Raw genomic sequence first — 56689 nt, 5'->3', positions numbered from 1 at the left:
TCGAAGGCGTGGCGCTCGCCATGCACTTGTTGCTCTGGGCACCGTTTGCTCTGCTCCGCCCCCAAACGCAAAACGAAAACCCCTCCGACACATAAGCGGAGGGGTTTCTTTTTAGTGACTGGGAGAATTCCCGTCGTACCGTTCCCGGTACTCCTCTTTGCTGAGGCCGGCATCTGCACGGTAATGATCCCGGTATTCGAACGTTGCACACATGGAGCCTTTGTTGGTCCCCACGATGGCGTTCCCGTTGGACGTTACTTCAATCGCATCTGCAACACACTTGGTTTCCTTGTTGTAGACGCACTCTTCGACTTGGCATTTCACTCCTGCTGGCATCGGCTTCACCCCCTATGTGGGTAGTCTTGCCGTGCCAACGTCTGCCTATACGCGGGACTTACGCCTCAAAACGCTCCGTACCTTGCTGCGTCACCACGCCGAAAATCAAGCGGTGCTTCGGCGGTTCCGTCTCCGTGACTTCATACGCCGCTTGCAGGCGGTTCGTAACTTCCTGCACTTTGCTCTCGTCGTTGACATAGAGCGTCGCAATCGGCTCGCCCGCTTCGACGCGGTCGCCGACTTTCTTGTGCAGGACGATGCCGACCGCCAAGTCGATCACCGATTCCTTGGTCTCGCGGCCCGCACCGAGCAGCATCGCGCAGGTGCCGACTTCTTCGGCGTGGATGTGCGAAACGTAGCCCGTGCCAGGCAAGGTGACCGGGATTTTTTTCGACGCTTGCGGGAGGCGGGACGGGTCGTCGACGACCGAAGCATCGCCGCCCTGCGCGCTCAAGAACGTCTTGAACGTTTCCAACGCGCGGCCGTTGTCAAGCTGCTCTTGCAGTTTGGCGCGGGCTTCTGCCGCGTCGGCCGCTTGCCCCGCCGCCACGACCATGTAGGAGCCGAGCACGAGGCAGAGTTCCGTGAGGTCCGCCGGGCCTTGGCCCTTCAGCGTGTCGATCGCTTCTTGCACTTCCAGCGCGTTGCCGATCGCAAAGCCCAGCGGCTGGTCCATGTCGGAAATCACGGCGATCGTGTGCCGCCCGACGTTCTCGCCGATGTTGACCATCGCTTCCGCCAGCGCAAACGAGCCGTCCAGCGTCTTCATAAATGCGCCTTCGCCGGTCTTGACGTCCAGCACGATGGCGTCCGCTCCGGCGGCGATTTTCTTGGACATGATCGACGACGAGATCAGCGGGATCGAATCGACGGTCGCCGTGACGTCGCGCAGCGCGTACAGTTTCTTGTCAGCCGGAGCGATGGAACCGCTTTGGCCCATCAGCGCCGCGCCCTTGGTGTTGACTTGCTCGACGAACTGTTCCTTGGAAAGCTCGATCGAGAAGCCCGGAATCGACTCCAATTTGTCGATCGTGCCGCCGGTGTGACCGAGACCGCGCCCGGACATCTTGGCGACCGGCACGCCGACCGCCGCCACGAGCGGCAACAGGACGAGCGTGGTCGTGTCGCCGACGCCGCCGGTGGAGTGTTTGTCAACTTTGACGCCCTGCACGTCGCCGAGGTCGATCTGGTCGCCGGAAGCGGCCATCGCCAGCGTCAAGTGCGCCGTCTCTTCCGGACTCATGCCTTGCAAGAAGATCGCCATCGACAGAGCGGCCATCTGATAATCGGGAATCGAGCCGTCGGTGAAGCCTTGCACTACAAACTGAATCTCTTCTTGAGTGAGGGATGCGCCGTCGCGTTTTTTGTGGATGATGTCATACATTCTCATGGTGGTTTAGACCTCTTTCACAATTGCTTTGACGAGGTTGATGAAGTTCGCTTTTGCTTTTTCGGTGGTGTCCATGACTTCCTCATGGGTCAGCGGCTGGTCGAGGATGCCCGCCGCCATGTTGGAGATGCAGGTGATGCCGAGCACTTTCAGTCCGGCGTGGTTCGCCACGATCACTTCCGGCACAGTCGACATGCCGACGGCGTGACCGCCCATCATGCGGAACATGCGGATCTCCGCCGGCGTCTCGTAAGACGGGCCGGAGACGCCGACATAGACGCCCTCGCGAATCTCGATCCCGAGATTCTGTGCCACTTCCTTGGCTTTGGCGCGCAGCTGGCGGTCATAGCCGTTCGACATGTCCGGGAAGCGCGGCCCGAGTTCCGCTTCGTTCGGGCCGACCAACGGGTTGCGCCCGGTCAAGTTGATGTGGTCGGCGATCAGCATCAGATCGCCCGCGTTCCACTCCGGATTGATGCCGCCCGCCGCGTTGGTGACGAGGATGATCTCCACCCCGAGCGCCTTCATGACGCGAATCGGGAACGTGACCTCCTCCAAACTCCACCCTTCGTAGAAATGAAAACGGCCCTGCATCGCGATCACTTGCTGCCCCGACAGGTCGCCGATCACCAGTTGACCGGCATGCCCCGCCACCGTCGAAACGGGGAAGTTCGGGATGTCGCCGTACGGAATCACCACCGGATTCGCCACTTCGTCGCCGAGCACGCCGAGGCCGGAGCCCAGCACCAGCCCGATGCGCGGCGCGGGCCCGGTGAGTTTGGATTGAATGTATTGTTTGGCTTGGTCGATCTTTTGCAGCAGAGACATGTCATCTCCCCCTGTTATTGGACGATGTCTTTCAAGAAACTTTCGCCGAACCCGGTGCCTTGCACGCCGAAGTTCTCCGCGATGGTCGCGCCGAGATCGGCAAACGTACGGCGCAGGCCGAGGTTGACGCCGGACTTGGCGTTTTTGCCGTAGACGAGCAGCGGCACGTTCTCACGGCTGTGGTCGGTGCCTTCCGTCGTCGGGTCGCAGCCGTGGTCGGCGGTCAAAATCAGCAGGTCGTCTTCGCGCATCTGGTCGAGGATTTCCGGCAGTCGCTGGTCGAAGTCGACGATCGCTTTGGCAAAGCCTTGCGGGTCGTTGCGGTGGCCGTAGAGCGCGTCGAAGTCGACGAGGTTGGTGAAGATCAGGCCCTGCTCCACTTTGCCCATCATCTCGAGCGTTTTGTCGACGCCGTCCATGTTGTTTTTGGTGCCGACTTTGTCGTTGACGCCGGAGCCGCCGTAGATGTCGTAGATTTTCCCGACGCCTGCGACCGTCAGCCCTTTCTCGTCCATCTCATTCAACACAGTACGCCCGAAGTCGCGGGAATAGTCGTGGCGGTTCGCCGTGCGGGTGTAGTTGCCGTTGCTGCCGACAAACGGACGCGCGATGACGCGGCCGACCGCATGCTCGCCGACGAGCAGTTCGCGGGCGATGTGGCACATCTTATACAGTTCTTCCAGCGGAATGACTTCCTCGTGCGCCGCGATTTGGAACACGGAGTCGGCGGACGTGTAGACGATCGGGTAGCCGGTGCGCACATGCTCGTCGCCCAACTCCTTGATGATCTCCGTGCCGGACGCCGGTTTGTTGCCGAGCGTCTTGCGCCCGATTTGGCGTTCGAATTCGTCCATGATCTCCGGCGGGAATCCGTCCGGGTAAACCGGGAGCGGCTTGTCGAGCTTGACGCCCATCATCTCCCAATGGCCGTTGGTGGTGTCCTTGCCGGCCGATTGCTCTTCCATCTTGCCGTAGTTGCCGATCGGCTCGACTTTGGCGGACACGCCCTCGACGTCGTCAATCAAACCGAGGCCGAGTTTCTCCAAGTTAGGGACATTCAAGCCCCCGACCGCCTTGGCGATGTTGCCGATCGTGTTTGCGCCGACGTCGCCGTATGCGGGCGCGTCATGCGCCTCGCCGATGCCTACGCTGTCCAATACGATGCAAATCATGCGGTTAAACGCCATCTCTATGTACCTCCGATAAGTGGTTTGTTCTGCTGGATAGTGTTCCCCTCTTTCCTTAACTTACCGCAAAGGTTAGATGTCTGACAACCCCAATCTCTACAAATAGAAAAAAGCCTCAGACCGCCGCCTGTTTGCGGTCTGAGACTTTTTTCCTATCTAATGGGGGTTGAGGGGGGAAAGTGGGTGTTTCTCAATCGCTGCTGATAGAGGTATACGGATGCAAAATCATCGGTGCGGGGGTCAGCACCCCACAATTTTTAAAATCGTGACTTGCGCCCGGTTCAGAAACCGCAGCGGAATCTTCGACGTCCCCAATCCCGAACAGATGTAGAGCTGCGTCCCCGACTCCAACCGGAACAGCCCGCGGTCATACTTCGGAAACATCCCCTGCGTCGGCGCGTACAGCGCTCCCAGGAACGGGAAACGGATCTGCCCGCCGTGCGTATGCCCGGAGAGGATCAAGTCGGCGGAGAAGACCCGCGAGTCCCCGCGCCGGATGATCATCGGATCGTGCGACAGAAACAGAAAAAACCGCTCGTCCACCGTCACTCCCTCCATCGCTTGCGGCACGCTGTGGTGCCACGTGCACGCGTCCTCGACGCCGGCGACCAGAATCTCGCCGGCCGGCGTCTCGACCGTCGTGGAGGCGTTGGCAAGCACCGTGACGCCTCTGTCTCGCAACCCCTCCATGTACTCGTCAAACTTCACAACCTCCCAGTCGTTGTTGCCCGTGACGAACAACACATCCCGCGCGATCCGCTTCAACCGCTCCATCTGCCGGAACCCCAACTCAAACGGCCGGTGCGCCCCGTCGATCAAGTCGCCGGTCATCGCGATCAGATCGGGCTTCATCTCCTCCAGCTTGAGAAAAAAACGCTCCGTCAACGGAAGGTTGTGCACGTCCGTCACTTGCAGAATCCGCACTTCATGCCCCGGCTGAAGCTTTGGCGTTCGCACCGTCACTTCCACGATCTTCGGGAAGCGGGTTTCGATCACCACATCGACGAGCAGAGCCAACACGAGAAACCCCGCCAGCGCCAAGATCACAGTCCAAACCATCCAACCTCACACTCCATAAACAGCACAGGAACCGCCGACCGACGGTTCCTGTGAAAGATTCCGTATCAAATTAGGCCCGTGGATGCGCCTTGGCGTACACTTCCTTGAGGCGCGATTTGGTCAAATGCGTATAAATTTGCGTGGTCGAGATGTCGGCGTGCCCGAGCATCTCTTGAACGGCGCGCAAGTCCGCTCCGTTCTCCAACAAGTGCGTCGCAAACGAGTGACGCAACGTATGCGGGGTGATTTCTTTGTCGATGCGCGCCGTGAGCGCGTACTTCTTGATAATCTTCCAAAAGCCTTGACGCGAGAGGCGTTGACCGTGGTGGTTCAGAAAAAGCGACTCCTCCGACGGGTTGCGCAACAGCTTCACGCGGCTCTGCATCACATACTCGCTGACCGATTGCAACGCCACCGTGCCAAGCGGGATGATCCGCTCCTTGGAGCCTTTGCCGTAGCATTTCAGAAAGCCCATGTTCAAATTGACGTCCGTGAGGTTCAACGAGACGAGTTCGGATACGCGAATGCCGGTCGCGTAGAGCAATTCGAGCATCGCTTTGTCGCGAACGCCCGCCGTCGTGCCCCCGTCCGGACCTTCCAGCAACGCTTCGACTTCCTTCACCGAGAGCACTTTCGGCAAGCGCTTCTCGATCTTCGGAGACTCCAAGTTCGCCGTCGGGTCGCCGTCGAGCAATCCGTCCCGCAACAGAAAACCGTAAAACGCCCGCAGCGAAGCGAGGTTGCGCGAAATCGTGGTCGTCGCCCGCCCCTTGCGCTGCAACTCCGCCAAGAAAGCGATGATGTTCGCTCGGCGTGTTTGGTTCAGATCCGTGATCCCGCCGCGCTTGAGGAACTCAATGTACGCATTGAGATCGCGCGCGTACGACTCCAGTGTGTTCTGAGCCAGGCCTCTCTCAACGGCCAAGTAATGGATGAATCGTTCAATCAGCTTGTCCATTTCGTAGACTCCTTTGCCCATGCGTCAAACGCGTTCTGCTGGAGTTGAAAATTCGTCACCCCGAGCAGAATTCCTGCTTTTCGGCAAAAGTTATGTAAAGGAATCTATTCCCCGATTTCATAAAAAACACCCAATCGCTCTCGGGTCTCTTCCCAAAACGGCTTGTTTTCCGCCTGTACCTGTCGGGCAGCCGCATCGACCTTCACGGCGTCGCGGCCCGCCGGCGTGCGGTATTTGTCCTCCGGGGCGAACATCTCTTGGACGAGCGATAAGCATTTGAACCCGATGAAGCTGAACAGCGCCACATAGACGACGAGCCGTGCCAGCCGCGAGACTTTGCGCAGGGATATGATCATGCTCCCACCTCCACTACTCTCTATATGTACGAGTTCAACAAAAAAGAAGGGCCCCGCCAATCGCGGAACCCTTCGTTACAGGCAAGCAAGATCTTGAGAATCGACTACGCGAGCACTTTCTCAACGGCGGTGAACTCGTAGCCCAGAGCAGTCGCAACCGCTTCGAACGTGACGTTGCCGCCGACGACGTTGATGCCCTTTGCGAGCGCCGCGTTGTCTTGGCACGCTTGCTTCCAGCCTTTGTTCGCCAGTTGCAGCGCGTAGTTGAGGGTTGCGTTGGTCAGAGCCAGCGTCGAGGTGCGCGCTACAGCGCCCGGCATGTTCGCAACGGCATAATGAACCACACCGTGCTTAACGTAGGTCGGCTCGGAGTGCGTGGTGATGCGGTCGATCGTTTCCACGGAACCGCCTTGGTCGATCGCAACGTCGACGATGACGGAGCCCGGAGACATTTGTTCCACCATGTATTCCTTGACGAGTTTCGGAGCGCGCGCGCCCGGGATCAGAACCGCACCGACCAGCAGGTCGGCCGTTTTGACCGCTTGCTCGATGTTGTAAGAGTTGGACATCAGGGTCTTCACACGGCCGCCGAAGATGTCGTCGAGTTGACGCAGGCGAGCTTCGGACAAGTCCACGATCGTGACGTCAGCGCCCATGCCCAGCGCCACTTTCGCTGCGTTGGTGCCGACGACGCCGCCGCCGATGATGACGACTTTGCCCGGCAGAACGCCCGGAACGCCGCCGAGCAGGATGCCTTTGCCGCCCCACGGTTTTTCGAGGAATTGCGCGCCGATTTGCACCGCCATGCGGCCTGCAACTTCAGACATCGGGGTCAGCAGCGGCAAGGAGCGGTCCGGCAGTTGGATCGTTTCGTACGCGATGGCGACAACGCCGTTGTCGACGAGCGCTTTGGTCAGTTCCGGTTCCGGAGCGAGGTGCAGGTAGGTGAACAGCACGAGACCTTGACGGAAGTAACCGTACTCGGAAGCGATCGGTTCTTTGACCTTCATGATCATCTCAGCTTTTGCCCACACGTCAGCTGCGGAGTCGAGCATGATCGCGCCTGCTTGTTTGTAGTCTGCGTCCGTGAAACCGCTGCCAATGCCGGCATTCGTTTCGATATACACTTCGTGTCCAGCCGTTTTCAGTGCTTCTACGCCTGCCGGGGTGATGGCGACACGGTTTTCGTTGTTCTTAATCTCTTTCGGAATCCCTACGATCATGCTATGTATGCCTCCTATGATGTAACAAGATGTACTCGGGTATATAGACTATGCAAAAAACGTACCAAGTTCGAAGAACCCTCTATCAGTCTGCCTCAGAGGCAAAACTTGATACGAGTCTGCAAAGTTTTGCGCATTGCGTCGTTTCTTGCAGGCAAAAAAATGCAGATCGAGCATTGCCGCGCACGACCCGCATCCGCTTAGTTGCCTTCCTTATGGCCTTCCTTCGCAAGACAAGAAGAGCAATAGCCGAGGAAACTGACCCGGTGATCGACGATTTTAAACTTGTGATCGCGTTCGACGCGCTCTTCGAGATCATCGAGCAGGTCTTCGATCTCAAACAGCGATCCGCACTTCAAGCAGATCAAGTGGTGGTGGTGGTGCGGATGATCTTCGGAGCGGAACTCGTACCGTGCGACACCGTCGCCGAAGTTGAGTTTCTCGATGATCTTCAATTCGCACAATAAATCCAAAGTGCGGTAGACGGTCGCAAGTCCGATATCCGGAGCTTTTTGCTTGACCAGCATGAAAATCTCCTCTGCACTGAGGTGAGCTTCTTCGTTTTCAAGCAAGACCCGTAAAGTGGCTTCGCGCTGAGGGGTCAGCTTAAAGTTCTCGGCATGAAGCTGTTTCTTAATCTGATCCAGTCTCTCTTGCATGGACATTCTCCCCCTGCGCAAACCTTTCAAAAGTACCTCTTTCATTATAACCCTATGAAATCACAATTTCTACATCCGCATGAAAAAAGAAGCAAAGCGGGTGTCTTCCGGCAGCCGTTTGGCGAGATTCTTGGCGACTGCAAGGACGGCGCGTCGAATTTCTCGTTGCGGATCGTGTTCGAGGAGCGTCAAGAGCTCGAACACGGTGTCGGCATGGCGTGCTCCCTGTGCGGCACTGAAGGACATCAATGCGTTCCAACGGGACGGCCACTCGGGACGGCGGGCGGCGTTTTTTAGATAAGGAAGCGTTTCGTCCGGGCAGACGCGCAGCAAACCGTCCCCGATGGCGAACGGGCCGAGGTTTTTGCGGACGTACTCCGCTTCGGAGGTCATCAGTTTGTCGGTGAGGTCGAGCAGCAGCGCTGTGGAGTTCGGGATGCGGGCTTGGGCGGTCTGCTTGATCGCCAGCGCCGTCTGCCGCAGCACCGACTCATGCGGGTGCGCTTCCAGCAACTCGTGAAAAAACGCCACATTCGCGGGAAACTCGTGCCGAAGCTTCGCAGCATACGCCCCCGCCGCCCACTCGCGGACTTCCCAGTCTTCGTCGAGGGTCAACTCGATCATCAGCGGAGTCAAGGCGCGGTCGCGAATCCAGAGTTCCTGCATCAAGGCACAAGCGACTTGGCGGGCCGAGGGCGCGTAGGAAGCCGCCAGTTCGCGGGTGATCGTCAGCAGGCGTGTCTCTTCAGCAGAATCAGTATCGGCCGGTTCGCCTCTACTTGCTTTTGAAGGTTCGGGAGCTTTTTTCGGAAGCTGCTCTCCCTGCTTGCCGAACGTTTCCAAGATCGTCTTTGCCGCCAGCACTTTCTCCGCTTGCGAAGCGCCGTTTTTTCCGTGATGGAAGCCGCTGTGAAGCAGGACGGCAAGTTCGCTTGCGTTGCCGGATGCCGCGACGCGCTGGATTTCCAGGTCGCGCTCCGAGAGCGCCCGTTTCTTCGCCATAAAAAATCGCCCCTTCCAGATACGTCCATATTATAGACGATTCTGATCGGAGGCGACACCTGTGATTCTATTTGTTCTGATTTTTCATAATTTCCAGCATCCGCTCAAACGAATCCGCTTGGTTCGGGTCGTCCAGAGCCAGTTTGTTTTTGCCGACATGACCGCAGGTTTGGCAGCGGTGGATGACCATGTATCCTTTTTTCTTATGGTCTTCAATCCCGATCGGCACCAGCAGCCCGCCGCAGTTCGCCGCGCGGTCGCCCGGGTTGATGTCCAGATGCTTCGAATAAAAACAGACCGGGCAGTGGTTGCGGCAAGAGCCCTGTGCCAAGGGCTCCACGTGAGCGCCGCACTGCTCGCAGGTGAACGATTCGTTGATCACGGTAAACTTGCGGGACACAGCTGACATCTCCTCACTATAGTTGCGGAATCACCGCGCGCATCAACGCCGGGGACACGTAGCCTTCCACGAACGCCGCCAAGATCATCGCCACCGCGATGCACGTGACCAGCCCCGTGTAGCTCAAGAAACTGCAGTACAGCATCGACCCTGTGCCGACCGCCGTCCCGACGGTGCGCGGTTGCGAGTTTGTGAAGCGGCTGCGCACCAGGCTCAGCGAAAACGAGATCCCCGCCACCCCGCAGATCAACAGCGCCGGGATGTAGATCAAGTTCTGCGGCAAAATCGCCGCCATCGCAAACGCCACGCCCTTGGCATGAAATTGCGACACGATCACGCCGACGGTGAAGCCGATCACAAACCCTTTCATAAAAATCAAAATCACGATGACCGGAAGCCCGATGATCGAGAGGCCGAGAATCCACATCAGACCGGTCGTCTTCAAAAAGCTCGCCACCGAATGCCACGTGATTTCCGACGGGGTCGTGTTCGTCGAATCCAAGTTCAACGCTTTAAAAAACCCCTGCAACGCATCGTTGAGCGATGTGGCTTGGTCATTGGACAGCGCGCCGACCACAATCGCTCCAAAAATCACGCCGATGAAAAAAAGCACCGTGACAAACACGAACAACGAGCTGTGATCCTTCAGATATCGTGAGACGCTGAGTTTGACTTGACTCATCGTGAGGTCCTCCCTTGTCTTGACTCGTAGTACAGCCTATGACGAGGGAGGGGAGTCTATGAATCTTTTTTAGGTGACGATCTTGCCGTAGGTTCCGCCGCCGCCCACGATCATCGGCAATTCGCCGCGCCGCGCCCGGGCGATGTCCTGCGCGATCTTGGGCCCGACGATTTCGGCGATCTGCTCAACGGTTGCGCGGTGCAGGATGTTCATCTCCGTGCCGAAGTGATCGAGCAGTTTGTCGATCGTGCGCTTGCCGACTTTCGGGATGAACTCCAGCGGTATTTGGTAGTAGTAGGGCGGGCGGTGCGGCGGGTGCACCGGCTGCCCGCGGTCTGCGATCGTCAAGATGCGGTCGAGCACGCCGCGGACGATTTTTTGCGAACCGCAGGCGGGACAGTTCAAGTGTTCGACGGTCGCCGTGTCCAACACTTCGTCGCACGCCGCGCAAAAACTCCGGTGGTACTTGCCAAGCCTCGGCTCCAACCCGAAGTTGGCGGTGACGGCGCGTCCCTCTTGGCGGAGCAGGGCTTTTTTGACCTCTTCGAAGCTCGGGGCGGCGACGCGCACGCGGTTGTACTCGCGCCCGATCTTCGCCAGCGAATGCGCGTCGGAATTGGACACAAACGTTACATTGTAGTGCTCGGTGAACAGATCGGCGAGGTCGGAATCGGACGAAAGACCCAATTCCAGCGCGGTCAGATGCTCCAGCTCCACCATCTCGGAGATGCGCGGGACGCAGTTGCCGAGCACGCTCTTGTGCGGGGTGAACGCGTGGTTGATGATGAACATCCCGCCGAGTTCCGTGCATTTCGCTTGCAGTTCAAACGACGTGCAGCGGGCGCGCTGGGAACTGAGCACACGGTTGGTGACGCGCTCTCCCAGCCAATCGGAGAATTCGCGCATCGTCTCGATGTCGCGCATCCACACGCCAAAGTGCGCCGCTCCGCCGTGCGGACCGGACGTCTCCACTTCCGCGCCGAGCAGCAGCGTGGTCTTGCCTTCGTACTGATAGCCTCCGCCCGGCAACTCGCGCATCACGCCGTCTCGGACATAGTCTGCGATTTCATCGAGCACCGGCGGCGAGACGGCGTCGATGATGCCGATGATCTCGATGCCCTTGCGCGCGGCCGCCTCCCGGATGATTTCAAAAAACGTCAGATCCTTGCCCGCCGTGATCTTCACCGGCGCGTTGTCCCGCGTGCGCCCGATGTGAATATGTAAGTCGAGAAAAAACTCGCGGAGCTCTTCCGCCATAGAAGTTGACTTCCCTTCGTGTTTACTTCCCTTCCCGCGCGCGTTCGCGCAACCACCAGTAGATGAGCGCGATCGTTTTGGCATCGGCGATCCGTCCGTCCTGCACCATCTGCTCCGCTTCTTCCGCCGAGACGTGCAGCACGTCCAAGAACTCGTCATCGTCCAAGTTCTGCTGTGATTTCGTCAAGTCTGTCGCGATGTAAGAATGCATCAGTTCGTCGGCAAACCCCGGCGACGTGTAGAACGAGCTGAAATGCTTCCACTCCGCCGCCTGATAGCCGGTTTCTTCCTCCAGTTCGCGCTTGGCGGACGTGAGCGGGTCTTCCCCCGGTTCAAGCTTTCCGGCGGGCGTTTCGATCAGCAAACGGTTGGTCGCTTTGCGGAACTGGTTGACGAGCAGGATCTTGTCGTCTGCGGTGATCGCAAGCACCGTCACTGCACCCGGATGCAGGACGACATCGCGCTTCGCAAGTTTTCCATTGGGCAACTCGACGGTTTGCACGGTCACCGTGATGAACGAGCCTTCGTAAACCGTTTCGGAGTCCAGCTGTTTTTCGATCAAGTGGTCTGTGTTTTGGCTCATGAAATTTCTCCTCCTCCTCCGGAATAAACGGAGCCCCTCCCGTCATAGACTTGAACATCTGAATCGGACAAGCCGGGAGGGAATCTCCATGTTACAAACGAAAATGACGGAAAACAGCCTGCGCATCGCGGGCAAAGCGTGGCAAGTCCGCGCCCTGCTCCGCCAGTACGCAGGCAGCAACCTTACGCTTCAACAATTTTTGGAACGCAACGTCACTCAACGTTCGACGACCCGCTGAGCACACGCCTCTGCGGGCGTTTTTTTTGTCGGGCGACCCACTCGCCTGCCGCTCCCGCCGCGAGGAAAAACGCCGGGTCTTGCGCAAGTGTGCGCCCCATCGTTCTTAATGGTACTGGAAAACGCTGTGATGCGTCCAGTATCGAGGCGCCGGAAAGTCCGACGAGACGGTGGCGTCGGTGCAAGCCGGACTCCGTGATCTGCTTCCAGACGGCGCTCGCTTGCCCGTCTTCGAGGTTCGGCAACGGCACAGTCGCCGGAGCCAGCGCGACGCGGCCGAGCGCGGTGATCGTGTGATGCGAAAGCCCTTGGTGGCGTGGACGCGGGTCGGCAAACGAGAGGCGCGGGACGACGACGGCGTCTCCCTCCAGCGCGTGCACGGCGTTGACGGCAAGCCCGACTTCGATGCCTGTGTGTCCGTAGCGCGTGCCCGTCCCGACGATGCCGGGGCCCATGCCGCAGAGGATCACGTCCGCGCCCAGCACGTGTTTGGCGGCGAGCAGTCCGCTGTAGAGGTTGACCGCTTCCAGATCGCCGCCGTACGCGTGGCCGACAGTCACGGTGGCGGTGAGCAGGCCGAGTTGTTTCAATTGATCGATCGTTTTGGAAAAACGCATCGGGAGCGCGCCGCCGTCTGTCATCACGTAGACGACGCGTGGGGCGAAAGGTTCTGTTTTTTCCTCGTCGCGGGTTTGTCGTTCGTTTTGTAGTTCCTGCTGGAGCGACATCGCGACGGCGGGGATCATGCTGTGCAGTTCGCAAATCACGACCGGCGTGCCCAGCAGCGATTCCGCTTCCGCCATCACGGCGTGCATCGGATGGCTTTGCTCTTCCACGGCGTGCACGGCGATCTGTTGCGGCGTGTAGCGAAGTTTCATGATGTGCCCGTCGGCCTGCGGAGTCGACGGGCTTTTTCCTTCAATCGAAATCACGAAATGCAGTCCGCCGGTGCCAAGCCCCAACCGAACGGAGGTCGTGTTGAGCAGGACGATATCGCCGACGGCGGCCGTTTCGGCGAGGTGCGGGTCGATCAGCGCACGTTCCAGTTTCCCGTTCACTTCAACCAGCACTTCGCGTCCGAGCCGTTCGGCGATCGTTCCGCGCTCCAGATGCTGCCTCATGAAGTCTGCACCCCCGCGCGTTCGGCGGCGGACTGGACGATGCCGATGATCAGTCGGGTGGCGTCCGTCAAATCTTGCACGCGCAAGTTCTCTTCGACGGTGTGGTCTTTGTTCGCGCCGACGCCGAGGTTGACGGCGGGAATGCCTTTGGCGTTCAAGTTGTTCGTGTCGGAACCACCGCCGCGCGGGGCGAGTTTCGGTTCGATGCCGACTTTGCGCAAGCCTTCCATCGCGAGCGCCACGACATCGTCTTCAGCGCTCAAGTTGAAGCCGTCGTAGATTTTTTCTTCGCGAATGTCCACTTTCGCGCCCCACTTCTCGCCCGCCATCTGGAAGGCGCTGTGCACTTTGCTCAGTTGCTCGCTCAATTTCTGATCGTCTCTGGAGCGCACTTCCCCGAGGATTTCGCAGCGGTCACAGACGATGTTGGTTTTTTCCCCGCCCTGGATGATGCCGATGTTGATCGTGGTCTCCTCGTCGATGCGGCCGAGTTGCAGTTTGGAAATCGCGTCGGCGGCGACGGAGATCGCGTTCAGGCCGTCCTCCGGGTTGACGCCGGAGTGCGCCGCTTTGCCGTAGATCAACACGGTGAAATCCACTTCGGTCGGCGAAGCGACGATGATCGAGTCGGGCGGTCCGCCGGAATCCATGACAAACGCGTAGTCGGCGTGGATTTTGCTTTTGTCGAGGTAGAGCGACCCGTAGAGGCCCGTCTCTTCGGCGATGGTGAACGCAAATTGCAGGTCGCCGTGCTCGATGTTGTTTTCCTTCAGATGGCGGATCGCTTCGAGGATCGCCGCAATCCCCGCCCGGTCGTCGGCGCCGAGGATCGTCTTGCCGTCGGTGCGAATCACGCCGTTGTCAATGTGTGTCTTGATGCCCTTGGCGGAGACGACGGTGTCCATGTGCGCGGTAAACAGGAGCTTCGGCGCGCCTTGCACCGTTCCTTGTAACGTGGCGATCAAGTTACCGGTTTGCGGTTCGTGTTTGAGCAGTTCTTGCGTCTCTTTGCCGAGTCCGCGCAACACTTGCTGGCCCGCGTCGTCCTCGACCACTTCCAATCCGAGTTCCTTCAACAGTTTCAATAGATGATCGGCCATCGGCCGCTCAAAATACGAAGGGGTGTCAATTTGCACGAGTTCCAGGAACGTATCCACAACCCGCTTTTCATTCAACTCCACCCGCCTCACTCCTTTGCCGAAAAATGGTTGGTGTACCTGAACTAGTATGCGCTGGAATCGGACATTCTAAGACTACCACAACAGTTCGGAGGAGGAATCCCCATGTCCACGCCCGCCACGACCCCGAATCCGCCCGATTATGACAAACTGATGGAGCAACTGTTGGAGACGTACGCGCCGGAAAACTTCCGCAAGCAGTTGGCGATTGAGTTTCAAGGGCCGCTGCCGACGTTGCCGGAGGAGTTGGCTTCCTTCTATAAAGAGATCGGCCCGAACGAATGGCGCTTTGAAGTCAACGGACGCGCGTTCTATCTGCCCGCTTTGCATCGGCTCGACGATTTAGACCAGCCCTATCGAGACGCGCTGGTTTTTATGGTGATCGGAGAGCGCGCGCATTGGGTGCTGTATCATACGTCGGGGGTGTTGTACCGGCACGATGTAAAGTTGAAGCGGCTGGTGCGCATCAGCGAGAAGTTTGCCGACTTTGTGGAGGACTTTGTGCGCGGGGTCACCGCAGACGTGCAGGCGGCAGAGGAATGGCTGACTTCGTATGGATTGTAAGGGATCGCAGGAATTGTCGGGCAGAAAAAAACGCCGTCTCGCGCGGAGACGGCGTTTTTTTATTCAGCGGAGGTCGACGGAGTTGTCGGGATCGACGGAGCCGCCAGCGGTGCGCTGCGCTGCGTCAGCCCTTTGATCAGCGATTCGACGTCGAGGCCGGAGACGCTCTTGAGCATCTCGGGCGCGGTCGCCATCAGTTCGGTGACATAGTTGGAGACGCGGGTCGCGCCCGCTCCGTTGCCGGTGTCAACGACGGTCAACTTGTCGATCTGCGCAATCGGCTCGGCGATTTTGCCTGCCAGCTCCGGCAGCATCTTGACGATGATGTCCAAGACCGCCGCTTCGCCGAACTTCTGGAACGCTTCGGCGAGCTTTTCCTTGGCTTCCGCTTCGGCGAGACCGCGCAGGCGGATGACTTCCGCTTCCGCAGTACCCTTCGCCCGTTCCGCGTCGGCGATCGCCAAACCTTCGAGGCGTTTCTGCTCGGCGTGTGCTTTGGCTTCCGCTTCGATTTTGTACTGCTCGGCGTCCGCTTCCCGCATGCGGCGGGCTTTGTCCGCTTCGGCCGCCTGTTCGACGGCGTAGCGGTCGGCGTCCGCTTTTTTCTTGACTTCCGCGTCGTATTGCTTCTCGCGGCGCACGATTTCTTTTTCTTCCAACTCGATCGTGCGGTCCTTGCGCACGAGTTCGATTTTCATCTGCTCTTCGACGACTTGCTGCTTGGCGCGCGCTTCTTGCACGGCGTAGGCTTGGTCGGCTTCGGCGCGCGCCATGTCCTGTTCGCGTTTGAAGGAGGCGACTTTGAGCTCTTTGTCCTTCTCCGCTTCGGCGACGTTGGTGTCGCGGTGCAGTTCGGCGCGCTGGGCTTCTTCGTAGGCTTTGGCTTTTTGAATCCGGGCGTCGCGCAGCGCTTCCGCTTCGGCGATGTCGGCGTCGCGCTTGACGGCGGCGATGCGCGGTTTGCCGAGCGCTTCCAAGTAGCCGTTTTTGTCCCGGACGTCGCGGATGGTGAAGGAGACGATCTGCAGGCCCATTTTCTTCAGGTCTTTGGCGGCGACCGCCTGGACTTCTTGAGCGAATTTCTCGCGGTTGCGGTAGACTTCCTCGACGGTCATCGCGCCGAGGATCGCGCGCAGATGGCCTTCGAGCACTTCTTGGGCTTCCGCGTCGACGGCGCTTTTTTCCTTGCCCATGAACTGCTCCGCCGCCGTGGCGACGTCCTCCACCGTGCCGCCGACTTTGATGATCGCAACGCCGTCCGCCATGATCGGCACGCCCTGCTCGGTGTACACTTCCTGGGTCGAGACGTGGAGTTTATGAGAGAGCAACGAGAGCAACTCCGACTTTTGAAAAATCGGCACGATAAACGCGCCTCCGCCGCGCACGATCTTGATCTTGCGACCCGATTCGTCGACGTTGACGTTCTTGCTGCCGAGAAAACTGCCGGTGACGATCATCGCCGACTCCGGACCGACGGTGCGGTAGCGCGCCCAAAACGCCAAGGCGACGATCAGCAAGAGGCCCAGCAGGACGGCGGACAGGATGACAAAGATGGGTGGCATGTTGGCATTACCCCTTTCTCGTTTCGACTACATCAAACAGCGAGACATAGAGGGTGTGGGGCTCGGCTTTGATGATCACGACGCGTTCGCCTTCCGGAATCGGTTCGCCGGAAAAACTGCCGGCAATCTGGTTGGTAAAACTCCCGCCGACTTTGATCAGCACTTCGCCGTACCCGCCCTTGGCCGGGATCGCCACGGTGACTTCGCCGATCTTGCCGACGAGGTCTTGCATCGAAAAGCCGGTCGACACTTCGGCGCGCTGCATGGACGGCAGATAAATGAAGCAGGCGACCAGCGCCGCGATCGCCAGACCGATTCCGCAGATCCAATAGATCCACTGCATCTCACTCCCCCTTTCTCTATACGGTGTATACGTTTCTAATTCCTGTAAGTTTCGCCAAACTCCTACATTATTTAGAAAAAAAATAAAAAAAGCCCCCGATTGCCGGGGGCTTGGATGATTTCTGAATAAAGGGACGCTTACAGTTTTTTCGTGATGCTATCCGGCAACGGAGGTACGATCGTCGCTTGTTTTTCTGCAACTGCGGAACTGACCACGAGGAAGGCGATCGCTGCAAGAACGAGGGCAGCCATGAATTTTTTCACTTAGAAGTCACCTCCTCTTGCCGTATTCTAGTGCTTTCTCATTGTATTGTACAGCTTTTCGATAGAATTCAACAGCCCTGGAATCTTGTTTTTGGTACAATTCTTCCGCTGTTTCTTTGGCCATTTCATACGCTTCAAACACGACGAAATTCTCGTCGCAGATGTTTAGAGCGTTTTCCATCTGTGTAATGTAACCTTCAAAGTCACCTTCCGACTTTTTAACCCACCCAAGGATGCGATGCGCCTTGGCTCGTTCTTGGTACGTTTGTTTCGGAATCTGGCTGGAGAGCTCCAAAACGCGTTGGATCTGCTGGATTGCCTGTTTCGACTCCCCGTTTCTGAAATACAATTCCGCCAGATGCAACAACGAATCGCACATGAACTGCTGATGGTTCAGAATTTCCGAGACTTTCAGCGCACGATTGAGATAGGAGAACGCTTGCCCGTTCTTGCCGATGTCCAAATACATGCAGCCCAAATTGTTGTTCAAAATCAACACGTCGAGCAAAAACTGATTGTCTTGCGCTTCCTGAAGCGTCTCCAAAAACAGTTGCTCCGCCAACTCGTACACCTCCAAACGATGCAACACGGTTGCGCGCAAACCGGAGGCTCGAAGGCGCCACAGATGTCGTTTGATCTCGGTCGCTACCATTTCTGCTTTCTCGGCGTAGCGCAGCGCCGTACGGTTGTTGTTCATCGCGAGGTGGCTGCGGGACAGCGAGTAGTAGACGCGGTATCGGGTTTCATAGTTGCCCTGTACGAGGTCGATCTCTTGGTCGGCGCGGCAGTACGAATCGTAGGCGGCCGACAGATGGCCGGAGTGCTCATACGCAAGGCCGACTTCCAGATGAAAAAACAGCCGATCTTCCGCCGTCAGCGGCAAATCATCAGACAGCACATCGTGGACGATCTGGATGACTTTCTCCCGCTCGTTGATTGTGTTGAGCAACGAACATTGCAGTTGGATGCCTTGGAGCAACAACTCCGGATACTCAAACGCGCGCGCCCGCTCCACCACTTGCTCGACAAACTCCAGCGCTTTCGTGAGGTTGCCGGCGGTGCGGGAGTCCTTTGCCAATTGCAGCGTTTCGCTTAATTCCTCCAGCAACGCGTCTTCCGATTCGATTCTCTCGACGGTCACGCCGAGCCGATTTGCCATCTCTTTTAATATGGTACGCTTCAGGTACGTTTTGCCATTTTCCACTTTACTGAGTTGGCTCACACTGCACAGACCTTCAGCTAATTCATCTTGAGTTAATCCTTTTAACAAACGGTATTTGCGAAGGTTCTCGCCGATGAGGCGATTCCGTTCGTCAATCGCCAGCGTCATGCTGATCACCTCAGTTTAGAAAACTCTGTTCTTTAGAATCATATCATAGAATAACATCAACAGACAGGACTCCTGCCTCCTCGAAATTTTTCCCATAAAACCAAAAACTTTCGAAAAACGCTGACTGTTTCTCCACCTTTCGTCAAAGTCTTCCCTTTATGCAAAGTGAATATTATCATATTTAGTATTAGAATGATTACACAGATAGCGATTTGCTTGAAAAAAGGGGAAATCACAGATGTTAAGCTTGGGAACCCGCATTCGAGAGATGCGCCTGAAAAAGAATATGACTCAAATCGACCTCGCCAAGGAGCTCTGCACGCCGAGCATGATTTCGCAAATCGAATCGGACCGCGCAAGACCCAGCTATAAAATTCTTTTTGAGATTGCGAAGAAATTGGAAGTCACGTTGGACAAGCTGTTGGTCAACGTGGACTTGGACCTTGAATTTGTCTCCACCTTCAAAATGGCGCAGACGATGATCGCTTCCAAGGAGTACCGCGCCGCGCTGCCGCTCTTGGAAAGTGTGGCCGACCGCGCGACCGAAGGCAGCATCCCGCAGATCGACCTGCTCTTGGCGCTTGGCACCTGCCAATATCACGAAGGCCAGCTCCAGGCGGCGGAGCTGAACTTCCAACAGGCGCTGGAAACGGCGCAAACGGAAGGCAGCATCGAATCGGCGGTTCACGCGTTGGTCATGCTCGGCCAAATCGCATACGAAAAACGCAATTTGCCTGTCGCCCTGCACAACTGGCTGCACGGGTTGGATGAGTTGCACCGCACGGAAACGCCCGACCCGGCACTCGAAGTGGAATTGCTGACCCGTGTGGCGTCCGCCAACTTCGATTCCGGCAAAATTCAAGACGCGGTGGAAATCTACGAAGACCTCGTCAAACGCTTCTGCGATTCCGGCCACATCCACGAGATGGCGCAACTGCACCGCCGCTTGGGCGATTCCTACCGCCGCCTCGAACAGCACAGCAAAGCGATTCACCACTTGGAGCAAGCGATCACGCTGTACAAGACGATGCGCTTCCAGCACACCCTGCTCGAAGTACGCCGCCAGCATGCCGTCCTCCAAGGCGAAGGCGGCCGGCTCGGCGAAGCGATGGCCGTGCTGGAGGAAGTGGCGGACGAGTACGAGCGCGAAGGAGATGAAGCGGCAGAAGCTTCCACTCTGATCGCACTTGGCAAGATGGCGCTGGAATCGTTCAACCACCCGCTCGCGATGCAAGTGGCCAAGCGCGCGCAATCGATGCTCCCGGCCGACCATCCGGACACCGGCGACCTGTACCGCCTGTTTGCGACGCTGCACTTCGCCAACGACGAACATGTCGAAGGCATCCAAGCGCTGCGGGAAGCGATTTCCTGTTACCGCCGTCACAACCGTCTGCTCGATCTCGAAACCGCCACCCAAGAGCTTTGCGAGTCGCTCGCGACGTCTCAGTCGTTTGAAGTGGCGTTCAAGGAGTTGCTCGGCACGCATTCGCTCATTCTGGAGACGCTCAACCACCGCGGCATCGTGCTGTAAACCGCCGCTGCTCTCCCCTTATAAAAAAAGTCCACCGGGCTCCTGCCCGCGTGGACTTTTCTGCTGTCAGGCTTCGATCCAGTCGTAGATCAACCCGCCCCAGATGTTCAGCGCAGAGATCAAGATGATCCCCACCAGCACCAGTCGAAGGACGCCGACGTTCACGCGCTGTCCCAGCCTCGCGCCGATCGTGGAGCCTGCGATGCTGACGATGACCAACAACGCCGTCAACCCGACGTGCACGTGCCCTCCCGCCGCTTTGCCGATCACTCCGCCGATCGAGGACAGAAACACCACGATCAGCGAAGACGCGATGGCGGTGCGCGTCGGCAATTTCAAGATGCCGAGCATGATCGGGATCAACAGGAACGAGCCGCCCGCCCCGACGATGCCGGAAAGCAATCCGACGGCGGCGGAAATCCCGACGGCAAGCCCGCGGTTGAACACCAATTGTTGGGGCGGTTCCTGCGACTCCAGCTCCCCGCGACGTTTTTTTAACATCAAGAAGACGGCGAGCAGCGCCATGCACCCGTAAAGCGTATGAATCACCATGCCCGGCATGAATCCGGAGAGCAGGCTGCCGATCAAACTTCCGCCCGTCATCCCCCCGCCGATGCAGAGCACGACACGACGGTTGAGCCACGGCGACTTGCGGTACATCAGCATCCCGATGCCGCTGGACGCAAACACTTGGAACATCGTCACCGAAGAGATTTCATTGGGCGACATCGCATACGCCCCGAACAGCGGGGGCACAAAGTAAAGAAGCGGGTACGTGACAATCGCCCCGCCTACGCCCAAAAGTCCGGAACAAAAGGAACCAAGTAGCCCTATGAGTACGTATACTGCAACATCCGCAGCAGTCACCGGTGTCTCCTCCCTCTGTTGCCTGACCAACGATCAATATCTGTATTTTGATGATACCATAAAAAGTTGCACTTGCGCGGGAGGATTTGCCGCCGTATAATCCAAGTATAATGATAGGGAATATGGTGATAAGAGATGAATGCATGGAACCGATTTTGGAAACCGTTAACCGGACGCTGCCCGTATTGCAATGACAAATTGATCACCATACCCTCGGATACCGGTTTTGGCAGCCGTTACCGAGCCTGCCCCAACCAGCACTATGTCGAAGAGACCGTGCCGGCGGCCGACACGGTTCTCGTCTATGAATTGAACGGTGCGGTGATCTCTCATCCTGTGCTGGATCAGATGGATCTGCAACCCTGAGTTGCTTGCTTGAACTCGCTTCCTTGATCAGGAAAGGGAGTCCTTCCTCCTCGGAAGGGCTCCCTTTTATGGTGTATGTGTTGGGTTTAGACGCTTTTGGCGGGTTTCGCTTGCGGCACCGGTTTGGCTGGATCGCGCGGCCAGAGCATCACGTTGCCGGCGTTGATCAAGAGCAGCACGCCGGTGATGGCGAACGTGAACGGGATCGAGACGATGCCGCTTAGGAAGCCTCCGATCAACGGCCCGATCATCGAGCCGATCTGGTTGGCGCTGTTCGTCAAACCAAACGCCCGGCCTCGGAAATCCAGTTCCGTGTTCTCTACGACGATGGCGTTGCAAGCGGGCAAGATCCCCGCCATGAACAAGCCGATGGCAAAGCGGGTGACGGAGAACGTGATCAAGTTGTCGGGCAGGACTTGCGCGAGAGTCAGCACGCCCGATCCGGTCAGGGCGATCAGCAAGGTGCTGCGGAAGCCCTTTTTCTGTCCCCAGCGCCCCCAGTACGGCGCGGCGATGATCATCGCGATGCCGGAGAGCGAGAAGATCAAGCCCGACGAGAGCACGGAGCCGTCCATGCTGCCTTGCAAGTCGGCGACGTAGAGCGTGAGCACCGGCTGCAAGATCGCCAGCGCCGTCTGGAAGACGATCAGGATCCCGAGCGTCCGCAGCATCGGTCGGTTGTTCCACGCGACCTTGACGTCGTCGAGGACGCGCGTGCGCTGCTTGGAGGGCGCAGGTTTGCTCTCTTGCACGAATTTCATGACGAACAGCGTGGCGATCAACACGCTGACCCCGGAGGCGATAAACGAGAGCCGCATGCCGAACACTTCGGCGAGCACGCCGCCCATCAGCGGGCCGAGGATGCTGCCGGTTGCCCCTGCGGTCTGCATCAGGCCCAAGCTCCAGCCCATCTCCTCCTCCGGCGTCGTCGAGGCGACGATTGCCATCGAGGCGGGCACAAACCCCGCCACCAGCCCGTGCATCACGCGCACGGCGAGCAACTCCCACGGGCTGTGGACGAATGCGCCGAGCGAATACACGATGAAGAGCGAGAAGCCGGCGCGCAGGATCGCTTTTTTCTTGCCGTTTTTATCGGCAAGGGCCCCCCAGACCGGCGCCATAATCGCCCCGACGAGAAACGAGACGGAGAAGATGATGCCCGCCCACCAGTTGGCGTCTGCTTTGGCGACCCCGAGCTCTTGGACGAGGTAGAGCGGAAGGAACGGCACGACCATGGTGTAACTTGCGTTTGTGAGCAACGAGCCGAACCAGAGAATCCAAACGGTGCGTTTCCATGATGACGATGATTCCAAGTTGGTTCACTCCTTCTCAACGTTTTACAAAATCTTCACGAAATTGTCGATAACTACACTATATTCCTTTCGCTCGACGAAATAAAGTCTTTTTTGAATAATAGGAAAAGCGGCACTCTCGTCTCTCGAGAGTGCCGCTTACCTTATAAGGACCTCTTATTCATGACATTCAAAACGCCCGACGGCGCTGTTGAGCGTTTCCGAGAGTCGACGCAATTCCTCCATCGAATGCGCCAGCGCGTTCAGCATCGCGCTCTGCTCTTCGATGGCGGCGGCGACCTCTTCGGTGGAAGCGACGGTCGACTCGGCGACGAACGCGATGGCGTGGAACTCCTGCTCGACGCTCTTGGAGTGCTCCGACGCGGTCTTGGTCAATCCGTAGACGTTGGAGACGCCGTCTGTGACGCTCTGCAAACGGGTGCCCACGAGGCCGAACGCTTGCTCCGCTTCCCGCATCGCCCGCTCGCCGCTCACCACCGCCTCGACGCCCTGTTGCATGCCGTCGATGCTCGCTTGCACTTGAACGCGGATGTTGCGCACCAATTCGGCGATCTCGCGGGCCGCGCTCTCCGACTGTTCGGCGAGTTTGCGGACTTCGTCGGCGACGACGGAGAACCCGCGCCCCTGCTCTCCGGCGCGCGCCGCTTCAATGGCGGCGTTGAGTGCCAGGAGGTTCGTCTGTCCGGCGATCGCCCCGATCACGTCGACGATGGAGCCGATGCGCTCCGACTGCTGGCCCAACACGCTCATCGTCTCGGCCGTGTGCTGCACGTGGCGGTGAATCTCGTTCATCTCGTGGCGGGTGCGCTGCATCGTCTGCCGCCCGGTGTTGGACGCCTCATCCACTTCGTTCGCCAGATGGCTCAGTTCCTCGGTGGAAGCCGCGATGCTCGCCAAGTCGTGCACGATGTTGCCCAGCTCCTCGTTGGCACGCTGCAGCGAGTCGTTCTGCCGCTCGCTGCCGGAAGCCACCTCGTCCACGGAGCGGTTGACCTGCTCGGCGGCGGCGGTCGCTTCTTGCGTGCCGCTGTGAATCTGTTCGGAGAGCTCGGACGCCTGTGCCGCGCTCTGTCCGGCGATCAGCATCAAGTCGCGGATGTTGCGAATCATGGAGTCGTAGTGAGCCAGCAACTGTTGAAGTTCGCCGGAAGCTTTGACAGGCTTGACTCGTCGCAGCACGCCGCCCGCCGCTTCCGAGAGTCCCTCCATCACCGCCGTCATCGGGCGGACGATGCGGTTGGAGCTGCGCACGGCGACGAAGATCGCCAGCAACACCGTCAACACCGCCAGCGCGACGCTGTACGTGATGATCTTCTGCTGGGCGCTGACGATCGCCTCGCGCGACATGGAGACGCGCATGACGGCGAGCGTATGGTTTTTGTCATAATCGGTGAGCGGTACGTAAACAAAATCATACGGCGTGCCGTTCACATCGCCTTGGGTCTTGTACATTTTCTGCCCGTCGATAACGGTGGAGAGCAGTGCGGCATCCTCCATCGTGTCCTGCTCGCCTTCAATCGTGGAGACGAGCGACTTCTTGGTTTCCACGCTGTAGACGGTGACTTCGCCATTGACGATGCCCTTGAGGCCCTGCACAAATTTCTCATCTGTCGCATAGCCGTATGTGATCGTGCCTTTGACGACGTCGCCGACCTTCAGCGGCGCCACGCCGCGCACGGAAAGGCTTCCGTTGTCCTCTTCGACAGCCGCGGCGGTCTTGCCGGACGTCAGCGCGAGCGAAACGGTGGCGTTGTCGTACTTGCTGTCGCCAAACTTCTGCGGGTCATGCGCCCGGTATTGCACATTGCCCACGCCGTTGCCGATTTCCAGCACCGTCAAGCCTTGCGCTTGAAGGTCTTGATAAGACTGGTCGAGCAGCGCTGTCAGTTTTTGGTGATCTCCCGTTTGCAACGCTGTCAGCAACTGCGGATCGCGAGACGCTTGCAAAGCCAAGGCCATCGCGTTTTGCTCGCGGGACTCGACGGCTTGGACCACTGTCTTCTCCGCCGCTTGGACCGATGTGTTCTGCAAGTCTGACAACGCCTGCATCGAAACGGCGTTGCTGACGATCCCCATCGCCATCATCGGCACCAAGGCCATGCCAAGCAACAGGCCAACTGTCTGGGTTCGTAATTTCATGGATGCATCCCCTTTGCCTGCATGTGTGTCTGTTACTCTTATTTGACGAAATTTGTCGGAATCCTTTCGAGTAGACTGATTATTAACAAAAAAAGACCAGTCAAAACAAAGTTTCAACTGGTCTCCATACACTTCATGATCAAGCACTACATTATTCGAATTGAAATTGATCAACTGCCGTTTTCAAATCTTCCGCCAGCCGCTTCAACGTCTCCATCGAATCGGAGAGCGTGGCGATGGTGACGCTTTGCTCTTCGACCGCAGACGCCACTTCCTCGGAGGAAGCGGCGGATTCCTCGGCGACAGACGCGATCTCATGGAATTCATGCTCGACGCCGTCCGATTGCGCGGACGCCTCTTCGGTCAGCGCGTGCACTTCCGCGATGCCGTTCGTCACGCCGTCCAAGCGCTCGTCGACGAGCAAGAACGCGTGCTCCGCTTCTTCCACCGCGAAGCTGCCGGATTGCACCGCCGCCAGACCTTCTTGCATCCCGGCGATGCTCGCTTCGACTTGCCCGCGAATCTGCAAGATCAACTGCGCGATTTCGTCTGCGGCGTTGCCGGACTGCTCGGCGAGTTTGCGAACTTGATCGGCCACCACCGCAAACCCGCGCCCGTGTTCGCCCGCGCGCGCCGCTTCGATCGCGGCGTTGAGCGCCAGCAGGTTGGTTTGCGATGCGATGCCCGAGATCAGGTCGGAGATGTGTCCGATCTGCTGCGACTGTTCGCCCAGCGCATTCATCGTCGCCGCCGTCAGTTCCACGTGCGATTTGATCGATTCCATCTCTTGGCGCGTGCGGTGCATCGTCGAGCGGCCTCGGGTCGAGGCAGCGTCCACTTCGTCGGCGGTCTCGCGCAAGACGTGCGCCCGGTCGGCGATTTCCTGCAGCGAGCGCACGACGACCGTCAAGCGGTCGTTGCCGCGCTGGAGCGCGTCGTTTTGCGACTCGGTACCGCGCGCGACCTCTTCGATCGCAGACGACATCTGCCCGGCGGCAAGCGTCGCTTCATGCGCGCCCCGATAGAGATGCTCCGACAGCTCCGCCACTTGTGCCGCCGTGCCCGCCGCCGTTTGCAGCAGCCCGCGCATGTTGCGGATCATCACGTTGTAGTAGTCTTGCAACTGCTTCAATTCACCCGCCGAAGAAAGCGGCTTGATCTCCCGCAGGCGGCCGTTTGCCGCGTCCTGCAACCCGTTCATGACCGAGACCATCGGACGGACGATGCGGTTGGAGTTTTTGGTGCCGACAAACAGCGCCAGCAAGATGACGAGCACCGCCAACCCGATGGAATAGTACGCGAGATGACGCTCGGACGCCAAGATGTTCTCCCGCGAGATGCCGATGCGGACGACGCCGAGCGTTTTGTTGCGGTCGTAATCGGAGAGCGGCACGTAGACGAAATCATACGATGCGCCGTGCATCGTTTCGGTCGTGCGGTAGACTTTTTGCTGATCGTAGACGACACCGACCACAGCCGGATCGGTCAGCGGCGCTTCTTTTTCGCCGAGTGTGGAGTTGACCATCTCATGCGCGTCCCCGGAGTAGACGGTGATCTCGCCGCCGACGATGTTTTTCATGCTTTCGCTGAACTGTTGGTCCATGTTGAACCCGGCGGTGACGGTGCCCTTGACGGCACCTTCCGCGTTCGCGACCGGCGCCACCCCGCGAACCGCCATTCCGGACGCCCCGCTGTCAATCGCGCCGACCGGGTTGTGCAAGGAAAGCGCCATCGAGATCGACGCGTTCGTATATTGGCTGTCCCCGTACTTGCCGGGGTCCTGTGCCCGGTACTGCACCACGCCCATCGCGTCGCCCGCTTCCATCAACGTGACGCCTTGCGTTTTCAGGGAAGCGAACACATTGTCCAGTTCGACGGAGAGAGCGGTGTGGTTTTGTTCCTCGATTGCTTTTTCCAACGAGGCGTCATGCGCGGCAAGACCTGCGATCATCGTCGCCGTGCGTTTTTGTGATTCGATCGTCTCTGTGATTTTCTTCTCGGCCGATTGCACGGCGCTGTCCTGAAGGTCTTGGTAGCCCTTCATGGAGATGTAATTGCTGACGCCGCCCATCGCGACCATTGGTATCAGTGCCATCATCAACAACATTCCGAGAGTGTTCGTGCGCAGTTTCATGGTGGATTCCCTTCAACCCCATTCCTTCTCTTCTCAGTTTGTAATCATACTTATTTGACACGGACAGCCCTCTTACCTTTTACCCCAAATAAAAAAACCACCCATTTTGTAAAGTGGGTGGTTTTATTTCCCTGAATTTCCTTACAATACCGCTTGCGTCATCGCGACGAGCAAGCGGGCGCCGTTTTCGAGGTCGTTCAAGCGAATGAACTCTTCGACGGTGTGGATTTTTTCGTAGCCGATGGCGATGTTGACGGTCGGAATGCCTTGGCCGTTCAAGATGTTCGCATCGGAGCCGCCGCCGGACGCCATCGTTGTCGGCTCAAAGCCAAGCGAGCGAACCGCTTTGAACGCCGTTTGCACGACCGGCGCATCCACGTCGTGGTTGAGGTTGGAGTACATGCGCTGCACGTTGATGTCGCAGGTGGTGTTGAACTCCGCCGCCGCTTCGTTGAACGTGTCCACCATGTGCTTCACTTGCGCGTCGAGTTCGTCGAGCACCAACGATCGCGCTTCCGCCGCGATGGTGACTTTGTCGCACACGACGTTGGTGGCGTCGCCGCCGTGGAAGTTGCCGATGTTCGCGGTGGTGCGCTCGTTGATGCGGCCGAGCTTCATGCGCGAGATCGCCGCCGCCGCGACGTTGATCGCGTTGATGCCCGCTTCCGGATTCACGCCCGCGTGCGCCAGTTTGCCGTGCATGGTGACTTCGATGCGGGATTGCGCCGGAGATTGGGTGACCACTTTGCCGATCGGACCGTTGGAATCAAACGCAAAGCCCATGTCGACTTTCGGGAGCTTCTCCCAGTCGGCGTGACGGGAGCCGAGCAAGCCGGACTCTTCGCCCATCGTCAAGAACAGCACGATGGTGCCGTGCTCCAGGTTTTGCTCCTTGAGCGTGCGCACCATTTCCAGGATGCCGGAAACGCCTGCTTTGTCGTCCGCGCCGAGAATCGTGGTGCCGTCCGACGTGATGCGGTCTTCAAGCAGTTGCGGCTTGATGTTCAGGCCCGGTGCCACGGTGTCCATGTGGCAGGTGAAGAGGATCGTCGGCTTGGACTCGTCGCCTTTCAACGTGCAGATCAGGTTGCCGGCGTTGCCGCCGACTTTTTCCCCGGCGGTGTCCTCGACCACTTCGACCCCCAAGCTTTGGAGTTCGCGGGTCAGGCGGTCCGCCATGTTGCGTTCATCGCGGGAAAGAGAGTTGATTTGCACCAACTCGAGGAAAGTTTGGATCAGACGCTCACGGTTTACTTGGTACATTTGCGGTTTCGTCCTTTCTCTTGGTAGATGGCGTTCGGGTACTGTTCAGGACGGAACCCGTCGCGTTTTTCGCGGAAGGCGGTGCGAGCGCGCAACGCGTCTTCGTCGTTCTGCGGAGAGTTCGTGAGGAGATTCAAACGGCGCGCCGCCTGCTTCCATGGCGTCACGTCGCGCGGCCCTCGAATGAACGTCACGTCAAATTTGTCGCCGGACATGGGTGTGCCCCCCTACAGCGGGATGTTGCCGTGTTTTTTCGGCGGGCGGGTTTCGCGCTTGGTGCGCAGAATCTCCAAGCCCTCTTTGATTTTCTGACGGGTCTCGCGCGGGTCGATGACGTCGTCGATCATGCCGAGCGCGGCTGCGACGTACGGGTTCGAGAACTTCTCTTTGTACTCGGCGATCTTCGCCGCGCGGGTGGCGTTCGGGTCCACTGATTCGGAAATCTCCTTGGCAAACACGATGTTTGCCGCGCCCTCTGCGCCCATGACCGCAACTTCGCCGGTCGGCCAGGAATAGACGAGGTCGGCGCCGATCGACTTGGCGTTCATCGCGACAAACGCGCCGCCGAACGCTTTGCGCAAGATGATCGTCATCTTCGGCACGGTCGCTTCGGAGTACGCGTAAAGCATCTTGGCGCCGTGACGGATGATGCCGCGGTGTTCCTGCATGACGCCCGGAATGAAGCCGGTGACGTCCTCAAACGTGATGAGCGGCACGTTGAAGCAGTCGCAGAAGCGGATGAAGCGGGCGATTTTGTCGGAAGAATCGATGTCGAGGCCGCCCGCCATGAACTTCGGCTGGTTGGCGATGATGCCGATCGGATGACCGTCGATGCGGGCAAAACCGACCACCGCGTTTTTCGCGAAGTTCTTCTGCACTTCCATGAAATCGCCGCCGTCGACGACGCGCTGGATCACATCGCGAATGTCGTACGCTTTGGTCGGTTCGACCGGCACGATTTCGATCAACTGCTCATCCCAGCCGTCGTCCGGCTTGTTGAACACGCGCGGCGGCTCTTCCATGTTGTTTTGCGGGAGGAAGGAGAGCAGACGGCGAACGTCGTTGAGCACGTCTTCTTCGGTTTTGTTGGTGAAGTGCGTCACGCCGGAGATCGCTTCTTGCACGCGCGCGCCGCCGAGGTTTTCCGCCGTGATCTTCTCGCCGGTAACCGTCTCGATGACTTTCGGTCCGGTGATGAACATCTGCGAGTTGCCTTCCACCATGAAGATAAAGTCGGTGATCGCCGGCGAGTACACCGCGCCGCCCGCGCACGGGCCCATGATCACGGAGATCTGCGGGATGACGCCGGAGTAGATCGCGTTGCGGTAGAAGATTTGGCCGTAGCCGTCCAGAGACGCGACACCCTCTTGGATGCGCGCGCCGCCGGAGTCGTTCAAACCGATGACCGGCGCTCCGTTTTTGGCAGCGAGGTCCATGCACTTGGTGATTTTCAGCGCGTGCATTTCACCAAGCGCGCCGCCGAAGACCGTGAAGTCCTGAGCGAACACGTAGACGATGCGGCCGTTGATCTTGCCCCAGCCGGTGACGACGCCTTCGCCCGGCGCTTCCGCTTTGTCCATGCCAAAGTGCGTGGCGCGGTGTTCGATAAACGGGTTCAGCTCGCGGAACGTGCCTTCGTCGAGAAGCATTTCGATGCGTTCGCGGGCGGTGTACTTGCCCTTGGCGTGCTGAGCCGCGATTCGCTTGTCTCCGCCGCCCAATTCGACTTTCCGGCGACGGTCATGCAGTTCCATGATCTTCTTTTCCAAAAGGATTCCCCTCCACTCTATACTCTGAGCTCTAGTCTGGAATGCGCTGGCAGAACTCGGTCAGGACGCCGTGGGTATCCTTGGGGTGCAAAAACGCGATCAGTTTCCCATGGCCGCCCTTGCGCGGCACTTCGTCAATCAAGCGGTAGCCCGCTTCTTTCGCAGATGCCAAAGCTTCGACCACGTCCGGCACCGCGTAGGCGATGTGGTGGATGCCCGGGCCTTTTTTGTCCAAAAACTTGCGGATCGGCGATTCCGGGCAGGTCGGCTCCAGCAGTTCGATCAAGCTCTCCCCGACTTCGATGAACGCCAAGCGCGCCATCTGATCTTCGACGACTTCCTCGTGCAGAAACTTGAGGCCGATGCCGCCGGTGTAGACCGGCAACGTCTCTTCAATCGAGTTGACGGCGATGGCGACATGGTCGATTTTGTACGCGTTGACTGCCATGCTCGTTACCCCCTCTTGCTCTGGACGCTTTCCCGGATGAAATCGGCCATCACGGTCAGCGACGAACCCGGCGTGAACACTTCGGCGATGCCGGCTTCCTTGAGTTGCGGGATGTCTTCGTCCGGGATGACGCCGCCGCCGACGACGAGGATGTCGCCGGCGCCTTGCTCGTTCAAGAGGCGCACGACTTCCGGGAACAAGTGCATGTGCGCGCCGGAGAGCGAAGACAAACCGACAGCGTCCACGTCTTCTTGGATCGCGGTGGCAACGATCTGTTGCGGAGTTTGGCGCAGGCCGGTGTAGATGACTTCCATGCCGGCATCGCGCAGAGCTTTTGCTACGACGAGTGCGCCGCGGTCGTGGCCGTCAAGACCCGGTTTCGCGACGAGAACGCGGATTTTTGCTTCAGACATTGGGGTGCTCCTCCTTCTCCATTACCATTGAGCCGGTTGGTATTCGCCGAACACGTCGCGCATGACGTTGCAGATCTCGCCAAGCGTGGCGTAGACTTTCACGGCGTGCACGATGTGCGGCATGAGGTTGTCGGTGCCGGATGCCGCTTGACGCAGCGCGTCCAGTGCGGCAGTGACCGCATCGTTGTCGCGGGATTGACGCAGTTCGCCGAGGCGCGCCGATTGCGTGCGCTCCAGTTCCGGGTTGATCTTCATCAATTCCGGCTTCGGCTCGTTCTCGATGCGGAACTTGTTGACGCCGACGACGACTTCCGAACCGTCTTCGATGCCCATCTGGGTTTGGTACGCGGCGTTTTGGATCTCGCGCTGCATGTAGCCCTGCTCGATCGCTTTGACAGCCCCGCCCATCTCGTCGATCTTCGCGATGTACGCCAACGCGTCGCGCTCGATCTGGTCGGTCAGCGCTTCCACATAGTAAGAACCCGCCAGCGGGTCGACAGTGTCGGCGACGCCCGATTCGTACGCGATGATCTGCTGGGTGCGCAGCGCGATGCGAGCCGACTCTTCAGTCGGGAGCGCGAGCGCTTCGTCCTTGGAGTTGGTGTGCAGAGACTGCGTGCCTCCCATCACCGCCGCCAATGCTTGCAGGGTGACGCGAACGATGTTGTTATCCGGCTGCTGCGCGGTCAGCGTGGAACCGCCGGTTTGCGTGTGGAAGCGCAGTTGCAGGGACTTCGCGTCTTTCGCTCCGAAGCGTTCCTTCATGATGTGCGCCCACATGCGGCGAGCGGCACGGAATTTTGCGATCTCTTCCAAGAAATTGTTGTGCGCGTTGAAGAAGAACGAGAGGCGCGGCGCGAACTTGTCGACGTCAAGGCCCTTTTTCACCGCGGCATCGACGTAGGCGATCGCGTTGGAGAGCGTAAACGCCACTTCTTGCACCGCCGTCGAGCCTGCTTCGCGGATGTGGTAGCCGGAAATCGAGATCGTGTTCCAGTTCGGCACATGCTCGGAGCAGTATTCAAAAATGTCGGTAATCAGTCGCATGGAAGCGGCCGGCGGGTAGATGTACGTGCCGCGTGCGACGTATTCCTTCAAGATGTCGTTTTGGATGGTGCCGGAGATTTTGTCGGCGGAAATCCCTTGCTTCTCGGCGACGGCGATGTACATCGCGAGCAGGACGGAAGCCGGCGCGTTGATCGTCATCGAGGTGGAGACTTTGTCGAGGGCGATGCCGTCGAGCAAACGCTCCATGTCGGCGAGCGACGAAATGGCGACGCCGACCTTGCCGACCTCGCCCTTGGCCATCATATCATCGGAATCGTAGCCGATTTGCGTCGGCAGGTCGAATGCGGTGGAAAGACCGGTTTGGCCGTTTTCCAGCAGGTATTTGAAGCGTTGGTTGGTTTCTTCGGCGGAGCCGAAGCCCGAATATTGGCGCATCGTCCAGAAGCGGGAACGGTACATCGTCGACTGCACGCCGCGCGTAAACGGAAACTCGCCCGGAAAGCCCTGCTTCTCCATGTAGTCGCCTTGCACGTCTTGAGGTGTATACAGGCGCTTCACCGGATTGTCCGAAGAAGTGGTGAACTCCTCCTTGCGCTCCGGGAAACGAGACGTTGCTTTCTCCGCTTTGGCTTGCCAAGCGTCATACTGGGTCTTGAAATCAGACATGAAAAACCCTCCTAGAGGAAGTGGAAGATGAGGACATGGCCATACCGCCTTATTATACCATAGGAAAGCGGTTGCAACGCCAATACTGAATGAATACTCATACAAAAAAACTTCATGGCTTCACCATCTGTACTACCGGAGAAAAAAGGACCCGTCAAACGGGCCCTTGGAGAACGTGCGGAAACGGTGGAAGCCTGCACGCCGGGTCGATCAAACTTCGACGTCTTCTCCCCAGCGTTCGGCCAACTCGTCCGCCGTCGCTTCGCCCTGCTTGGTCTCGATGCCGAACACTTCGGCAAACGCGGCGACCCAGCGTTTCTTGACCTCATCCATCTCCACCGTTCGGCCGAGTACTTTGCGAAGCGATGTCACGCCGTACTCGGTGATGCCGCACGGGATGATGTGGCCGAAGTGCGAGAGGTCCGGGTCGACGTTCAGCGCGAAGCCGTGCGACGTGATGTAGCTTTGGTTCGCCGTATCGCGGTTCGCTTTGACGCCGATGGCGCAAATCTTCTCGTTGCCGACCCACGCGCCGGTCATCCCTTCCTTGCGCCCCGCTTCGATGCCGTAGCCCGCGAGCAGCCGGATGATCACTTCCTCCAGCAGACGCAGGTACTCGCGCACGTCGTTTTTCCAATCGCGCAAGTGCAAAATCGGATAGCCGACCAGTTGACCCGGCCCGTGATAGGTCACGTCGCCGCCGCGGTCGACATCAAACAGCGCGATGCCCAATCGCTTGCGCTCTTCTTCCCCGATCAACACGTTCTGCGCTCCGCCCGCTCGTCCGATCGTGTAGACCGGCGGGTGTTCCAGCAACAGGGCGGTGTTCGGAAGTTCGCCCTTCAACATGCGGCGAACGGCTTTTTTTTGCAAGTCGAATCCTTGGCCGTACTCCACCCGGCCGAGGTCGTAGATGTCACATTGCGGTTTCATACGGCTGTGCCTCCTGAAAAAAATCACAGCGTCGACCCGAGGGCTCCGCTGTGATTTTTGGCTTACTTCGCTTGTTGGATCTGTTCTTGTTGAATCTGCTGTTCCGCCGATTGCGCTTGCTCGTGCGCGTGATACGAACTGCGGACGAGCGGACCGGATTCCACGTGCTTGAACCCGCGCTTCAACGCCTCTTCCTTCAACTCGGCAAACTCTTCCGGCGTCCAGAACTTGCGCACCGGCAGATGTTTCTTGGTCGGTTGGAGGTATTGGCCCATCGTCATGATGTCGCAATCGACCGCCCGCAGATCGTCCATCACTTGGATGATCTCTTCCCGCGTCTCGCCGTGGCCGAGCATCAAACTCGACTTGGTCGGGATCTGCGGTTTGTATTCCTTGGAGCGGCGCAGCACTTCCAAGGTGCGGTCGTAGGTCGCTTTGGCGCGAACTTTCGGCGTCAAGCGGCGCACCGTTTCGATGTTGTGGTTGAAGATGTCCGGTTCCGCGTCCAAGAGCGTGTGCAGCGCTTCGAGGTTGCCGCCCATGTCGGACGGCAGCACTTCCACGGTGCACAGCGGACGGCGGCGGCGGATGGCGCGGACGGTCTCGGCGAACACGGAAGCGCCGTGGTCTTTGAGATCGTCGCGGGCGACGGCGGTGACGACGGCATGGCGCAGGCCCATCGTGTCGACCGATTCCGCCACGCGCTCCGGTTCCGCCAAGTCGAGTTCGGTCGGCAGGCCGGTTTTGACGGCGCAGAAACCGCAGGCGCGGGTGCAGATGTCGCCCAAGATCATGAACGTCGCCGTGCGGTTTTCCCAGCACTCGTAGATGTTCGGGCAACGAGCTTCTTCACAAACGGTGTGGAGCGTTTGACCCCGCATCAGCTCTTTGAGTTCAGTAAAGTTCGGCCCGGTCTTCAACTGGATTTTCAGCCAGTCCGGGCGGCGAAGCGGTTTTTCTTCGAGAACGTCAAGTTCTTCCACGCTGGCACACCTCTTTTTGCAAGATTAGTACAAAGTCGGCTCGGTTGCGCTTTCGAGGTTTTTCTTGACAGCCTGCAGGAATTGGCCGCAGACCCAGCCGTCGAGAACGCGGTGGTCGAGCGACATGCACATGTTCATCATCGAGCGGATCGCAAACGAATCGTCCGGCATGACGGTCGGACGCTTGATGATCGATTCCATCGAGAGGATCGCCGCTTGCGGTGCGTTGATGATCGGCATCGATTGCACGGAGCCGAACGCGCCGGTGTTGTTGACGGTGAAGGTGCCGCCCGACATGTCGCTCGGGGTCAGCTTGCCTGCACGCGCGCGCTTCGCCAAATCGTTGATCGCATGCGACAGACCGAGGATCGAGAGGCGGTCGGCGTTTTTGATCACCGGAACGAACAGCGCGTCGTCGGTGGCGACGGCAATCGAGATGTTGATGTCTTTTTTAATAATAATCTTGTCGTCCTGCCATGTCGAGTTGATGATCGGATATTGTTTGATCGCATCGACCACCGCTTTGATCATGAACGGGAGGAACGTCAAGTTGACGCCTTCCTTCTTCTTGAAGCCTTCCTTGTTGCGGTCGCGGAAACGCACGAGGTTCGTCATGTCGACTTCCATCATCGTCCACGCGTGCGGCGCGTTGTGTTTCGACTCGACCATGCGGCGGGCAATCGTCTTGCGCACGCCGGTCGCTTCGATGACGGTGTCGCCCTCTGCCGCTTGGTACGCCGGAGCGGACGGAGCTGCCGATGCTTGCACGCCTTGCGCGCCGAGTTCGGTCAGGCCGGTCGCCGGTTGGGTCGGAGCCGCAACAGACGCGAGGTCTTCTTGCGTTTTGGTAAGCTGCGCGGACGGTGCCGGAGCCGCCGCGCCGCCTTGCTCGATAAACGCGAGCACGTCTTTGCGGGTGATGCGCCCGCCGGTGCCCGTGCCGGAGATGCGGGACGGGTCGACGTTGTGCTCTTGGATCAAGCGCATGACAGCCGGCGAATAGCGCGGACGGTCTGCAGACGGTGCCGCTGCCGCAGAAGCGGCCGGAGTGACAGCGCCTGCAGCTGCCGAAGCGGGAGCCGCGGCCGGAGCGACCGGTGCCGCTTGAGCAGCCGGAGCGGGAGCCGCTGCCGGAGCCGGCGCTTCTCCTTCTTCGGCGATCGTGGCAATCGGCGTGCCGACCGCGACCGTCGCGCCTTCGGGCACGAGGATTTCGGTCAGGATGCCGACGAATTCGGACGGTACTTCGGCGTTGACTTTATCGGTGATGACTTCTGCGAGCGGATCGTATTTGTTGATTTTATCCCCCGGCTGTTTCAGCCACTTGGCGATCGTGCCTTCCGTGACCGACTCGCCGAGCTGGGGCATCTTGAGGGTTGCCATGTGCGAAGTTCCTCCTGTCCGTGCTTAGAATTTCGCCAGGTCGCGGATGGCGTCCGCGATCTTGGTCGGGTTCAGCATGTAGAACTTCTCTTGCGGCGGGGAGTACGGCATCGCCGGTACGTCCGGGCCTGCGAGACGTTGGATCGGCGCGTCGAGGTCGAACAGCGCTTCTTCGGCGATGATCGCCGCGATTTCGCCGCCGACGCCGCCGAATTTGCCGTCTTCGTGCACGATCAAGACTTTGCCGGTCTTGCGGGTCGCCTCAAGAATCGCTTCACGGTCGATCGGCTTGATCGAGCGCAAGTCGAGGATGTGCGTGGAGATGCCTTCCTTCGCCAGCGTTTCCGCCGCTTCCAGCGCGTAGTGCACCATCAGGCCGTAGGTGATGACGGTGACGTCGTCGCCTTCGCGCTTGACGTCCGCTTTGCCGATCTCGATGGTGTAGTCGCCCTCCGGCACTTCCCCTTTGATCAAGCGGTAGCAGCGTTTGTGCTCCAAGAACAGAACCGGGTCATTGTCGCGAATCGACGCTTTGAGCAAACCTTTGACGTCATACGGCGTGGACGGCATGACGATCTTGATGCCCGGAACATGGTGGAACAGCGCTTCGATCGACTGGGAATGGTAGAGCGCGCCGTGAACGCCGCCGCCGTACGGAGCGCGGATCGTCAGCGGAACGGTCCAGTCGCTTTTGGTGCGGTAGCGGATGCGGGCTGCTTCCGACACGATCTGGTTGTACGCCGGGAAGATGAAGTCGGCGAACTGAATTTCTGCGACCGGACGCATGCCGACCATCGCAGCGCCGATGGTGACGCCGACGATCGCCGATTCGGACAGCGGAGAGTCCATCACGCGCTCTTCGCCGAATTTTTCGATCAATCCGGCGGTCGCCCGGAAAACGCCGCCGCGAACGCCGACGTCCTCGCCGAGGATGAAGATCGACGAATCGCGCTCCATCTCTTCTGCCAGCGCTTCTGTGACTGCCTCAATGTAAGATTTAATCGCCATGAGACGAGACCTCCTAACGTTCTTCGTAGACGTGGGTCAGCACGTCTTCCGGTTCGTAGAACGGCGCTTTTTCCGCCGCGTCGGTGCCTTCGTTGACTTCGCGCATGACACGGTCGGTCAGCTCCTGCTCCACTTCAGCCGTCAGAACGCCTGCGTTGCGCAGGTACTCGGCGAACGTGATCAGCGGGTCTTTTTTCTTCGCGGCTTCCACTTCTTCGCGCGCGCGGTAGCTTCTGTCGTCATCGTCGGAGGAGTGCGGGGTCAAGCGGTACGTGCGGGCTTCGATCAAAGTCGGGCCTTCGCCGTTGCGGGCGCGGTCGGCCGCTTCTTTGAAATACTTGTAGACTTCCAGCACGTCGTTGCCGTCGATCGAATAGCCAGGGAAGCCGTAGCCCAACGCGCGGTCTGCGGTGTTGTGGTTGCCCAGCTGCTTGTCGAGCGGCACGGAAATCGCGTAGCCGTTGTTCTCGACGCAGAAAATCACCGGGAGTTTGTGAACGGCGGCAAAGTTGCACGCTTCATGGAAGTCGCCTTGGTTGGACGAACCTTCGCCCGTCGAGGTGTACGTAACCGTTTTCTCACGGCGCATCTTGGCAGCCAAAGCCACGCCGACCGCGTGCGGGAATTGCGTGGTCACCGGAGAAGAGCCGGTCAGGATGCGGTTTTTCTTGCCGCCGAAGTGACCCGGCATCTGACGTCCGTGCGAGTTCGGATCGCCCGGCTTCGCAAACGCGGACATCATGACTTCGGTCGGCGTTTGGCCGAACACGAGCACGACGCCCAAATCGCGGTAGTACGGGGCAACGTAATCCAAGTTCTTGTCAAGGGCAAAGGCAGCGCCAACTTGCGCCGCCTCTTGACCTTGACAGGAGATGACAAACGGAATTTTGCCCGCGCGGTTCAACAGCCAGAAACGCTCGTCGAGCTTGCGCGCCAGCAGCATGTAGGTATACATATCCAGCGCTTGTTGATCGGTCAAGCCCAGATCTTTGTGGTTCAACTTAGACATGCTCCGAAACCTCCTGTCGAGTCCTTCGCCTTAATAGTGGATCGCCATGCCTTCAACAGCCAAAGCCGCTTCGCCGATCGCTTCGGAGAGCGTCGGGTGCGGATGGATGGCGAGGCCGATCTCCCATGCGGTCGCGTCCAGCAGTGCGGCGAGACCCGCTTCCGAGATCATGTCGGTGACGTTTTGGCCGATCATGTGCACGCCGAGCAGATCTCCCGTCTGCGCGTCTGCGATCATCTTGACGAAACCGTCGATTTCGCCGTTGACTTGCGCTTTGCCGATGCCGCGGAACGGGAATTTGCCGACTTTGATCTCGCGGCCTTCACTGCGCAGATGCTTCTCGGTATAGCCGATCGAAGCCACTTCCGGGCGGGTGTAGGTGCAGCGCGGAATCATCGCGTAGTTGATCGGATGCGGGTTGAGACCTGCGATCACTTCCACGGCGTGGATGCCTTCGTGCGACGCGACATGCGCCAGTTGCGGCGTGTTCAAAACGTCGCCGATGGCGAAGATGTTCTTCTCTTTGGTGCGGAAGTGTTCATCCACGACGATGGTGCCGCGGTCGATCTGCACTTCGGTCGCTTCAAGGCCGATGTTGTCGATCGCCGCTTCACGCCCGACGGAGACGAGCAGTTTGTCGGCGGTCAAGGTTTCGATCGTCTCTTTGTCGGTGCCGACGTTGACTTTCGCTTGGATCGAGACGGTGTCGCCCTCGATCTTCAGCGTGTCGGCCAGCACGCCGGTCGACGTCATGATCTTGACTTTCGTTTTGCGGCGGCCGAGCAGTTTCGCCAGCTCCGCTGCCACGTCTTCATCTTCGAGCGGCAGAATTTGCGGCGCGAACTCGACGAGGGTGACTTGCACGCCGTAGTCAGAGAACATCGACGCCCATTCGCAGCCGATCGCGCCGGCGCCGACGATGATCACCGACTTCGGCAGTTCGGAAAGTTCCAGCGCATGATCGGAGTTGATCACGTGCGTGCCGTCCACCGTCAAGCCCGGCAAGGTTTTCGGGCGGGAACCGGTCGCGATGATCAAGTTGCGCGGGTTGATGATCTCCTGTTCGCCGTCCGCTTTCTCGACGCGCACAGCGCCCGCCAGCGGCGAGAAGATCGACGGCCCCATCACGGTGCCGTTGCCTTGGATGACTTGGACGTTGTGTTTTTTGAGCAGCGATTGCACGCCTTTGTGCAGGTTGCCGACGATTTTTTCCTTGCGCGCCATGACATTGCCGAAATCAAGCGTAACGTTGCCTTCCACTTGGATGCCGAAGTCCTTGGACTTTTGCACCGTCGCGAGGATGTCGGCGCTCTTCAGCAGCGCTTTGGATGGGATGCACCCGCGATGCAAGCAGGTTCCGCCGACCTTGTCCTTCTCGACCACGGCGACTTTCAATCCCAATTGGGCGGCACGGATGGCGGCTACATAGCCGCCCGTGCCCCCGCCCAGGATCACTACATCTAACTGTTCAGCCATGAGGGAGTGACTCCTTTCGGGATTACTTCGAGAGAATGGAACGCTCGGTGCTCAGGTAGTTGGAACGGGAAGAGCCGAGCGTGCGGATGCGGTCTTCCGCCATGCGGTCCGCCGCTTTGTAGGTCGGGATGCCGTCGCGTTTGGAGATTTCGATGATGTTCGAGATGATGTTGTAGATGTTCTCGATCTTCTTGGTTGCGCGCTCTGCGTTGTAGCCGTTCAGTTCGTCCGCAACGTTGATGACGCCGCCGGAGTTGATGACGTAGTCCGGAGCGTACACGATGCCCATCTCATGGATGGTGTCGCCGTGGCGCTCTTCTTTGAGCTGGTTGTTCGCGGAACCTGCGATGACTTTCACTTTCAGTTGCGGGATCGTCTCGTCGTTGATGATCGCGCCCAGCGCGCACGGTGCGAAGATGTCCGCTTGCACGCCGAAGATATCCTTCGGAGCGACGACTTCTGCGCCGAATTCGTTGACGACGCGGTCGATCGCTTCTTGGTTGATGTCGGTGACGATCAGTTTCGCGCCTGCTTCATGCAGGTGTTTGCAGAGGTAGTAGCCGACGTTGCCCACGCCTTGAACCGCTACCACTTTGCCGGTCACGTCGTCGGTGCCGAACGCTTCCTTCGCCGCCGCTTTCAGGCCGACGAAGCAGCCGAGCGCCGTCATCGGGGACGGGTTGCCGGAAGAGCCGAACGCTTCGGAAACGCCGGTGACGTAACGGGTTTCTTGGCGGATGTATTCCATGTCTTGAACGGTGGTGCCCACGTCTTCCGCCGTGATGTAGCGGCCGTTCAGAGATTCGATGTAGCGGCCGAACGCGCGGAACATCGCTTCGGATTTATCGGTGCGCGGGTTGCCGATGATGACGGTCTTGCCGCCGCCGAGGTTCAGGCCCGCCGCCGCGTTTTTGTAAGTCATGCCCTTTGCCAGACGAAGCGCGTCTTCGATTGCCGCTTCTTCGCTTTCATAGGTCCACATGCGGGTACCGCCCAGTGCCGGTCCGAGGGTGGTGTCATGTATCGCAATGATCGCTTTCAGACCCGACGCTTGGTCGTGGCAGAAGACGAGTTGCTCATAATCATACTTCTCCATATATTCAAAAATTTTCATGATATTGCCTCCTTCAGGTGTTTAACGTATTGGTTGTGGAGAAAAATTGAAACTTTTTTTGGACACCCTATACCCATCACACAGAATACCACAAACTTTGCATAGGGTGGTAGTGAGCGGCATACATGGACAGTTTCTGCTAGTTGAACGGTCTGTATAAGTTTTGTCGGGAAAAAAATTGGCTTTTTTCCGCTCACGCCAATTTTTATATGCAAGACGCGTGCCAACTTTGATGTAAGCGATTACAAAACACCGCGGGAACGGTGTTTTTTTATGCAAAAAACGGTTCGCCCACATTGGGAGAACCGTTTTGATGCGTGCAGTTTTTTGCAAAGTCGCGCAGTTTTTTGCAAGCAAGATTCTTCAGGCTGTGCAAGTCATTGCATGCCGTACTTTTCGAGCTTGTAATACAGCGAGCGCACGGCGATGCCGAGCAGTTTCGCCGCTTCGGTTTTGTTGCCTTTGGTTTTGGCAAGCACGCGTTCGAGATGCCGGCGTTCCGCCCGTCCCACGACGTCGTCGAGTGCGAGCGACTCTCCCTCCGGCTCCGCTTGCTCCTCCGCCCCTTCCGGTTCGTGAAAACCGGCGATCGGCGCGGGAGACGGCGCTTCTTTGACCCCGCTCGCCGCTTCGCCGTAGAGGATCAAGTGCTGCGGCTCGATCACCGTCTCGGTGAACTTCATCTGGATCATCGCGCGGCCGATGGCGTTCTCCAACTCCCGGACGTTGCCCGGCCAGGAATAATCGTGCATGCGGGACAGTGCCGCCGGAGAGATTTGTTCGACTTTGCGCCCGTACTCTTCGTTAAATTTCGCGATCAGGCGGTGCGAAATCGCTTCGAGGTCGCCCTTGCGGTAGCGCAGCGGCGGGATGATGATCGGCAAGACGTTCAAGCGGTAGTAGAGGTCTTCGCGGAACTGCCCTTGCTGTATCGCTTTCTCCAAGTTGACGTTGGTGGCAGCGATGACGCGGGCGTTGACCGGCAGTGCTTTTGCCCCGCCGACGCGGATGATCTCCTTCTCCTGCAAGACGCGAAGGATCTTCGCCTGCATGTGCATCGACAATTCGCCGATCTCGTCGAGGAAGATCGTGCCGCCGTTCGCTTCTTCGAACAGCCCTTTCTTGCCGCCGCGCTTCGCTCCCGTAAACGCGCCCTCCTCATACCCGAACAACTCCGATTCAAGCAGCGACTCGGATAGCGCGGCGCAGTTGACGCGGATGAACTGGTTGAAGCGGCGGGCGCTCAAGTTGTGAATCGCATGGGCAAAAAGTTCCTTCCCCGTCCCCGACTCCCCGCGCAGCAGCACGGTGGCTGGCGTATCGGCAGCTTTTTTCGCTTGTTCGATCGCCATCTCCATCTCGTTGGACGTGCCGATGATGTCTTCGAACGTATATTTGGCTTGCAGTTTGCGGATCAACTGCTTCGCTTGGTTGAGCTCATCGGTCAGTTTCTTGATTTCGGAAATGTCGTGCACGATGCCGACGGAGCCTTTCAACTCGCCGTCGACTTCGATCGGCGCGACGTTGACGAGCACTTCGCGGCGGCGCGGACCGATCTTCATGGAAACCCCGCGCACCGGACGGCGCGTGCGCAACACTTGCATGTGCATCGATTCGCCCTCGGCGATGTCCACTTCCGCCGGTTTGCCGATGATGTCCGCTTCGGCAAGGCCCGTCAGACGCGTGTAGGCGGGGTTGATCATGATTCCGCGCCCTTCCTTATCCACGACGGAGATGGCGTCTTGCGTGGAGTTGATGATCGCTTCCAGCAACATCCGGTATTCCTTGAGGTCGGTCACTTCTTCGGCGAGCGTCTGAATTTCGGTGATGTCGCGGAAGACCGCCACCGCTCCGGCGAGATTGCCTTTCTCATCGCGCACGGGCACGCGGTTGGTGATGATGCGGTTGTTGTCGAGCACTTGCAGCTGGTTGAGTTCCGGCTCGCCGGTCGCCAAGACGACGTGCAGGCGCGAATTCGGGATCACGACGCTCGCCAGTTGTCCGATCATCTCGTCCGCCCGCGCCCCGGACAGACGTTCGGCGGCGGCGTTGAACAGCGTGATGATGCCTTGGTCGTTGATGGCGATCATCGCGTCGTGCGTGGAGTTCAAGACGACGCCGAGCTTCTCGTGCGTGATCTTCAGTTCGTGAATCAGGTCTTCCTTCTCCAAGAGCAAGCGCATGAGGAAATTGGCGACGGCCCCCGGAATCAGCGTCGTCGCCGGCGGCAAGAGGCGGCGGATCGTGACATACGCCTCCCGGTCCCCGGTCGCTTCAAACACGACGGTGATCTTCTCGTCTGCAAATTCCTCAAAGTGCCGGCCGGTGCGAATGCCGTACTCGCGGGCGAGCGCGAGGCCCGGCGCATTCTCGTCGATGTCGATGATGCCGATCACCGAGACGGACGGCAAATCGCGAAACGCCCGCAGCATCGCCGTCCCCCCGCGTCCGGCGCCCACAATCAAAACATGTATCAAAAGAGGTACCCCCCATCCTGCTTCTCACTTTGCACTCTGCAGCTTCTTGCATGTGTGAAAAAAATTGCATGCAACGAACTACTTGTCAATTCGGCGCGTCTTGACGATCTCCTTCTTGAAGGTGTTGGAAGCGTGCGATATAGTAGAAGACGACTGTGCAGGTATTTTTTTAATATTCGGATGGATCTTGAGAAAGGACGGATAGATGTGGGACGTTTGATCGTCTGGGTGATCCTCGTGGGGATCTTCTTGTTGTCGGGGTACGGGTTGAATTTGATCCGCATCGCGATCATCGACAAGATTGCGAACCCGGAGATTGTGATTTGGTGGAAAGTGTTGATCGGCGGTGTGTTGATGGTGGGCGGTCTGTCGTTCCTCGGCGGGTTTATCTTCTACCGCGACCGCAAGCGCAACAAAGTGCGTCCGCCGGCTTGGAAAACCAAGTAAGGAGTGGTTTGAGATGAAAAAACAACTGACTCTCCTCCTGCTCGCAGGGGCGTTGCTCGGCACGGCGATGACGTCGGTCGGGTGCTCAAACGCGACGGACGTGAGCGACAAATTGCAGCAGTCGGCGCAAGACGCGCTGAACAAGCTGCAGAACGACCCCGAGTTGAAAAACAAACTGATGACCGCCGCGAACGCGACCAAGGACAAAGTGGAGTCGTTCATGGGCAACCTGATGAAAAATCAAACGGTCGTCGACGCGGAGAAGAAACTCGGCGACAAAGTCGTACAGGAAGTCATCGAGCAAGCCGTGCAGAACAACGGAGGCAAACTCGATGCAGCGACGCAGGATTGGATCGTGAAGGAACTGCAGAAGCGTATGCAACAGTAAAAAAGACCTCGTGCGGAGCCTGGTGGCTGGCGTGCGAGGTTATTTTTTATGAAAAAAGACCCCTCGACCAGCACTTGGCTGACACGCGAAGTCTTTTTATTTCCCTTCCAGCCCTGTCTTCACCGCTTGCCAGAAGGCGTTGTCCTCCAGTCCCATCTTCCACATCGCAACACCTCCGAGGTGGTAGTGAGAGACGAGATTGGCTTTGCGGGCGATGGATTGCGGGTTTTCGTACCAAACGTTGTGCACGGCACCGTCCTCTGCCGTATACGTGAAGTACGGCGACTGGTCCGCGTCGTTCCATTGCGGCGCCGCCCCGGTCTTTTGCAGCAGCGCCGGGATGTTTTTCAGCGCGACCGCTTTGTTCTGCTTGGCGTTTGCAGAATTCCAGTCGTACCCGTACGCCGCAAGCCCGAGCAGAATCTTCTGCGACGGAATTTGCGACGAAGCGTAGCGGATGACCTTCTCCACCCACGGCAATCCGGCGACCGCACCGGGTTCGCCCCATGTGCCGTGCTGGTCGTACGTCATCAACTCCACTTGATCCGCCGCTTGCCCCAGCGCCGCGTAGTCAAACGTCCCGACCCAGTTGCTTTTCGGCGAGTCGGACGTTTTCGCCATCACGGAGACGGTCAGCGTCCGCCCGCCCGCGTGCAGGGCGTTCGAGAGTTCCGTCATAAACGCCGTGAAGTCGGCGCGGTCGGCGGGCAACATGTTCTCAAAATCCACGTTGATCCCGCCGTACCCGTGTTGCTCGCAAAGCGCGATTGCATTCTGCACCAATTTCCCCCGCAGGTTCGGGTCGCTGAGCACCGCATGCGCCGTGTCCGGAGAGAATCCGTCCTTGCCGTTGGTCAGCGACGCGAGCGCTTTGACGTTTTCTTGGCGGGCGGCTTGCAGGCCGTCTTGGGGCGCGTGCCCCTCAATCGTGCCGTCGGGCAACGCCGAAAACGTCATCGTCGTCATCTGGTTCAGAAATCCCCCGCCGAAGGAATGAAGCGAATCCAGCGAGGCTTTGTTCGTGTTGGAAACTGTATAATACCCCAGCACCGCCAACGGCTCGGTCAACTCCGATTCCCAGTTCGGCACGGCGGGGCCGTAGACCGGACCGGCAGGCGCTACGGGCGCTGCGGTCGGAGCCGTATGCGTCGGCGGCGCGGGTGTCTGTGCGGTTTTTTCAAAAAGAGCAGTTCCGGCGAGTAAAGCTCCGGCTGCAAGAATGACTGTGGGGAGCCAGATCTGTTTGTTCATCGTGCATCCCTGCCTTTCCTATCTTATCTAGGATAGGGGATGAACACTCCGAAAAGCTACCGGTAAATAGTAGAAGGCCCCCCTGTTCAGGAGGCCTGTCGTCCCCACACATCGAGCCAGCGCAAAATTCGATTGCGCTCGATCGTCTCGGAGATCGAGTATTTTTCCGCGTACAGGTGCAAACACACCAACACGCACAGCCACACCGCCATCGTCGTGGTCGAGCAGGTCAACACGACCAGCATCCCGACCCCGCCGCCCAGCAGATTCGACCCGGCGTCGCCCATCATCGTGCGCGCGCGCAGGTCGTCCGGGAAGTACGCGAGCGTGGTGCCGAGCAACAGCCAAAACGCCGGGCTCTCCAAGCCGCGCATCGACACCAGCGCCACCACCGCCAACGAGAAAAAAACGCCCTTGCACGCCCGTCCGGGCCGCAAATCCAACAAGTTCATCGAGTTGGCGGACAACGCGACGGTCAACCCGCCGAGCACCAGCCGCCAGCCCTGTGCGCCGCTTACGTACGCGCCGAGGAAGCCGAGCAAGAGCCCGAAGACCGCTTTGAGAAACCCGGTCGTCACTTCCCCCTCGCGCACCCAGCGGCGGATGTGCCCGAGGAGTCCCGTGGTGTTGCGGTTTCCGGCGAGGTCGTCCAAGAGGCCGACGACCAGAAACCCGGTGGAGACGGTGAGGACGGCGAGCAGGTCTTTTTCCTGCAGCCACGAGAGTTGAAACACGTCGCTCACCATCAGCAAGAGCGCCATCGTCCCGAACAGCCCGCCCCACAGCGAAACGCCCATGCCGACGGGGATCGCTTGCCCGCGGTAGTTGGCGCGGACGAAGCCCGCTTCGGAAAACGCTTTCTTAAGCGGCGGAATCAGACAGTTCGTCAAGAGATACCCGCCCCAGAACGCCAGCAAGATGCTTGCGATCAACCGCAACATCGTGTCTTGAAAAAAAAGATTCATCTCGTTTGCCACCTGCTTACCAGTACGCGGGCGATCTGCACGAGCTGCTTGCCCCGATGGAGAAAGCCGCGCAGGTTCCGGCCGTACTCGCGATTTTTCATCTCCACTTCCACTTCCAGCAACCGCATGCCTTTGCGCGCGGCGTCGATCGTCATCGCCACTTCCACCCCGTACCCGTCGCCAAGCCGCCCGATGGCGTCGAGCACGCGGCGGTTGAGCACGCGCTGCCCGGAGAGCGGCGCTTGCAGCTCGATGCCGGTCAACCGCTTGATCCCTTGGCGCGCAAAGCCTTTGACGAGGCCGAATCCGCCTCGCAACGGGCGCGGGAGACGCCCGATCGTCATGTCGCAGCGGTTTTCCAGCACGGGGCGGAGCAGTTTTTCGATCTCGACGGCCGTTTCGCCCATGTCGGCGTCGAGAAACACGACGACGTCCGCGTCGGTGCTGAGGATGCCGGAGTAGAGCGCCGCGCCCTTGCCGTAGTTGGTGCGGTGGCGCACGACGCGCGCGCCCGCTTCCAGCGAGATGCGGTAGGTTTCGTCGGTCGAGCAGTCGTCGATGACGATGATTTCGCTGACGGCGTCGATCGTCCGCACGGCGAGGATGGTGCGGTCGATGATGTCCGCTTCGTTCCACGCCGGGATGAGGACGGCGACTTTTTTACGGTACCGTTCAATTTTGGGAAAGCCTTTGATGCCGATCGAGCCGTTCATCGTGTCGTGCTGACCTCCTTGGCGTTGGGTACGTAGGGGAGCAAGGCTTGGGACGTTTTTTTCGTGCCGTAATGGCCGACGGCCCCGGAGAGCACGTCGACCAGCGCGACGCGGCCCGTGACGTGGTCGATGTTGTCCACGGTCGAGAACCCGCCGTCGGAGAAGCCGGCAATGCCGGAATGCGCCACATCGGAGCGCTCCACGCCGACGGTGTGCAAACCCGCGTCACGCACTTGCCGCACCAGCGGCAAGTCGAGCTTGCGCAAGCGCGGGAGCGTCGCGTCGCTCGCCCCGCCGACGAGGACGAGGTGGTCGGGTTTCACGCCGACCTCCCCGGTGACGGTCAGATAAGCGTGCGCCTTCAGCCAGTCGATGACGGGAGTGGCGGAAGCGTTTGCCGCGGGCCTGGCGGACGAACCCGCCGTCGTACTTGCGGAAGTTCCCGCCGACGCTTGGGCGGAGGAGCCCCCGCTGCTATTCCCCGTGCCCGCCTCCGTCCCGTACAGTTCTTGCACGAGCTTCTTGGCGAGCGCGGACGTGCGTTGCGCTTCGTCCGCCTCCGAGCCGATGCCGAGCAACTCCGCCGCTTCGTCCGTCTGCAACGCGGTGAGCAAACCCGGCGCGTCGGTGACTTCCGCCGTGGCGCAGAGGTTGGCTCCAGCCGCTTCCAAAGTACCGCGAATGGCGGTGAGATCGGCGGGTTGCAGTTGCAGGACGGCGACGTTCAGGCCAGCCAGTTTGTCGCGCACATAGTGGGAGCTGACTTGCGACATCACGCTTTGCAAGTCGGAAGTTTGCTGGCTGAGTTCCAGCGATTGCTTCTGCAGTTTGAGGTTGTCCGATTTGGATTGCGTGTAGCGGTCTTCGAGTTTTTGAAGCAATTGGGTTTGCTGTTTGACGATCACTTGCTCGCCGAGCGTTCCCCCGAGCAACAATCCAAGGCCCAGCGACAGAAACACGGCGACGAGAGTTAAGATGTGATACCGGATGCCGTACACTGGTGCTCCCTCCTGTTCAGGTTCAGGACCACAGCAATTTTACATTCAACAGCACTTGGTGAAAAAACGCGCGCGTCGACGTGTTCAACCACAACAAAACGGCCATCGGCACCAGCGCCGCTCCCGCCACCACGAGCGCCGCCCGCCAGTCGACCGAACGGCCGTACAACAGCGACACGCCCTTGGCGTCGACGAGCTTGTTGCCGATGCGCATGCGCGTCAAGACGGTGCTCGCCATGCCGCGCCGTCCTTTTTCCAAGAAGTCGATCATGTTCGAGTGCGTGCCCACCGCGACGATCAACTCCGCGCCGTGCTCGTGCGCGAGGAGCATCGCCACGTCCTCCGAAGTGCCGGGCGCCGGATAGAGATGGGCTTTGAGTCGCAGTTCCTCCACCCGCGCCAAGCCGGGGGCTCGTCCGTCCGGGTACGCGTGCACGATCAACTCGGCACCGCAAGCGAGCGCTTCATCGCTGACCGAATCCATGTCGCCGACGATCAGAGCGGGCTGAAACCCGGCTTCGAGCAACGCGTCCGCTCCCCCGTCCACGCCGACCAGCACGGGGCGAACGTCTTGGATGTACGACGCGATCGCCCGCAAGTCATCGCGGTACGTCGGCCCGCGCACGACGACGAGCACATGACGGTTCTGCATCGCCGTCTTGAGCGCGACGCCCGGCAATTCGCTCAGGAAAAAACTTTTTTCTTGGTTGGCGTACGTCAGCGTGTTCTCCACGAACAACTCCAGTTCGCCACGCAAGTTTTTCATCGAGCGCGCCATCAGCGCAAGCACCGCTTCTTCGTCCAGCCACGTCACCGTGCCCAACAACTCGTCAGCGCAGAAGAGCTGATCTTCCTGCACCAGCACTCGTCCGCCGTCCGCAAGCCTTGTGAGCATACCGGACGGGTCGGACACAGAGGCATCGAGCAAAGGGACGCCCGCTCGAACGAGTTTGAGCGGGCCGAGATTGGGGTAGCGCCCGGAGACCGAAGGGGCGGTGTTGATCACGGCGCGCACGCGGGCTTTGATCAGTGCGTCCGCCGCCACTTCGTCGAGGTCGACATGGTGCAAGACGGCGATGTCGCCTTGTTGCAGCCGTTTGACCAACCATTTCGTCCGGCGGTCGGCACGCGCCGGTCCTTCCAGTTGCCGCAGCGCGGGGCGGCGGGCGTTCAGCTTCATCGCGTCTCGCACCTCCCGTTTCGTCTTCCTTAGTATGGAACAACGCACACCCAAAATATCCCGTCCAAAAAAGTCCCTGAAAAAAGAAAAAGAGACCCCCGGCTCGATAGAGGGGTCTCATTTTCTTATAAGCTCGATACGTTTCCCCTCACGCCTGCCAGAGCGTGTCTGTTGTAGGGGAACATCCTTCGATACGCTAGCCATACGCATCGAAGGGAGCCGATTTACCTTTTCACCATTGAAGACGACGGTTGTTCCAAAAAAGTTTCACCTTCCGGCAAATTTTTTTGAAGAAATTTTTCAGAAGGGATTTTTGGGGTCGTGAACAGGGTTACTTATGCTCTCCTTGCGTGCCTTGCAAAATCTCCAACGCGTGCGGAATCACGGGCAAGAGCACTTCCAAACACTCGCGCACGCCCTTGGGGCTGCCGGGCAAATTCACGATCAGCGTGTTGCCCCGCGTGCCGACAACGGCGCGGGAGAGCATGGCGAACTTGGTTTTGGCGAGCGACGCGGCGCGCATCGCTTCCGCCATGCCGGGCACTTCGCGCTCGATGACCGCAAGCGTGGCTTCCGGCGTCACGTCGCGCTTCGCCAAACCGGTGCCGCCGGTCGTGACGACGAGGTCGAGTCGCTTCTCGTCGCAAAACGACAGCAGCGTATCGCGCAACAGCGTAAATTCGTCCGGGATGACGACATACTCGGTCACTTCCATGTCGACATCGAGCACCATCTCGCGGATGACTTGTCCGCTCAGGTCTTCGCGTTCGCCGCGCGCGCCCTTGTCGCTGGAGGTGAGGATGCCAACGTTCCAACGTGCCATCTGGGTGGCCTCCTTTCTTTTTTCATGACGGTGTTGCTTATGTAGCGCGGTGAAAGTCTCCGCTCTTCCCGCCTGTCTTCTCCAGGAGTTTCACTTCCGCGATCACCATCGCTTTGTCCACCGCTTTGCACATGTCGTACACGGTGAGCGCCGCTGCGGTGACGGCGGTGAGCGCCTCCATCTCCACGCCGGTCACGTACGTGGTTTTCACGGTGGCCGTCACGTCGAGTTCCGTGTCGGAGCGCTCTTGGAAGGAGATGTCCACTTTGGTCAGCGGGATCGGGTGGCACATCGGGATGAGATCGGACGTTTTCTTCGCGGCCATGATGCCGGCGACTTGGGCGACGGCGAGCACATCGCCTTTTTTCATCTTGCCTTGGCGGATCAGCTCCAAGGTGTGCGCGTCCATCTTGAGCGTGGCGATCGCCGCGGCGGTGCGGTCGGTGGTGTTTTTTTCCGAGACGTCGACCATGTGCGCCCGACCTTCGGCGTTGAAATGGGTCAGTTGCGAATCTGTCATGGGTTCCTCCTGTTGCCGTTCTGACGGTCAAAGATTATTATAGCATACATGGACAACCAACTCGGAGAAAAGAGGATTGACTACGCCATGCACATCAACGTCCACTTGTTCGCCGGTATCGCGGAGGCGGTCGGATCGCGCACGTGGTCCGGCGAGCTGCCGGAGGGAGCCACCGTCGCCGACCTGTTCGCCCGTCTTGCGGACGAGCATCCGGGCGCGGCAACGCTTCTGCGCGTTTCGTTTGCTTCCGTCAACCAAGCGTATTCGACGCCGGACACCCTGTTGAAAGAAGGCGACGAAATTGCCCTCTTGCCGCCCGTCTCCGGAGGTCAAGACGACGAGCCGCGCTTTACGATTTCCGAAGAACCGCTCTCGATGGAAGCGGTCTTCCAAAAAGTTCGCAACCCGCTCTGCGGAGCGGTCAACCTGTTCGTCGGCACTGTGCGCGAGATGACGCACGGCAAGCGCACCGTCCATCTCGAATACGAAGCGTACGCGCCGATGGCGGTCAAGATGATGGAGCAGATCGCCGACGAAATCGAAGCGCGCTGGCCGGGCACGGAAGTCGCGATGACGCACCGCGTGGGGAAATTGGAAATCGAGGACGCCGCTGTGGTGATCGCCGTCGCCACCCCCCACCGCGCCGCTTCCTACGAAGCGGGCCGCTACGCCATCGAACGGCTCAAAGAGATCGTGCCGATCTGGAAAAAAGAAGTCTGGTCGGACAACACCCAATGGATGGGCCACCAACAGGGCCCGTGGAACCCGTTGCGACCGGGAAGCGAGGGATAAGTACATATGGGACAGGAAGTAGACCGCACACGGTATTCGCGGCAAATCTTGTTTGAAGGGATCGGCGAAGCAGGCCAAGAGAAGCTCCTGCAAAGCCGTGTCGCCATCGTCGGCATGGGGGCGCTCGGCACCGTGCTCGCCAACCACATGGTGCGCGCCGGCGTCGGGTTTGTGCGCGTGATCGACCGCGACTTTGTCGAAGCGTCGAACTTGCAGCGGCAGATGCTCTACGACGAGTCGCACGCGCAAGAAGGCATGCCCAAAGCGATCGCCGCCTATGAGACGCTGCGCCGGGTGAACTCCGGCGTGGAGATCGAGCCCGTCGTCGCCGACCTCACGTGGCAGAACGCGGAAGAGCTGCTCTGTGACGTGGATTTGGTGCTGGACGGCACCGACAACTTCCAAGTGCGGTTCTTGGTCAACGACGTCTGCGTCAAACACGGCATTCCATGGGTGTACGGCGGCGGCGTCTCCGCACACGGGATGACGATGCCGATCCTGCCGGGCGAGACACCCTGCCTGCGCTGTTTGTTTGACGCAGCGCCCGCGCCGGGGACGACACAGACGTGCGACACCGCCGGCGTGATCGGGCCGATCATCCACGTTGTCGCTTCGTACCAAGCGGTGGAAGGCATGAAAATTCTCGTTGGTGCACAGGACAACGTACGCCGCACGATGCTCAACCTCGGGCTGTGGAACTACAGCACCAACTCCATCGACATCTCGAAAGCCCGCCGTCCGGATTGCCCCTGCTGCGGACGCGGCGAGTATCAGTACCTCGACTCCCGCACCGGAGAAGAAGCCGTCTCGCTCTGCGGGCGCAACACGATTCAGATCTCGCCCTCGGAGCCGTGGAACGTTGATCTCCCGGCGCTGGCGAAACGTCTGGAGCAAAGCGGGCGCGTGGAGAGCAACAAATTCTTGGTGCGCTTCTACGCGACCGATGAGATCCGGTTGGTGATCTTCGGAGACGGGCGCGTGCTGGTACAAGGAACGGAAGACCTCGCCGCAGCGCGCACCCTCTACGCCAAGTTCATCGGGATGTAAAGGCAGCGGGGTATCATAACAATTCAAAAAAGACTCGGTCTTCCCTTGCGAAGCCGAGTCTTTTTCATAAGTTTTATTTTAATAATGATTCGCATAGATGGATACCCAGACAAAGCAAGAAAGCCCGACCTCATTTCTGAGATCGGGCTTTCGGTTGGTGCGGTCAAGAGGACTTGAACCTCCACGGGGTTGCCCCCACAAGAACCTGAATCTTGCGCGTCTGCCAATTCCGCCATGACCGCATGGTGTGTGGCGAGTACATAAATAATGTAACACGCCCCTGCGCAGGCGTCAATGGCTTTTTTTGAAAAAAAATCGCAAAAAAAGACCCGCTTCCTGCATGGGAGCGGGTCTTCATTCTTACTACTCGACAACTTCTTCGCCGGTTTCCGACTGATTCAGGACGCTTTCAAGCTCTTCGACGTAGTTGGAAACGTCGTGGAGAGCGCGAACGGAATCGCGGTTGCGTGCCGAGGATTCCTCGATGCTTGCCAAGATCTCTTCGGTTGCGGCCGACGTTTCTTCGGTGACCGAAGACGCGTCCGTAACTTCTTGCGCGATCTGGGTGGTTTTGGATTTGTAGTTCTCTTGATGGTGCACGATGTTGCCCATCAGTTTGTCAAGCGAGGTGATGAAGTTGCCGAGGTGATCGACGTTGTTGAGGATGTCGTTGAGCATTTGCGACGACTCTTCTTGGACTTTCTCGCCGCGGGCGATGCGGTCTTCGACGATGTCGGCTTGTTCTTTGAACTTGGTCAGAATTTCTTGGATGCCTTGTGCGGACTTTTGCGACTCTTCCGCAAGTTTCAGGACTTCGTTCGCAACAACTGCAAAGCCGCGGCCGTTTTCGCCGGCGCGTGCCGCCTCGATGTTCGCGTTGAGCGCGAGCAGAGACGTCTGGTTCGAGATGCCGGTGATCAATTGGGCGATGCCGTTGATCTGCTTGGTTTGTTCGGTGAAGGTGCGAACGACTTGACCGGTCTCGTGGATGATCTCGTCGAGGATGCGCATGCGCTCTTCGAAGAGGCCGAGTTTTTCCTTGGAGGTATGAGAGAAGGAAAGGCTCTCGCTGATGTTGTTTGCTGCGCCGCGAACTTGTGCCAGCAGGTTGTCCATCAGTTGTTCCATTTCCGTGAGCTGCATCGCGGAAGAAGAGATGTTCTCCGCTTGCGATTGCGCCCCGATTGCGATCTGGTGGAACGCGACACGGATTTCTTCAGCGGATTGGTTAGAGACTTCTACGTTGCCTTTGAGGACATCGAAGTTCTCTTTGAGCGCGTAGGCGGTTTGTTGGATCAGACCTTGAACTCGTTCCAGTTCGGTCGCTTTGCGCATCACGTCTTCCTTCTCGCGGTTGAGAACGTCGAGCAGGTATTTGCCGATGCGGGTTACGCCCCACATCGCGAAGGTGACTTGCAGGACCATCCCGACGCGAACGTTCAGGTCAGACACATCGCTATTCGGGAAGAAGATGTCCTTCCAGAGCATGTAACCCAGCACTGTGAAGACGGTGGACATCCCCCCCAGATACCAAACCAGTCGGCCGTTTAGATAAATAAGGGACAATGCCAGCATGAAGTAAAAGGACTCAAACTGCGAAGGCATCATGTTAAACATGAGGACAACCATGAGAGTAAACCCAAACCAACAGGTCATCATAATGTACTTGTACAGAGTGACCAACGCACGTACACGAAGCAACACACCGCCAATGAGCCAGATGGCCGCGATGACGATCCCCCAGATTAAATTCACTTGAGTAAGGAATCCAACCGTGACGGTAATATTCATTTCAGCGAACGAGCAAACACAAACAATGATCAAAAAAAGCAAATTGTTTTTCTGCGATTCACTTGTGAGGTTCGAGAAGCATTTGTTTTTCAAAAATCTAAAAATCGCCATTACCTTTACACCCTTTCTTGGCGGTTAGAAGACCTCAGCAGGTCTCTCACCACGAAATTGAACGTTTTACATTCAACATCATGTACGACCTTCCTACGAAACTGCTCTTATATCTTTGTGATAGTTGGATCAGACACCCCTCGACACGACACCCCATTTTCCGATAGTTATCGTTTAGTCTACTAACCTATACTTTATATTCGATCTATAAGGATGGAATACCTCTTTAGAGGTTATTTTATTTTTGGGGGTTCGTCAATCTTTACATTTAGAAATTGAATAAGCCTGATCTCGAGCGGCCGAGATCAGGCTTATTGAATGAGCAGAGAGATCTTCTTATTCCTTCGGCAATTCGATGCCAAGTTCGTCAAAGACATCCTTCATGATGTAGAGTGCGTTCATGGCGCGCGGGAACCCGATGTACCCGACGCAATGCAACAACACCTCAGAAATTTCAGCGGGGGTGAGTCCCACTTTCAACGCACCGCGAATGTGATGATCGAGTGCGCGTCTAGAGTCCCCCAATACGGTCAGTGCAGCCAGCGTGATCAACTCGCGCTGTTTCATGTCGAGTTGCGGACGGGACCAAATTTCACCGAACCCGAACTCAACTTCCCACTTGCCGAGAACAGGGAAGTTTTTCTTGACGTCGTTGACGTTTTCCTTCCCGTATTCACCGGTGTTTTGTTCGACAATGTTCCAACCAACTGTGGAGCGTTCGTTTTCCATCGATTTCACATTCTCCCTTGCCTTCTTGAATTACAGCGCACGTTTCATGGTCGGCGGCGTTTCGAACGGGTCAACCAACACTTCGATAACGGTCGGGCCTTTGGTGTTCTCCAGAGCAAGTGCAATCGCTTGCTCCACATCTTGCACGGTGTGGCAGCAATGTGCGGTTGCGCCCATCGCCTCTGCAAACTCCTTGACTTTCAACACGTCTTCGTAAACAGACCCGGTCGCCGTGCCGATCATGCGCGACATCCCTTTTTCAACCATGTCCAGACGGCCGTTGTTCAGCACCACGAAGATGACCGGCGATTTCTCTTGCACCGCCATCGCCACTTCCGTGCCGTGCATGAACATACAGCCATCCCCCGTCAAGCAGACAACCGGACGATCCGGTTCTGCCAATTTCGCGCCGACCGCGTATCCAATCGCATGTCCCATCGCGCCGAATACGTCGTCAAAGAAGAACGTGCCCGGCTCCAAGATGTCATAGTTTTGGATCGCGTAGAACGTATGGCTCCCGTCATCCCCGAACAACAGGGTGTTGGACGGCAGCGAACGACGCATCGCGCGAACGGTTTCTCGTGCCGAGAGCATGCCGCTTTCGGTTTCTTCGACAAGTTCTTCCGAGGAAGAGGCAACCAAGGCATCGATCGATTCCAGGGGCTCCGTAGAGTCCGAATCGTTTACCACAGAAGCAGCGATTTCGCGAAAGGCAGAGTAGTCGCGTTTCGGGAGCTCCACGGAGTTCGGGAGATCGAGAACACGACGAAGGTTCTGTTTCGCATCGCCTTGCACAGCGAGCGTCGGAACTTGCAGCGAGCGGCCGACCATCGTGATGTCGATGTCAAAGTGCGCGACTTGCTTCGGGTACATGTCGGTGGTAAAACCGGCCAGCGACATGTCGGTCAGCTTCGTGCCCACAACCAGCATGAGGTCGACACCCGACTTCAGGTACTCGGTCGCTTCTTCCGTACCGCCCAGACCGAATCCGCCCAGGCAAAGCGGATGATGGGTCGGGAATACGCCCTTGCCGCCCGGAGTGGACATGACAGGCACATGCCAACGCTCCGCAAGCTCGATGACTTCTTGATAAGCATCTGCCGCCACAACGCCTTTGCCGACGAACAGGACCGGCTTCTTGGCTTCGTTGAGCAGGTCTACCACCTTCTCCGCGTTCGACGAGATCATCTGCGGTACTTCGGTCGGGATTTCCACGGTGAACGGCTCGATCTTCTCGTAGAAAACATCATAAGGTATCGACAAATGCACCGGCCCTCGAGCTCCTACCGTCGCTTTGTGAATCGCGTGCATCAAATACACCGGCAAGAGGTCGGCTCGCTCCACGCGCGCGCTGAACAGGGTAACAGACTCGAACAGGCGCTCCAAGTCGGTACCGAACGCGCTGGAGTCCTGACCATGGGCTGTCCCAACCGCTTTCATAGACGAATGACCTGTGATGAACAGAACGGGCAGGTGATACGCTTTCGCTTGTGCTGCAGCGGTCAGCATGTTGGTGCCGCCTGGGCCCGAAGTCCCCACGGCCACGCCGATCGTTTTCTTGCGGAACGCATACCCTGCTGCCGCGAAGCCTGCGCCGGCTTCATGACGGCTCAATACGAAACGAATGCCTTGATCTTCCAACTCCCCCAAGAGCGGAACGATAGGTTTGCCGGGAATACCGAAAACGTGCGTGACTCCCCAATCCTTGAAATTCTTCACCAGTTCACTAACCAAGATCCCCATTGTTTTATCCCCCATTTAATCCATAGTTTCCCCAATTAGATGGTACACGTTGTCAGCCATTTAATCAATACCGTTAACTCCTAAGATATTTACCTCCTTTCCGGAAAAATCGCCAACAACATTACCATTATCTTATAATACCTTAAAAACAGAAAAAAGCGACAGAAATAATTACTGAAAAAAATTATTGATCAACCGCCGGCTATCAAAAAAAAGACCTGATCGTTGAATCGACCAGGTCTTTTTGAATAATTATGCAAATTTGCCGTTGCCTCGCGACGTCCTACTCTCCCGGGACCCTGCGGTCCAAGTACCATTGGCGCTGGAAAGCTTAACTTCTGTGTTCGGGATGGGAACAGGTGTGACCTTTCCG

The 56689-nt window shown here is 58.5% G+C and carries 57 protein-coding genes, 1 tRNA gene and 1 rRNA gene (1 of these 59 cut by a window edge); 9 read left to right on the top strand and 50 right to left on the bottom strand.

From position 1 onward, the window contains the following. Window positions 1-95, top strand: partial view of a YwaF family protein gene (locus EL26_RS15050; protein ID WP_038090615.1) — the 3' end only. 649 nt of this gene lie to the left of the window's left edge; the window shows 95 of its 744 coding nt (coding positions 650-744); the start codon falls outside the window, past its left edge; it ends in the stop codon at window positions 93-95. 16 nt (window positions 96-111) lie between these two features. Here EL26_RS15050 and EL26_RS15045 read toward each other — a convergent pair whose 3' ends face one another. From EL26_RS15045 to EL26_RS14980, 14 genes are all read right to left on the bottom strand, one after another. Beyond that, window positions 112-336 (bottom strand): DUF1540 domain-containing protein, encoded by a 225-nt coding sequence (locus EL26_RS15045; RefSeq protein WP_038090612.1) that lies wholly within the window; start codon window positions 334-336, stop codon window positions 112-114. Window positions 337-394: 58 nt separating this feature from the next. Then, window positions 395-1726 (bottom strand): pyrimidine-nucleoside phosphorylase, encoded by a 1332-nt coding sequence (locus EL26_RS15040; RefSeq protein ID WP_038090609.1) that lies wholly within the window; start codon window positions 1724-1726, stop codon window positions 395-397. Window positions 1727-1732: 6 nt separating this feature from the next. Then, a complete protein-coding gene (locus tag EL26_RS15035; RefSeq protein WP_038090607.1) occupies window positions 1733-2554 on the bottom strand; it encodes a purine-nucleoside phosphorylase in 822 nt (273 codons plus the stop codon). A gap of 14 nt (window positions 2555-2568) precedes the next feature. Then, a complete protein-coding gene (locus EL26_RS15030; protein ID WP_038090605.1) occupies window positions 2569-3741 on the bottom strand; it encodes a phosphopentomutase in 1173 nt (390 codons plus the stop codon). A 240-nt stretch (window positions 3742-3981) separates the two neighbouring features. Continuing rightward, a complete protein-coding gene (locus EL26_RS15025; RefSeq protein ID WP_038090601.1) occupies window positions 3982-4800 on the bottom strand; it encodes a metallophosphoesterase in 819 nt (272 codons plus the stop codon). A gap of 70 nt (window positions 4801-4870) precedes the next feature. Further along, window positions 4871-5758 carry a site-specific tyrosine recombinase XerD gene (gene xerD, locus EL26_RS15020; protein WP_038090598.1) on the bottom strand — a complete coding sequence of 296 codons (888 nt, stop codon included), beginning with the start codon at window positions 5756-5758 and terminating at the stop codon, window positions 4871-4873. 104 nt (window positions 5759-5862) lie between these two features. Further along, window positions 5863-6114 (bottom strand): DUF4227 family protein, encoded by a 252-nt coding sequence (locus EL26_RS15015; RefSeq protein WP_038090596.1) that lies wholly within the window; start codon window positions 6112-6114, stop codon window positions 5863-5865. 104 nt (window positions 6115-6218) lie between these two features. Then, on the bottom strand, window positions 6219-7337 hold the full coding sequence (gene ald, locus EL26_RS15010) for an alanine dehydrogenase (protein ID WP_038090593.1): 1119 nt from the start codon (window positions 7335-7337) through the stop codon (window positions 6219-6221). A gap of 200 nt (window positions 7338-7537) precedes the next feature. Continuing rightward, on the bottom strand, window positions 7538-7996 hold the full coding sequence (gene fur, locus EL26_RS15005; RefSeq protein WP_038090590.1) for a ferric iron uptake transcriptional regulator: 459 nt from the start codon (window positions 7994-7996) through the stop codon (window positions 7538-7540). A 69-nt stretch (window positions 7997-8065) separates the two neighbouring features. Continuing rightward, window positions 8066-8998: a hypothetical protein gene (locus tag EL26_RS15000; RefSeq protein ID WP_038090588.1), complete on the bottom strand. Its 933-nt coding sequence runs from the start codon at window positions 8996-8998 to the stop codon at window positions 8066-8068. A gap of 67 nt (window positions 8999-9065) precedes the next feature. After that, the gene (locus tag EL26_RS14995; RefSeq protein ID WP_420802069.1) at window positions 9066-9398 is read right to left on the bottom strand and encodes an RNHCP domain-containing protein; all 333 of its coding nucleotides are present in this window, start codon (window positions 9396-9398) and stop codon (window positions 9066-9068) included. 16 nt (window positions 9399-9414) lie between these two features. Beyond that, on the bottom strand, window positions 9415-10080 hold the full coding sequence (gene spoIIM, locus EL26_RS14990; protein ID WP_038090585.1) for a stage II sporulation protein M: 666 nt from the start codon (window positions 10078-10080) through the stop codon (window positions 9415-9417). Between the two features lie 69 nt (window positions 10081-10149). Continuing rightward, window positions 10150-11337, bottom strand: a complete 1188-nt coding sequence (locus EL26_RS14985) for an endonuclease Q family protein (protein ID WP_038090582.1) — start codon at window positions 11335-11337, stop codon at window positions 10150-10152. Between the two features lie 22 nt (window positions 11338-11359). Further along, entirely contained in the window at window positions 11360-11920 is a 561-nt protein-coding gene (locus EL26_RS14980) for an NUDIX domain-containing protein (protein ID WP_038090579.1), read from the bottom strand. A gap of 88 nt (window positions 11921-12008) precedes the next feature. On the opposite strand from EL26_RS14980, the gene EL26_RS25010 reads away from it, so the two are divergent. Then, complete coding sequence (locus tag EL26_RS25010; protein ID WP_152559279.1) at window positions 12009-12158, top strand: Z-ring formation inhibitor MciZ; 150 nt, start codon at window positions 12009-12011, stop codon at window positions 12156-12158. Here the strand turns inward: EL26_RS25010 and EL26_RS14975 are convergent. Both EL26_RS14975 and EL26_RS14970 read right to left on the bottom strand, forming a co-directional pair. Then, window positions 12133-13278 carry a DUF3866 family protein gene (locus tag EL26_RS14975; RefSeq protein WP_052036432.1) on the bottom strand — a complete coding sequence of 382 codons (1146 nt, stop codon included), beginning with the start codon at window positions 13276-13278 and terminating at the stop codon, window positions 12133-12135. The two genes, EL26_RS25010 and EL26_RS14975, sit on opposite strands and share 26 nt — an antisense overlap. Next, on the bottom strand, window positions 13275-14459 hold the full coding sequence (locus EL26_RS14970) for a M20/M25/M40 family metallo-hydrolase (RefSeq protein ID WP_038090577.1): 1185 nt from the start codon (window positions 14457-14459) through the stop codon (window positions 13275-13277). The genes EL26_RS14975 and EL26_RS14970 overlap by 4 nt, the downstream gene beginning before the upstream one ends. Before the next feature lie 102 nt (window positions 14460-14561). Between EL26_RS14970 and EL26_RS14965 the strand changes: the two genes are divergently transcribed. Then, on the top strand, window positions 14562-15020 hold the full coding sequence (locus tag EL26_RS14965; RefSeq protein WP_038090574.1) for a hypothetical protein: 459 nt from the start codon (window positions 14562-14564) through the stop codon (window positions 15018-15020). Between the two features lie 59 nt (window positions 15021-15079). Here the strand turns inward: EL26_RS14965 and EL26_RS14960 are convergent, their stop codons facing one another. From EL26_RS14960 to EL26_RS14950, 4 genes are all read right to left on the bottom strand, one after another. After that, on the bottom strand, window positions 15080-16582 hold the full coding sequence (locus EL26_RS14960) for a flotillin family protein (RefSeq protein ID WP_038090571.1): 1503 nt from the start codon (window positions 16580-16582) through the stop codon (window positions 15080-15082). Between the two features lie 7 nt (window positions 16583-16589). Further along, a complete protein-coding gene (locus EL26_RS14955; RefSeq protein ID WP_052036431.1) occupies window positions 16590-16925 on the bottom strand; it encodes an NfeD family protein in 336 nt (111 codons plus the stop codon). Between the two features lie 137 nt (window positions 16926-17062). Then, complete coding sequence (locus tag EL26_RS26485; RefSeq protein ID WP_274518887.1) at window positions 17063-17188, bottom strand: hypothetical protein; 126 nt, start codon at window positions 17186-17188, stop codon at window positions 17063-17065. Window positions 17189-17195: 7 nt separating this feature from the next. Beyond that, window positions 17196-18518, bottom strand: coding sequence for a helix-turn-helix domain-containing protein (locus tag EL26_RS14950; RefSeq protein WP_038090568.1), 1323 nt, complete (start codon window positions 18516-18518; stop codon window positions 17196-17198). Between the two features lie 238 nt (window positions 18519-18756). On the opposite strand from EL26_RS14950, the gene EL26_RS23900 reads away from it, so the two are divergent. Continuing rightward, window positions 18757-20049, top strand: a complete 1293-nt coding sequence (locus EL26_RS23900; protein WP_052036430.1) for a helix-turn-helix domain-containing protein — start codon at window positions 18757-18759, stop codon at window positions 20047-20049. A gap of 66 nt (window positions 20050-20115) precedes the next feature. Here the strand turns inward: EL26_RS23900 and EL26_RS14940 are convergent, their stop codons facing one another. Then, window positions 20116-20916, bottom strand: coding sequence for a sulfite exporter TauE/SafE family protein (locus EL26_RS14940; RefSeq protein WP_038090562.1), 801 nt, complete (start codon window positions 20914-20916; stop codon window positions 20116-20118). A gap of 135 nt (window positions 20917-21051) precedes the next feature. Between EL26_RS14940 and EL26_RS14935 the strand changes: the two genes are divergently transcribed. Continuing rightward, complete coding sequence (locus EL26_RS14935; RefSeq protein WP_038090560.1) at window positions 21052-21282, top strand: hypothetical protein; 231 nt, start codon at window positions 21052-21054, stop codon at window positions 21280-21282. Window positions 21283-21368: 86 nt separating this feature from the next. On the opposite strand, the gene EL26_RS14930 is transcribed toward EL26_RS14935, so the two are convergent. From EL26_RS14930 to EL26_RS14850, 17 genes are all read right to left on the bottom strand, one after another. Further along, window positions 21369-22595, bottom strand: coding sequence for an MFS transporter (locus EL26_RS14930; protein ID WP_038090558.1), 1227 nt, complete (start codon window positions 22593-22595; stop codon window positions 21369-21371). Window positions 22596-22751: 156 nt separating this feature from the next. Then, entirely contained in the window at window positions 22752-24734 is a 1983-nt protein-coding gene (locus EL26_RS14925; protein WP_038090556.1) for a methyl-accepting chemotaxis protein, read from the bottom strand. Between the two features lie 151 nt (window positions 24735-24885). Continuing rightward, window positions 24886-26868 (bottom strand): methyl-accepting chemotaxis protein, encoded by a 1983-nt coding sequence (locus EL26_RS14920; RefSeq protein ID WP_038090555.1) that lies wholly within the window; start codon window positions 26866-26868, stop codon window positions 24886-24888. Between the two features lie 141 nt (window positions 26869-27009). After that, window positions 27010-28131: a M20/M25/M40 family metallo-hydrolase gene (locus EL26_RS14915; protein WP_038090552.1), complete on the bottom strand. Its 1122-nt coding sequence runs from the start codon at window positions 28129-28131 to the stop codon at window positions 27010-27012. Continuing rightward, window positions 28119-28346 (bottom strand): hypothetical protein, encoded by a 228-nt coding sequence (locus EL26_RS14910; RefSeq protein WP_038090548.1) that lies wholly within the window; start codon window positions 28344-28346, stop codon window positions 28119-28121. The genes EL26_RS14915 and EL26_RS14910 overlap by 13 nt, the downstream gene beginning before the upstream one ends. Window positions 28347-28358: 12 nt before the next feature. Continuing rightward, window positions 28359-29885, bottom strand: a complete 1527-nt coding sequence (locus EL26_RS14905; RefSeq protein ID WP_052036438.1) for an acyl-CoA carboxylase subunit beta — start codon at window positions 29883-29885, stop codon at window positions 28359-28361. Between the two features lie 46 nt (window positions 29886-29931). Continuing rightward, window positions 29932-30348, bottom strand: a complete 417-nt coding sequence (gene mce, locus EL26_RS26250) for a methylmalonyl-CoA epimerase (RefSeq protein WP_038090542.1) — start codon at window positions 30346-30348, stop codon at window positions 29932-29934. A gap of 5 nt (window positions 30349-30353) precedes the next feature. Beyond that, window positions 30354-30761, bottom strand: a complete 408-nt coding sequence (locus EL26_RS26245) for a cobalamin B12-binding domain-containing protein (RefSeq protein WP_038090540.1) — start codon at window positions 30759-30761, stop codon at window positions 30354-30356. A 21-nt stretch (window positions 30762-30782) separates the two neighbouring features. Continuing rightward, complete coding sequence (locus EL26_RS14890) at window positions 30783-32435, bottom strand: acyl-CoA mutase large subunit family protein (protein ID WP_038090538.1); 1653 nt, start codon at window positions 32433-32435, stop codon at window positions 30783-30785. Between the two features lie 210 nt (window positions 32436-32645). After that, the gene (gene lipB, locus EL26_RS14885) at window positions 32646-33368 is read right to left on the bottom strand and encodes a lipoyl(octanoyl) transferase LipB (protein WP_038090535.1); all 723 of its coding nucleotides are present in this window, start codon (window positions 33366-33368) and stop codon (window positions 32646-32648) included. Window positions 33369-33430: 62 nt separating this feature from the next. Beyond that, a complete protein-coding gene (gene lipA / locus EL26_RS14880; RefSeq protein ID WP_038090532.1) occupies window positions 33431-34351 on the bottom strand; it encodes a lipoyl synthase in 921 nt (306 codons plus the stop codon). 24 nt (window positions 34352-34375) lie between these two features. Then, window positions 34376-35734, bottom strand: a complete 1359-nt coding sequence (locus tag EL26_RS14875) for a dihydrolipoamide acetyltransferase family protein (RefSeq protein ID WP_038090528.1) — start codon at window positions 35732-35734, stop codon at window positions 34376-34378. A 24-nt stretch (window positions 35735-35758) separates the two neighbouring features. After that, window positions 35759-36742 carry an alpha-ketoacid dehydrogenase subunit beta gene (locus tag EL26_RS14870; protein ID WP_038090525.1) on the bottom strand — a complete coding sequence of 328 codons (984 nt, stop codon included), beginning with the start codon at window positions 36740-36742 and terminating at the stop codon, window positions 35759-35761. 13 nt (window positions 36743-36755) lie between these two features. Continuing rightward, on the bottom strand, window positions 36756-37751 hold the full coding sequence (locus EL26_RS14865) for a thiamine pyrophosphate-dependent dehydrogenase E1 component subunit alpha (protein WP_038090523.1): 996 nt from the start codon (window positions 37749-37751) through the stop codon (window positions 36756-36758). A gap of 30 nt (window positions 37752-37781) precedes the next feature. Further along, window positions 37782-39227 (bottom strand): dihydrolipoyl dehydrogenase, encoded by a 1446-nt coding sequence (lpdA, locus tag EL26_RS14860; RefSeq protein ID WP_038090521.1) that lies wholly within the window; start codon window positions 39225-39227, stop codon window positions 37782-37784. A 22-nt stretch (window positions 39228-39249) separates the two neighbouring features. Then, window positions 39250-40341, bottom strand: a complete 1092-nt coding sequence (locus tag EL26_RS14855; protein WP_038090518.1) for a Leu/Phe/Val dehydrogenase — start codon at window positions 40339-40341, stop codon at window positions 39250-39252. 377 nt (window positions 40342-40718) lie between these two features. Further along, window positions 40719-42818 carry a sigma 54-interacting transcriptional regulator gene (locus tag EL26_RS14850; protein WP_038090515.1) on the bottom strand — a complete coding sequence of 700 codons (2100 nt, stop codon included), beginning with the start codon at window positions 42816-42818 and terminating at the stop codon, window positions 40719-40721. Window positions 42819-43025: 207 nt separating this feature from the next. Here EL26_RS14850 and EL26_RS25005 point away from each other — a divergent pair, with 207 nt between their 5' ends. Beyond that, window positions 43026-43265 carry a DUF2627 family protein gene (locus tag EL26_RS25005; protein ID WP_038090512.1) on the top strand — a complete coding sequence of 80 codons (240 nt, stop codon included), beginning with the start codon at window positions 43026-43028 and terminating at the stop codon, window positions 43263-43265. Between the two features lie 13 nt (window positions 43266-43278). After that, window positions 43279-43653, top strand: coding sequence for a hypothetical protein (locus EL26_RS14840; RefSeq protein ID WP_038090509.1), 375 nt, complete (start codon window positions 43279-43281; stop codon window positions 43651-43653). A 96-nt stretch (window positions 43654-43749) separates the two neighbouring features. On the opposite strand, the gene EL26_RS14835 is transcribed toward EL26_RS14840, so the two are convergent. The 7 genes from EL26_RS14835 to moaC form a co-directional block, all read right to left on the bottom strand. Next, entirely contained in the window at window positions 43750-44904 is a 1155-nt protein-coding gene (locus tag EL26_RS14835; RefSeq protein ID WP_052036427.1) for a glycosyl hydrolase family 18 protein, read from the bottom strand. Window positions 44905-44990: 86 nt separating this feature from the next. Then, on the bottom strand, window positions 44991-45869 hold the full coding sequence (locus EL26_RS14830) for an MraY family glycosyltransferase (protein ID WP_052036426.1): 879 nt from the start codon (window positions 45867-45869) through the stop codon (window positions 44991-44993). Beyond that, a complete protein-coding gene (locus EL26_RS14825) occupies window positions 45866-46582 on the bottom strand; it encodes a glycosyltransferase family 2 protein (RefSeq protein ID WP_052036425.1) in 717 nt (238 codons plus the stop codon). The genes EL26_RS14830 and EL26_RS14825 overlap by 4 nt, the downstream gene beginning before the upstream one ends. Further along, a complete protein-coding gene (locus EL26_RS14820; protein WP_038090506.1) occupies window positions 46579-47580 on the bottom strand; it encodes a copper transporter in 1002 nt (333 codons plus the stop codon). The genes EL26_RS14825 and EL26_RS14820 overlap by 4 nt, the downstream gene beginning before the upstream one ends. Window positions 47581-47602: 22 nt before the next feature. Beyond that, window positions 47603-48760: a putative cytokinetic ring protein SteA gene (gene steA, locus EL26_RS14815; RefSeq protein WP_052036424.1), complete on the bottom strand. Its 1158-nt coding sequence runs from the start codon at window positions 48758-48760 to the stop codon at window positions 47603-47605. Window positions 48761-49091: 331 nt separating this feature from the next. Beyond that, window positions 49092-49583: a MogA/MoaB family molybdenum cofactor biosynthesis protein gene (locus EL26_RS14810; RefSeq protein WP_038090503.1), complete on the bottom strand. Its 492-nt coding sequence runs from the start codon at window positions 49581-49583 to the stop codon at window positions 49092-49094. 37 nt (window positions 49584-49620) lie between these two features. Beyond that, window positions 49621-50103 (bottom strand): cyclic pyranopterin monophosphate synthase MoaC, encoded by a 483-nt coding sequence (moaC, locus tag EL26_RS14805; protein ID WP_038090500.1) that lies wholly within the window; start codon window positions 50101-50103, stop codon window positions 49621-49623. Between the two features lie 87 nt (window positions 50104-50190). Here moaC and EL26_RS26480 point away from each other — a divergent pair, with 87 nt between their 5' ends. Together EL26_RS26480 and EL26_RS14795 are read left to right on the top strand one after the other, a co-directional pair. Next, window positions 50191-50895: a molybdenum cofactor biosynthesis protein gene (locus EL26_RS26480; protein WP_038090497.1), complete on the top strand. Its 705-nt coding sequence runs from the start codon at window positions 50191-50193 to the stop codon at window positions 50893-50895. A gap of 6 nt (window positions 50896-50901) precedes the next feature. Beyond that, the gene (locus EL26_RS14795; protein WP_038090495.1) at window positions 50902-51942 is read left to right on the top strand and encodes a ThiF family adenylyltransferase; all 1041 of its coding nucleotides are present in this window, start codon (window positions 50902-50904) and stop codon (window positions 51940-51942) included. Window positions 51943-52097: 155 nt separating this feature from the next. On the opposite strand, the gene EL26_RS14790 is transcribed toward EL26_RS14795, so the two are convergent. The 5 genes from EL26_RS14790 to rrf form a co-directional block, all read right to left on the bottom strand. Further along, a tRNA-Leu gene (locus EL26_RS14790) sits at window positions 52098-52184 on the bottom strand. Window positions 52185-52305: 121 nt separating this feature from the next. Continuing rightward, window positions 52306-53844 carry a DUF4077 domain-containing protein gene (locus tag EL26_RS14785; protein ID WP_038090493.1) on the bottom strand — a complete coding sequence of 513 codons (1539 nt, stop codon included), beginning with the start codon at window positions 53842-53844 and terminating at the stop codon, window positions 52306-52308. A 336-nt stretch (window positions 53845-54180) separates the two neighbouring features. Beyond that, on the bottom strand, window positions 54181-54573 hold the full coding sequence (locus EL26_RS14780) for a carboxymuconolactone decarboxylase family protein (protein ID WP_038090638.1): 393 nt from the start codon (window positions 54571-54573) through the stop codon (window positions 54181-54183). Window positions 54574-54603: 30 nt separating this feature from the next. Then, complete coding sequence (locus EL26_RS14775) at window positions 54604-56316, bottom strand: thiamine pyrophosphate-binding protein (RefSeq protein WP_038090491.1); 1713 nt, start codon at window positions 56314-56316, stop codon at window positions 54604-54606. A 270-nt stretch (window positions 56317-56586) separates the two neighbouring features. Beyond that, window positions 56587-56689: ribosomal RNA gene (gene rrf / locus EL26_RS14770) — 5S ribosomal RNA — on the bottom strand; the annotation flags it as partial.

This window comes from Tumebacillus flagellatus (assembly GCF_000714935.1).
In the GTDB taxonomy this organism is placed as follows: Bacteria; Bacillota; Bacilli; order Tumebacillales; family Tumebacillaceae; genus Tumebacillus; species Tumebacillus flagellatus.
This window is presented reverse-complemented; position numbering and strand designations above follow the sequence as displayed.

Coding starts and splice junctions, on each gene's coding strand:
- EL26_RS14960 (WP_038090571.1), bottom strand. CDS start 16,582: ATGCCACCCATCTTTGTCATCCTGTCCGCCGTCCTGCTGGGCCTCTTG.
- EL26_RS14855 (WP_038090518.1), bottom strand. CDS start 40,341: ATGAAAATTTTTGAATATATGGAGAAGTATGATTATGAGCAACTCGTC.
- ald (WP_038090593.1), bottom strand. CDS start 7,337: ATGATCGTAGGGATTCCGAAAGAGATTAAGAACAACGAAAACCGTGTC.
- EL26_RS14780 (WP_038090638.1), bottom strand. CDS start 54,573: ATGGAAAACGAACGCTCCACAGTTGGTTGGAACATTGTCGAACAAAAC.
- mce (WP_038090542.1), bottom strand. CDS start 30,348: ATGGCAGTCAACGCGTACAAAATCGACCATGTCGCCATCGCCGTCAAC.
- EL26_RS14890 (WP_038090538.1), bottom strand. CDS start 32,435: ATGTCTGATTTCAAGACCCAGTATGACGCTTGGCAAGCCAAAGCGGAG.
- EL26_RS14985 (WP_038090582.1), bottom strand. CDS start 11,337: ATGGCGGAAGAGCTCCGCGAGTTTTTTCTCGACTTACATATTCACATC.
- EL26_RS14835 (WP_052036427.1), bottom strand. CDS start 44,904: ATGAACAAACAGATCTGGCTCCCCACAGTCATTCTTGCAGCCGGAGCT.
- EL26_RS15000 (WP_038090588.1), bottom strand. CDS start 8,998: ATGGCGAAGAAACGGGCGCTCTCGGAGCGCGACCTGGAAATCCAGCGC.
- fur (WP_038090590.1), bottom strand. CDS start 7,996: ATGCAAGAGAGACTGGATCAGATTAAGAAACAGCTTCATGCCGAGAAC.
- EL26_RS14915 (WP_038090552.1), bottom strand. CDS start 28,131: ATGTACCAAGTAAACCGTGAGCGTCTGATCCAAACTTTCCTCGAGTTG.
- lipB (WP_038090535.1), bottom strand. CDS start 33,368: ATGAAACCGCAATGTGACATCTACGACCTCGGCCGGGTGGAGTACGGC.
- EL26_RS14925 (WP_038090556.1), bottom strand. CDS start 24,734: ATGAAATTACGAACCCAGACAGTTGGCCTGTTGCTTGGCATGGCCTTG.
- EL26_RS23900 (WP_052036430.1), top strand. CDS start 18,757: ATGTTAAGCTTGGGAACCCGCATTCGAGAGATGCGCCTGAAAAAGAAT.
- EL26_RS15025 (WP_038090601.1), bottom strand. CDS start 4,800: ATGGTTTGGACTGTGATCTTGGCGCTGGCGGGGTTTCTCGTGTTGGCT.
- lpdA (WP_038090521.1), bottom strand. CDS start 39,227: ATGGCTGAACAGTTAGATGTAGTGATCCTGGGCGGGGGCACGGGCGGC.
- EL26_RS15045 (WP_038090612.1), bottom strand. CDS start 336: ATGCCAGCAGGAGTGAAATGCCAAGTCGAAGAGTGCGTCTACAACAAG.
- EL26_RS14775 (WP_038090491.1), bottom strand. CDS start 56,316: ATGGGGATCTTGGTTAGTGAACTGGTGAAGAATTTCAAGGATTGGGGA.
- EL26_RS15035 (WP_038090607.1), bottom strand. CDS start 2,554: ATGTCTCTGCTGCAAAAGATCGACCAAGCCAAACAATACATTCAATCC.
- EL26_RS14950 (WP_038090568.1), bottom strand. CDS start 18,518: ATGACGCTGGCGATTGACGAACGGAATCGCCTCATCGGCGAGAACCTT.
- EL26_RS14905 (WP_052036438.1), bottom strand. CDS start 29,885: ATGGAACTGCATGACCGTCGCCGGAAAGTCGAATTGGGCGGCGGAGAC.
- EL26_RS14955 (WP_052036431.1), bottom strand. CDS start 16,925: ATGCAGTGGATCTATTGGATCTGCGGAATCGGTCTGGCGATCGCGGCG.
- steA (WP_052036424.1), bottom strand. CDS start 48,760: ATGAAGCTGAACGCCCGCCGCCCCGCGCTGCGGCAACTGGAAGGACCG.
- EL26_RS14870 (WP_038090525.1), bottom strand. CDS start 36,742: ATGGCGATTAAATCTTACATTGAGGCAGTCACAGAAGCGCTGGCAGAA.
- EL26_RS14920 (WP_038090555.1), bottom strand. CDS start 26,868: ATGAAACTGCGCACGAACACTCTCGGAATGTTGTTGATGATGGCACTG.
- moaC (WP_038090500.1), bottom strand. CDS start 50,103: ATGACAGATTCGCAACTGACCCATTTCAACGCCGAAGGTCGGGCGCAC.
- EL26_RS14785 (WP_038090493.1), bottom strand. CDS start 53,844: ATGGCGATTTTTAGATTTTTGAAAAACAAATGCTTCTCGAACCTCACA.
- EL26_RS14825 (WP_052036425.1), bottom strand. CDS start 46,582: ATGAACGGCTCGATCGGCATCAAAGGCTTTCCCAAAATTGAACGGTAC.
- xerD (WP_038090598.1), bottom strand. CDS start 5,758: ATGGACAAGCTGATTGAACGATTCATCCATTACTTGGCCGTTGAGAGA.
- EL26_RS14980 (WP_038090579.1), bottom strand. CDS start 11,920: ATGAGCCAAAACACAGACCACTTGATCGAAAAACAGCTGGACTCCGAA.
- EL26_RS14810 (WP_038090503.1), bottom strand. CDS start 49,583: ATGGCACGTTGGAACGTTGGCATCCTCACCTCCAGCGACAAGGGCGCG.
- EL26_RS14840 (WP_038090509.1), top strand. CDS start 43,279: ATGAAAAAACAACTGACTCTCCTCCTGCTCGCAGGGGCGTTGCTCGGC.
- EL26_RS14865 (WP_038090523.1), bottom strand. CDS start 37,751: ATGTCTAAGTTGAACCACAAAGATCTGGGCTTGACCGATCAACAAGCG.
- EL26_RS14910 (WP_038090548.1), bottom strand. CDS start 28,346: ATGTCCGGCGACAAATTTGACGTGACGTTCATTCGAGGGCCGCGCGAC.
- EL26_RS15015 (WP_038090596.1), bottom strand. CDS start 6,114: ATGATCATATCCCTGCGCAAAGTCTCGCGGCTGGCACGGCTCGTCGTC.
- spoIIM (WP_038090585.1), bottom strand. CDS start 10,080: ATGAGTCAAGTCAAACTCAGCGTCTCACGATATCTGAAGGATCACAGC.
- EL26_RS14975 (WP_052036432.1), bottom strand. CDS start 13,278: ATGAGGCAGCATCTGGAGCGCGGAACGATCGCCGAACGGCTCGGACGC.
- EL26_RS15040 (WP_038090609.1), bottom strand. CDS start 1,726: ATGAGAATGTATGACATCATCCACAAAAAACGCGACGGCGCATCCCTC.
- EL26_RS14795 (WP_038090495.1), top strand. CDS start 50,902: ATGGGACAGGAAGTAGACCGCACACGGTATTCGCGGCAAATCTTGTTT.
- EL26_RS15030 (WP_038090605.1), bottom strand. CDS start 3,741: ATGGCGTTTAACCGCATGATTTGCATCGTATTGGACAGCGTAGGCATC.
- EL26_RS25010 (WP_152559279.1), top strand. CDS start 12,009: ATGTTACAAACGAAAATGACGGAAAACAGCCTGCGCATCGCGGGCAAA.
- EL26_RS26245 (WP_038090540.1), bottom strand. CDS start 30,761: ATGTCTGAAGCAAAAATCCGCGTTCTCGTCGCGAAACCGGGTCTTGAC.
- EL26_RS26480 (WP_038090497.1), top strand. CDS start 50,191: ATGCACATCAACGTCCACTTGTTCGCCGGTATCGCGGAGGCGGTCGGA.
- EL26_RS14830 (WP_052036426.1), bottom strand. CDS start 45,869: ATGAATCTTTTTTTTCAAGACACGATGTTGCGGTTGATCGCAAGCATC.
- EL26_RS14935 (WP_038090560.1), top strand. CDS start 21,052: ATGAATGCATGGAACCGATTTTGGAAACCGTTAACCGGACGCTGCCCG.
- EL26_RS14965 (WP_038090574.1), top strand. CDS start 14,562: ATGTCCACGCCCGCCACGACCCCGAATCCGCCCGATTATGACAAACTG.
- EL26_RS14875 (WP_038090528.1), bottom strand. CDS start 35,734: ATGGCAACCCTCAAGATGCCCCAGCTCGGCGAGTCGGTCACGGAAGGC.